The organism is Methylomonas rapida, from assembly GCF_024360925.2.
Lineage (GTDB): Bacteria > Pseudomonadota > Gammaproteobacteria > Methylococcales > Methylomonadaceae > Methylomonas > Methylomonas rapida.
In genome coordinates, this window is record NZ_CP113517.1 from 1,952,811 (window position 1) to 2,010,481 (window position 57,671).

Annotated in this window: 53 protein-coding genes (2 of these 53 cut by a window edge); 27 read left to right on the top strand and 26 right to left on the bottom strand. The window is 54.3% G+C overall.

The features are described from left to right. Together epsC and cysK (NM686_RS09190) are read right to left on the bottom strand one after the other, a co-directional pair. Positions 1-756 carry the 5' portion of a serine O-acetyltransferase EpsC gene (gene epsC, locus NM686_RS09185; protein WP_255187582.1) on the bottom strand. It extends 168 nt beyond the left edge of the window, so only the first 756 of its 924 coding nucleotides appear in the window; the start codon lies at positions 754-756; its stop codon lies beyond the left edge, outside the window. Then, complete coding sequence (gene cysK, locus NM686_RS09190) at positions 753-1,730, bottom strand: cysteine synthase A (protein WP_255187583.1); 978 nt, start codon at positions 1,728-1,730, stop codon at positions 753-755. The genes epsC and cysK (NM686_RS09190) overlap by 4 nt, the downstream gene beginning before the upstream one ends. 430 nt (positions 1,731-2,160) lie before the next feature. On the opposite strand from cysK (NM686_RS09190), the gene NM686_RS09195 reads away from it, so the two are divergent. Continuing rightward, a complete protein-coding gene (locus tag NM686_RS09195) occupies positions 2,161-3,324 on the top strand; it encodes a sigma-54 interaction domain-containing protein (protein WP_269022755.1) in 1,164 nt (387 codons plus the stop codon). Between the two features lie 162 nt (positions 3,325-3,486). On the opposite strand, the gene NM686_RS09200 is transcribed toward NM686_RS09195, so the two are convergent. Genes NM686_RS09200 through NM686_RS09225 form a run of 6 tightly spaced genes read right to left on the bottom strand, consistent with a single transcriptional unit; the run spans position 3,487 to position 7,658 of the window. Beyond that, a complete protein-coding gene (locus NM686_RS09200; RefSeq protein WP_255187584.1) occupies positions 3,487-3,948 on the bottom strand; it encodes a c-type cytochrome in 462 nt (153 codons plus the stop codon). A gap of 30 nt (positions 3,949-3,978) precedes the next feature. Continuing rightward, a complete protein-coding gene (locus NM686_RS09205) occupies positions 3,979-4,695 on the bottom strand; it encodes a cytochrome b/b6 domain-containing protein (RefSeq protein WP_255187585.1) in 717 nt (238 codons plus the stop codon). A gap of 16 nt (positions 4,696-4,711) precedes the next feature. Continuing rightward, on the bottom strand, positions 4,712-5,605 hold the full coding sequence (locus tag NM686_RS09210; protein WP_255187586.1) for a dienelactone hydrolase family protein: 894 nt from the start codon (positions 5,603-5,605) through the stop codon (positions 4,712-4,714). A gap of 59 nt (positions 5,606-5,664) precedes the next feature. Then, the gene (locus NM686_RS09215) at positions 5,665-6,075 is read right to left on the bottom strand and encodes an ExbD/TolR family protein (protein WP_255187587.1); all 411 of its coding nucleotides are present in this window, start codon (positions 6,073-6,075) and stop codon (positions 5,665-5,667) included. Then, the gene (locus NM686_RS09220; RefSeq protein WP_255187588.1) at positions 6,075-6,842 is read right to left on the bottom strand and encodes a MotA/TolQ/ExbB proton channel family protein; all 768 of its coding nucleotides are present in this window, start codon (positions 6,840-6,842) and stop codon (positions 6,075-6,077) included. Before NM686_RS09220 ends, NM686_RS09215 begins: the two co-directional genes overlap by 1 nt. A gap of 9 nt (positions 6,843-6,851) precedes the next feature. Beyond that, positions 6,852-7,658 (bottom strand): energy transducer TonB, encoded by an 807-nt coding sequence (locus NM686_RS09225; RefSeq protein WP_255187589.1) that lies wholly within the window; start codon positions 7,656-7,658, stop codon positions 6,852-6,854. Between the two features lie 799 nt (positions 7,659-8,457). Between NM686_RS09225 and NM686_RS09230 the strand changes: the two genes are divergently transcribed. The 7 genes from NM686_RS09230 (at position 8,458) to NM686_RS09260 (ending at position 15,214) form a co-directional block, all read left to right on the top strand. Continuing rightward, positions 8,458-8,676, top strand: a complete 219-nt coding sequence (locus NM686_RS09230; protein WP_255187590.1) for a hypothetical protein — start codon at positions 8,458-8,460, stop codon at positions 8,674-8,676. Positions 8,677-8,692: 16 nt separating this feature from the next. Continuing rightward, positions 8,693-9,631: an ISAzo13 family transposase gene (locus NM686_RS09235; protein ID WP_255187591.1), complete on the top strand. Its 939-nt coding sequence runs from the start codon at positions 8,693-8,695 to the stop codon at positions 9,629-9,631. 117 nt (positions 9,632-9,748) lie between these two features. Further along, positions 9,749-10,438: a lectin gene (locus tag NM686_RS09240; protein WP_255187592.1), complete on the top strand. Its 690-nt coding sequence runs from the start codon at positions 9,749-9,751 to the stop codon at positions 10,436-10,438. 143 nt (positions 10,439-10,581) lie between these two features. Continuing rightward, a complete protein-coding gene (locus NM686_RS09245) occupies positions 10,582-11,328 on the top strand; it encodes a class II glutamine amidotransferase (protein ID WP_255187593.1) in 747 nt (248 codons plus the stop codon). A 97-nt stretch (positions 11,329-11,425) separates the two neighbouring features. Further along, positions 11,426-11,899 carry a (2Fe-2S)-binding protein gene (locus NM686_RS09250; RefSeq protein WP_255187594.1) on the top strand — a complete coding sequence of 158 codons (474 nt, stop codon included), beginning with the start codon at positions 11,426-11,428 and terminating at the stop codon, positions 11,897-11,899. Further along, positions 11,896-14,154: a xanthine dehydrogenase family protein molybdopterin-binding subunit gene (locus NM686_RS09255; RefSeq protein ID WP_255187595.1), complete on the top strand. Its 2,259-nt coding sequence runs from the start codon at positions 11,896-11,898 to the stop codon at positions 14,152-14,154. The genes NM686_RS09250 and NM686_RS09255 overlap by 4 nt, the downstream gene beginning before the upstream one ends. A 1-nt stretch (position 14,155) precedes the next feature. Beyond that, the gene (locus NM686_RS09260) at positions 14,156-15,214 is read left to right on the top strand and encodes an XdhC family protein (protein WP_255187596.1); all 1,059 of its coding nucleotides are present in this window, start codon (positions 14,156-14,158) and stop codon (positions 15,212-15,214) included. Between the two features lie 281 nt (positions 15,215-15,495). Here NM686_RS09260 and smbP read toward each other — a convergent pair whose 3' ends face one another. Together smbP and NM686_RS09270 are read right to left on the bottom strand one after the other, a co-directional pair. Then, positions 15,496-15,834, bottom strand: a complete 339-nt coding sequence (smbP, locus tag NM686_RS09265) for a small metal-binding protein SmbP (protein ID WP_255187597.1) — start codon at positions 15,832-15,834, stop codon at positions 15,496-15,498. A gap of 139 nt (positions 15,835-15,973) precedes the next feature. Further along, positions 15,974-17,017: an IS701 family transposase gene (locus NM686_RS09270; RefSeq protein ID WP_255188588.1), complete on the bottom strand. Its 1,044-nt coding sequence runs from the start codon at positions 17,015-17,017 to the stop codon at positions 15,974-15,976. Between the two features lie 627 nt (positions 17,018-17,644). On the opposite strand from NM686_RS09270, the gene NM686_RS09275 reads away from it, so the two are divergent. From NM686_RS09275 to NM686_RS09345, 15 genes are all read left to right on the top strand, one after another. Continuing rightward, entirely contained in the window at positions 17,645-20,281 is a 2,637-nt protein-coding gene (locus NM686_RS09275) for a TonB-dependent receptor (protein WP_269022760.1), read from the top strand. 81 nt (positions 20,282-20,362) lie between these two features. After that, positions 20,363-21,406 (top strand): IS701 family transposase, encoded by a 1,044-nt coding sequence (locus tag NM686_RS09280; protein ID WP_255188588.1) that lies wholly within the window; start codon positions 20,363-20,365, stop codon positions 21,404-21,406. A gap of 214 nt (positions 21,407-21,620) precedes the next feature. After that, positions 21,621-22,583, top strand: a complete 963-nt coding sequence (locus NM686_RS09285; protein ID WP_255187599.1) for an SMP-30/gluconolactonase/LRE family protein — start codon at positions 21,621-21,623, stop codon at positions 22,581-22,583. A gap of 748 nt (positions 22,584-23,331) precedes the next feature. Continuing rightward, positions 23,332-23,811: a rhodanese-like domain-containing protein gene (locus tag NM686_RS09290; RefSeq protein ID WP_255187600.1), complete on the top strand. Its 480-nt coding sequence runs from the start codon at positions 23,332-23,334 to the stop codon at positions 23,809-23,811. 71 nt (positions 23,812-23,882) lie between these two features. After that, positions 23,883-26,225 (top strand): DUF1549 and DUF1553 domain-containing protein, encoded by a 2,343-nt coding sequence (locus NM686_RS09295; protein ID WP_255187601.1) that lies wholly within the window; start codon positions 23,883-23,885, stop codon positions 26,223-26,225. Between the two features lie 163 nt (positions 26,226-26,388). Continuing rightward, positions 26,389-27,852 carry a DUF1501 domain-containing protein gene (locus NM686_RS09300; RefSeq protein ID WP_255187602.1) on the top strand — a complete coding sequence of 488 codons (1,464 nt, stop codon included), beginning with the start codon at positions 26,389-26,391 and terminating at the stop codon, positions 27,850-27,852. Between the two features lie 76 nt (positions 27,853-27,928). Next, positions 27,929-28,315, top strand: a complete 387-nt coding sequence (locus tag NM686_RS09305; protein ID WP_255187603.1) for a cytochrome c — start codon at positions 27,929-27,931, stop codon at positions 28,313-28,315. An 8-nt stretch (positions 28,316-28,323) separates the two neighbouring features. Beyond that, positions 28,324-28,914 carry a peroxiredoxin gene (locus NM686_RS09310; protein ID WP_255187604.1) on the top strand — a complete coding sequence of 197 codons (591 nt, stop codon included), beginning with the start codon at positions 28,324-28,326 and terminating at the stop codon, positions 28,912-28,914. A 60-nt stretch (positions 28,915-28,974) separates the two neighbouring features. Then, complete coding sequence (locus tag NM686_RS09315; protein ID WP_255187605.1) at positions 28,975-29,574, top strand: c-type cytochrome; 600 nt, start codon at positions 28,975-28,977, stop codon at positions 29,572-29,574. A gap of 58 nt (positions 29,575-29,632) precedes the next feature. Then, entirely contained in the window at positions 29,633-31,228 is a 1,596-nt protein-coding gene (locus NM686_RS09320) for a PepSY domain-containing protein (protein WP_255187606.1), read from the top strand. 52 nt (positions 31,229-31,280) lie between these two features. Next, on the top strand, positions 31,281-31,496 hold the full coding sequence (locus tag NM686_RS09325) for a Sec-independent protein translocase subunit TatA (RefSeq protein WP_255187607.1): 216 nt from the start codon (positions 31,281-31,283) through the stop codon (positions 31,494-31,496). An 8-nt stretch (positions 31,497-31,504) separates the two neighbouring features. After that, complete coding sequence (gene tatB / locus NM686_RS09330) at positions 31,505-31,843, top strand: Sec-independent protein translocase protein TatB (protein ID WP_255187608.1); 339 nt, start codon at positions 31,505-31,507, stop codon at positions 31,841-31,843. Between the two features lie 854 nt (positions 31,844-32,697). Then, the gene (locus tag NM686_RS09335; protein WP_255187609.1) at positions 32,698-35,886 is read left to right on the top strand and encodes an efflux RND transporter permease subunit; all 3,189 of its coding nucleotides are present in this window, start codon (positions 32,698-32,700) and stop codon (positions 35,884-35,886) included. After that, entirely contained in the window at positions 35,883-37,091 is a 1,209-nt protein-coding gene (locus NM686_RS09340; RefSeq protein WP_255187610.1) for an efflux RND transporter periplasmic adaptor subunit, read from the top strand. The genes NM686_RS09335 and NM686_RS09340 overlap by 4 nt, the downstream gene beginning before the upstream one ends. A gap of 243 nt (positions 37,092-37,334) precedes the next feature. After that, positions 37,335-38,813 (top strand): efflux transporter outer membrane subunit, encoded by a 1,479-nt coding sequence (locus tag NM686_RS09345; RefSeq protein ID WP_255187611.1) that lies wholly within the window; start codon positions 37,335-37,337, stop codon positions 38,811-38,813. Between the two features lie 234 nt (positions 38,814-39,047). On the opposite strand, the gene NM686_RS09350 is transcribed toward NM686_RS09345, so the two are convergent. The 15 genes from NM686_RS09350 to NM686_RS09425 form a co-directional block, all read right to left on the bottom strand. Beyond that, positions 39,048-39,959 carry a LysR substrate-binding domain-containing protein gene (locus tag NM686_RS09350; RefSeq protein WP_255187612.1) on the bottom strand — a complete coding sequence of 304 codons (912 nt, stop codon included), beginning with the start codon at positions 39,957-39,959 and terminating at the stop codon, positions 39,048-39,050. 29 nt (positions 39,960-39,988) lie between these two features. After that, positions 39,989-41,032 (bottom strand): sulfate/molybdate ABC transporter ATP-binding protein, encoded by a 1,044-nt coding sequence (locus tag NM686_RS09355; protein ID WP_255187613.1) that lies wholly within the window; start codon positions 41,030-41,032, stop codon positions 39,989-39,991. 23 nt (positions 41,033-41,055) lie between these two features. Further along, positions 41,056-41,943: a sulfate ABC transporter permease subunit CysW gene (cysW, locus tag NM686_RS09360; protein ID WP_255187614.1), complete on the bottom strand. Its 888-nt coding sequence runs from the start codon at positions 41,941-41,943 to the stop codon at positions 41,056-41,058. A 9-nt stretch (positions 41,944-41,952) separates the two neighbouring features. Continuing rightward, positions 41,953-42,780, bottom strand: a complete 828-nt coding sequence (cysT, locus tag NM686_RS09365; RefSeq protein ID WP_255187615.1) for a sulfate ABC transporter permease subunit CysT — start codon at positions 42,778-42,780, stop codon at positions 41,953-41,955. A 223-nt stretch (positions 42,781-43,003) separates the two neighbouring features. Beyond that, positions 43,004-44,008 carry a sulfate ABC transporter substrate-binding protein gene (locus tag NM686_RS09370; RefSeq protein WP_255187616.1) on the bottom strand — a complete coding sequence of 335 codons (1,005 nt, stop codon included), beginning with the start codon at positions 44,006-44,008 and terminating at the stop codon, positions 43,004-43,006. A 151-nt stretch (positions 44,009-44,159) separates the two neighbouring features. After that, entirely contained in the window at positions 44,160-45,755 is a 1,596-nt protein-coding gene (locus NM686_RS09375; RefSeq protein ID WP_255187617.1) for an alginate export family protein, read from the bottom strand. 102 nt (positions 45,756-45,857) lie between these two features. After that, entirely contained in the window at positions 45,858-46,049 is a 192-nt protein-coding gene (locus NM686_RS09380; RefSeq protein WP_255187618.1) for a YezD family protein, read from the bottom strand. 169 nt (positions 46,050-46,218) lie between these two features. Continuing rightward, positions 46,219-47,160 carry a cysteine synthase A gene (cysK, locus tag NM686_RS09385; RefSeq protein ID WP_255187619.1) on the bottom strand — a complete coding sequence of 314 codons (942 nt, stop codon included), beginning with the start codon at positions 47,158-47,160 and terminating at the stop codon, positions 46,219-46,221. 97 nt (positions 47,161-47,257) lie between these two features. Continuing rightward, positions 47,258-47,758: a Cif family virulence factor gene (locus NM686_RS09390; RefSeq protein ID WP_255187620.1), complete on the bottom strand. Its 501-nt coding sequence runs from the start codon at positions 47,756-47,758 to the stop codon at positions 47,258-47,260. Between the two features lie 73 nt (positions 47,759-47,831). Beyond that, positions 47,832-48,734, bottom strand: coding sequence for an EAL domain-containing protein (locus NM686_RS09395; protein WP_255187621.1), 903 nt, complete (start codon positions 48,732-48,734; stop codon positions 47,832-47,834). Positions 48,735-48,849: 115 nt separating this feature from the next. Further along, on the bottom strand, positions 48,850-49,098 hold the full coding sequence (locus NM686_RS09400; RefSeq protein WP_255187622.1) for a hypothetical protein: 249 nt from the start codon (positions 49,096-49,098) through the stop codon (positions 48,850-48,852). 188 nt (positions 49,099-49,286) lie between these two features. After that, on the bottom strand, positions 49,287-50,678 hold the full coding sequence (gene chrA, locus NM686_RS09405; protein ID WP_255187623.1) for a chromate efflux transporter: 1,392 nt from the start codon (positions 50,676-50,678) through the stop codon (positions 49,287-49,289). 283 nt (positions 50,679-50,961) lie between these two features. Continuing rightward, positions 50,962-51,306 (bottom strand): DUF190 domain-containing protein, encoded by a 345-nt coding sequence (locus NM686_RS09415; RefSeq protein ID WP_255187624.1) that lies wholly within the window; start codon positions 51,304-51,306, stop codon positions 50,962-50,964. 64 nt (positions 51,307-51,370) lie between these two features. Next, positions 51,371-52,144: a ParA family protein gene (locus NM686_RS09420; RefSeq protein WP_255187625.1), complete on the bottom strand. Its 774-nt coding sequence runs from the start codon at positions 52,142-52,144 to the stop codon at positions 51,371-51,373. 57 nt (positions 52,145-52,201) lie between these two features. Next, entirely contained in the window at positions 52,202-52,690 is a 489-nt protein-coding gene (locus tag NM686_RS09425) for a zinc ribbon-containing protein (protein ID WP_255187626.1), read from the bottom strand. Positions 52,691-52,782: 92 nt separating this feature from the next. Here NM686_RS09425 and leuS point away from each other — a divergent pair, with 92 nt between their 5' ends. From leuS to grxD, 4 genes are all read left to right on the top strand, one after another. Beyond that, complete coding sequence (gene leuS, locus NM686_RS09430) at positions 52,783-55,371, top strand: leucine--tRNA ligase (protein ID WP_255187627.1); 2,589 nt, start codon at positions 52,783-52,785, stop codon at positions 55,369-55,371. 25 nt (positions 55,372-55,396) lie between these two features. Further along, the gene (locus NM686_RS09435) at positions 55,397-55,897 is read left to right on the top strand and encodes an LPS-assembly lipoprotein LptE (RefSeq protein WP_255187628.1); all 501 of its coding nucleotides are present in this window, start codon (positions 55,397-55,399) and stop codon (positions 55,895-55,897) included. A 4-nt stretch (positions 55,898-55,901) separates the two neighbouring features. Further along, complete coding sequence (gene holA / locus NM686_RS09440; protein WP_255187629.1) at positions 55,902-56,933, top strand: DNA polymerase III subunit delta; 1,032 nt, start codon at positions 55,902-55,904, stop codon at positions 56,931-56,933. A 73-nt stretch (positions 56,934-57,006) separates the two neighbouring features. Next, a complete protein-coding gene (gene grxD / locus NM686_RS09445) occupies positions 57,007-57,318 on the top strand; it encodes a Grx4 family monothiol glutaredoxin (protein ID WP_255187630.1) in 312 nt (103 codons plus the stop codon). A gap of 36 nt (positions 57,319-57,354) precedes the next feature. Here the strand turns inward: grxD and rnt are convergent, their stop codons facing one another. After that, positions 57,355-57,671: the 3' portion of a ribonuclease T gene (gene rnt / locus NM686_RS09450; protein WP_255187631.1), read on the bottom strand. 310 nt of this gene lie beyond the right edge of the window; the window shows 317 of its 627 coding nt (coding positions 311-627); its start codon lies beyond the right edge, outside the window; the stop codon is at positions 57,355-57,357.

Sequence of the window (57,671 nt, forward strand, 5' to 3'; positions counted from 1 at the left end):
CTCGACGATGGGGTGACGCAGGTTGCCTTTTATCAACGCGCCGTTTTCGTCCTTGGCAAAGCGCTTGGCGCCCAAGGTCACGGCTTGATACAGCCGGACTCTATTGCCGATGATGGCGGTTTCACCGATGACCACGCCGGTGCCGTGGTCGATGAAAAAACTTTCGCCGATCTGGGCGCCGGGGTGAATGTCGATGCCGGTAGCGGAATGCGCCAGTTCGGCGATGACCCGTGCCACCAGTGGCGCGCCCAATGTGTGAAGCGCGTGCGCGACGCGGTGATGAATCACGGCCCAAATGCCCGGGTAACATACCAAGACTTCATCCGGGCTGAGCGCGGCCGGATCGCCTTCGTAGGCGGCCTGAATGTCGGTATCCAATGTTTGGCGTATGCCAGGCAGAAGCCCCGCGAACTCACAAGTGATTTGCCTTGATTGGACTTGCACATCGGCTGTCGAGCCCCGTTGCTCGGCGACGAATTGCAATTCCAGGGCGATTTGTTGTTGCAGGCGTTTCAATAAGCTGTCTAGCGTGTGGCCGACGAAATAATCGATGCCTTCGTCGTTCAGTTCCGGCATGCCCAAGCGATTGGGAAACAGCGCCGCGCCGAGTTGATCGACGATTTGGCTCAATACCTTGCGGGAAGGCAGTTTGGGCGGATGATCACGGCGTTGCCGGTTTTCCAGCGATTGCAAGCGGATGGTGCGAAGCTCGGCAACCAATTGCGCGACGCCCCAGGATTGGCTGCAATCTCTCATTTCACCACACCGGTTGCGTCGAACAAGCCCTCGAACAAGACCGAACTCAAATAGCGTTCGCCGGAATCGGGCAATACCACGACGATGGTCTTGCCCTCATTTTCCGGACGCTGGGCGACCTTGACCGCAACGGCGACTGCCGCCCCGCAGGAAATGCCGGCCAAAATGCCTTCCTGGCAGGCCAATCGACGAGCGTGCTCTATGGCTTGCTCATTGCTGACGGTTTCCACCGCATCCACCATGGACAAATCCAGTACATCCGGCACGAAACCGGCACCTATGCCTTGAATCTTGTGCGGGCCGGGTTGCAACTGCAGACCCGAGCGGAATTGGCTCAACACCGGACTGGCTTCCGGTTCCACCGCGATCGAGACAATCGGTTTCATTTGCGTCAGTTTGATGTAGCGCGACACGCCGGTGATGGTGCCTCCGGTGCCGACGCCGGCCACCAGAATGTCTATGGCGCCATCGGTATCCTTCCATATTTCAGGGCCTGTGGTCTGTTCGTGAATTTGCGGATTGGCCGGATTTTTGAACTGCTGCAGCAATACGTAACGCTCAGGATCGGACGCTGCGATTTCCTCGGCCTTGGTGATGGCGCCTTTCATGCCTTTGGCGCCTTCGGTCAATACCAGCTTGGCGCCATAGGCGGCCAATACCTTGCGGCGCTCGATGCTCATGGTGTCGGGCATGGTCAGTGTCAGCGGGATGCCGCGCGCCGCCGCGACGAAAGCCAGCGCAATGCCGGTGTTGCCGCTGGTAGGCTCTATCAATTCCTTGCCAGGGCCTAGCCGGCCATTGCGTTCAGCATCATTGATCATTGCCGCGCCGATCCGGCATTTGACTGAATAGGCCGGGTTACGGCCTTCGATTTTAGCCAGCACCGTGGCTCGCGCGCCTTCGGTAATGCGGTTCAATCGCACCAGAGGCGTGTTGCCGATGGATTGAGAATTATCCGGGTACCAATGTTGCATTCGTCATGTCCTTGATTTTCTTTGGGCCAAAAAAAAGCCAGAGGCCTCTTACAAGGCGCTCTGGCTTCCGGTTTTCCGGTCAGCAACTGATCGTTGCTTAAAGTCTCTTAGAAATATGCAACCGTGTCAAGCATGGATTGTTAATCGAGCTGGCCGGGAAATGGAAGGTTGTCTTTATCGCAAAAATAGATAACAAAATCGAAAATTAACGTTTTATTGAATGACTGGTTGAGATTACGCTGTATAGGGCTAATCGACAACCGGAATTCGGAATAACGCTCACGACCTTTCATTGCGCGATCATTCGCGCACCTTTTTGCTCGTTACGCTGACGCTAGCCGTGTCGGTGTTTCGGGGCGTGCTATTGAGTGCAGGAAACGGGCCGGACTTTGGTTGGGACGATACACGATTTTAATCAAGCAGGTGAACCATGGATACTATATACGACTCGCTAAGAGATGCTGAAACTGGAGAGCAACGATCGCCGATACTGGCATTCGATGAGATAAGCTCCCGCACGCTCACTCGTTCTATCAGAGCCACGGCTCTAGTTTTCGAGGATCCGGTTTCGCGTCGACTGCTCGAACAAATCGAACGCATTGCGCCTAGCGATGCCACCGTGCTGATCATCGGCGAAACCGGAACCGGCAAGGAGTTGGTCGCTCGACACATCCATGCGCTCAGCCAGCGACGATCGCAAACCTTCGGCGCGTTGAACTGCGCGGCGCTCAGTGAAAACTTGATCGAAAGCGAATTGTTTGGGCACGAGAAAGGGGCCTTTACCGGCGCGTTGGAAACCAAGAAGGGTTGGTTCGAGACGGCCCATCAAGGGAGTTTGTTTCTGGACGAGGTCGGAGATTTGCCATTGGGATTGCAGGCCAAGTTGTTGCGGGTTCTGCAGGAACGGGAGGTGGTCAAGGTGGGCGCGCGGCGGCCGGTACCCATCGATGTGCGCATCATCGCCGCGACCAACGTCAATCTGGAAGATGCGGTGGCCGCGCAGCATTTCAGAGCCGATTTGTATTACCGCTTCAATGTAGCGACGTTGAAACTAGCACCGTTGCGTGAGCGGCCCGGCGACATATTACCGTTAGCCCGGCATTTTTTGAAAATTTATGCCGAGCGTTTGGGGTATGGAAACGTCAAACTCTCGCCAGAAGCTGAAACCGTGTTATTGAATTATGATTGGCCCGGTAATATCCGTGAATTGGAAAATGCAATACATCGAGCCTTATTGATCTGCCCTGGCGAAACCCTGCGCCCTGAGGATTTTAAGTTGTCCGGCGTCAGAATAGCCGAGCCCGTTCAGGCCATTTCCACCGCAACCTTGGAAACGGCCTTGCAGCGGTTGCTCGAACAAGCACCACCCAATTTGTTCGAATTGATAGAAGAAACGGTCATACGCTCGGCTTACGCCTATTGCGAATCCAATCAGGTACAAACGGCCTTGCTTCTGGATATCAGCCGCAACGTGCTAAGGCATAAGCTTGGAACCTATGGCCTGTTGGCAAAGCGCTCGGATCGAAAGCCGGCCACTAAGCTTGTCTTACGCGAATCAACGATTTCCGCGTCGCCCGATCGAATAGGGCTTTGAGACTTCAAATTGGAAAAATCATTTCGTCCACGAAATGCACGAAAATCACGAAAAGTTTCCAATATTCGTGTCTTTCGTGCTTTTCGTGGACTGACTGCGGTTTTTTAGGATAATCCACTACCCATGGCCGTGGATTATCAAGATAGCCGTTCTACCGACACCTCATTCTCTGATACGCACCAAATCGTGGCAGCTCTTGCAGGTTTTACTGACCTTGCCGAATTGTTCCTTGATAGCCCCGACATCGCCGCTGGCTGCGATTTTTTGCAATTCGTTGGCTTCCTTGATGAAGCTGTCATCGATTTCCTTGACGTCGGCTGGTTTTTCGAAGTATTCGGATTTCAACCGGGTGGGTTTCCAGCCCGTACCTTGATCGGTGCCCGGACCATACAAGCCCAGTAGCCCCGAGTTGGCGACCGCCGCCACGGCGTTGGCCGCGGCGATGACCTGATCCTTGTCGAAGGTTTCGGGGTGATCGACGGCCTGCGCTTTGATTTTTGCGGTGTTCCAGCCTAGAAAGCCGTAGGCTGATTGACGGGAGCGGATCTGGTCTTCTACAGGCCCTGCCCATGCGGCTGCGGCCACCAAGCCCAAACCCAACGTAACGGTCAATTTAGTTTTCATCCTCTTGTTCCTTCTTCAGTAAAAAAAACGTTATTCGAATTGGCTACCGGCATGGGCGAGTTGTACCCCGACCAGTTGCGCCATATATTTCAGTGGTTCGCCGCCCCAAACGCTCCAGACCAGGGTCGCGGCCAGCGTTACACTGATCGCCAGGCGCGCGGCACCGACGGGTTGCGGATGGTCGCTGGGCGCCAGCGGCTTGGCGACCCGCTTCTTGCCGGTCAGCATCGCTTGCACCAGATCGTGCTTCTTGACGGTCTGATGGAAGGCTATCGCGGTGATGTGCAAAGCCATCAAGACGAGCAATAAGTTGATGCTGGCAACATGCCAACCGCTGAGCTTGTCGCTGAACGCTTTGTCTACCAAGACATAAAGCGGGCCTTCGAAACCGATATCGTCGTTAGCGAACAAACCCGTACCGACCAGGGTCGCCAGAACCGCCAGCAACGCAAATACCGCGATGGCGCCGAGCGGGTTATGGCCCAGGCCATGCCAGTCGCCTTTCAAATAAGCCAGAATACGGCCGGGTGTCGGCATGAAGTTGACGAAACGAGCAGGCGTCGGCCCCCAAAGTCCCCATGCCAGTCTAAAAACCAGCAAGCCCAGCACCAGGCTGCCAAAGCGGGCGTGCCATTCGGTCCAGGCGCCGCCTTCGCGGCCGGTCAGATAGGCGCCGGTCACGCCGATCACCAACAACCAGTGAAACAGCCGTAAAGGCCAATCCCATACCCGTACTTCTGTTGTCATAGTTCCTCCTCGCGTTTTAACCGTCGCGTAAATAGATGTTGAAAAAGGCAATCGTTCTATCCCAGGCCAATTTGGCGGTCGCCGCGTCGAAACGGGGTGTCGTATCGTTGTTGAAACCGTGTTGCACGCCGGGATAGATATGAGCTTCGTAATTGGCGCCCGTCTTTTGCAGCGCCGCTTCATAGGCGGGCCAGCCGGCGTTGATGCGCTCGTCTGTGCCGGCATAGTGCAACAACAGCGGTGCCTTGATTTTCCCGACGTCTTCCGCCTGCGGCTGAGCACCGTAGAAGGGGACGGCCGCGGCCAGATCAGGCAGGCGCGTCGCCAGCCAGTTGACGATACCGCCGCCGTAACAAAAACCCACGGCGCCGACTTTGCCGTTGCCTTCCGGCAGGTGTTTCAAAATCCGGGCGGCGGCCAGGAAATCGTTCTGGGTTTTGTTTTTGTCCAGATTTTTGAACAGTTCCCGCGCCTTGTCTTCATCCCCCGGATAACCGCCCAGCGTGAACAACGCATCGGGAGCGAAGGCGATGAAGCCGGCCAGTGCCAAGCGGCGGGTGATGTCCTCGATGTGCGGATTCAGGCCGCGGTTTTCGTGTATCACCAGCACGGTCGGCAACTTGCCGTGGGCATTGGCGGGTTTGACCAGATATCCTCTCAGCCTGCCGTTGCCTTGCGGTGAGGGATGCTCGCGATAAGTCGCCACGATGCGAGGATCGTTACCGGCGATTTGCTGTGCCTCGGCGAAGCGTGGATTCAAGGCTTCCAGCAAGGCTTCGGCCGACAAACCCAAAAGGGCGTATTTGGGTACGCTATGCAAAAAATCCCGGCGCGAAATGTCGCCGTGCACGTACTGGTCGAATAATTTGAGAGCCTCGGGATGAAAATCCCGTGAGGTCTTGCGTATCATTGATCAAACTCCAGCGAAATGAAAGAAAGGCTCGCCACGCCTATCGTGGCGAAGTCTATTTATTGCGGCGCGGTCAATACCGCCAGCTTGGTGATGCCGGCCCGCTCGATGGTGGCCATGACCTTGGCCACGATGCCGTACTGCACCCCGTCATCGGCATTTAGATTCAGTGCCAGCTCAGGGTCGGCGTCATGCCGGGTTTTCAGCTCGGTTTCCAAGGCCTCCAGCGCGATTTCCTGCTTGGCGATGAAGATCTTGCCCTGAGCGTCCACACTCAGATAGACCGCTTCCTTTTCCTCGGGCGGCGCGGTTTCGGCGGTTTTGGGCAAATTCACCTGCACGGCATTGGTCAGTAGCGGGGCGGTGACGATGAACACCACCAACAAGACCAGCATCACATCCACCAGCGGGGTGACGTTGATTTCGCCCATCACGTCGTCTCCGCCATCTTCTTTGGTATTGAAGGCCATCAGGCGTGCGCCTCCTGCGCGATCAGGTCATCCGATGATTCAACAAAAGGCGTTCCTTTTTTGCCCGAGATCCCTTTCAGATTGGGTTGCGTCTGCGACTTGCCTTTGGGGCGCTCGATGATGAAAGAGGCTTTCAAGGCCAGATGCACGAAATCGATCGCAAAGTCGTCCAGAAACGCCCAGATGACCTTGTTGCGGCGGATGAAAAAGTTGTAGCCGACCACCGCGGGCACGGCCACCGCGATACCGACGGCGGTAGCAATCAGGGCCTCGCCGATGGGGCCCGCGACTACTTCCAGGCTGGCTGAGCCGGATTTGCTGATACTGGTCAGAGCGCCCATGATGCCCCAGACCGTGCCGAACAAACCCACGAAGGGCGAGATGCTGCCGATGGTGGCTAGCACCGCCAATCCGCTTTCGAGCGAGCCGCGTTCTTTTTGCATCTGCTGGCGCAGACGCCTGTCCAGCAATTCCTGCCGGTCCCAGGTGTGTTCCAGATCGTGGGTCGAGGCGCCGTCGTCGGTTTCGATCAACGTGGAAAAACCGGCGCCTGCGACCCGAGCGGCCGGGCCCTTCAAGTCTTCCAACTGGGCGGCCGCCTGTATATTGGGAGAACTCCAGAAGGCCTTGCTGAATTTGCGGTTGTGAAAACCGATGCGCAGGTGCTGAATGCCCTTGATCAATATCAGCGACCAAGTAACCACAGAGGCGCCGATCAGGGTGTTTAATGTGCCATCGACGATGACGCTGGTTGCAATATCCGACATATAAAATCCTCAGGATAAGTTGAAAGAAATGGGTACGGTCACAAAGCCGGCTATCGGCGTGTCGCCACGTTTGGCCGGTACGAAGGACCACTTGTAAACCGTTTTGACCGCGGCATCGTCCAATACCTTCTGGCCGCTGGACTTGACGACAGTCACGCTGTCCGGTTTGCCGTTGGGCTGAACATGCACCTTCATGAGTACCTTGCCTTCCCAGCCGCGTTCCTGCGCGATTTCGGGGTATTCCGGCGCAGGGTTGTGCAAATAATCCGCGCCCGCGGTCGGCGGCGTGATTTTTTCCTGGATGACCGGCGCGGGTGGAGCGGGTGGCGCGGAGACCGGAGCGGGGGGCGCATCATTGACGATGGGCGTCGGCTCGGGCGCCGGCGTTTGCTCGACCACCTTGGGAACCGGCTTGGGCTTTTGCGGTTTCAAAGGCACCACCTTCGGTTTCGGCGGCTTGGGTTGGGCAACAGGAGGCGGAGGCGCAATGGGTTTAGGTTGCGGCCTAGACAGTGTGATCTGTATCTTGGGCAAGGGTTTGGCCGGTTCTATGATTTCCTGTTCCATGCTTAGATGGTCGAACTGCTGAACCACCGTGGTATGAACGAAGAGCGATAAAACGCCCAGCAGCGCGTAGTCATGCCATTTGCGTTCGTGATTTTCGCTGTCGTATTTGAACTGTCCAAGCGCCTTGCTCGCGAGTTTGCCCGGCAAGAGCGGCTTCTGCGGCGTTGCGAAGTCGGCGTCCGACGCATCCCATTCGACATGGCCTCCGGATGATGCAAAGTGGGGTAAAGAGCCTGCGGGGATACTCATAACGTTATTCCTCTTGACGACGATCATGGGTGAACAAAACGGATGCGGTGTTTGCCATGCGCGATTGCAAAATCGGCCGCCCTCCAAAAGCTGACTTGACGCTGGCAACTCGGTCGTTCAGGTAATCGATGTTGGACGGCAGCGTCGCCAAAAAAGTATTGCGGTCAGCGCGATACGATTGGGTCAATGCAAGCCGTATGCCAGGCTATTCGAGTAGCGCGATAACGGCGCGCATTGGGATGATTTTTCGAAATAAGTGGTTGTTTAGTATCGGTATATTGGGGCGGAGCTGTCAGTCGCTGTCCGTTGTTTCAAGGGCTGCGCGAATTATTGGAAAACCGGTACGGCCAAGGGTTGCTTCCACGGCAACAGCATTGGCTTGGTTTTGCTAGCGGCCTGCCTCAAAAGCAGCAGATGCCGTGCTCCTTTTTGAGAGCGGCCGGATTCTGGCCGGCCGATGCTTTGATCGAGAGGATGTTGCCTGGAAAACAATCACTGCGGCCAAGGTGTTGCGTAAGGAGCAGTCCCGAAAGAGTTGGTATCTTGTTTGCTATTCCGCTCAGGTGAAATCTCACGACCTTGATGCGCGTGATTCGATGCATAAAACCCATTTCACTTTCGACTGGAAGCGAATTCGAACGCCTTTGGCCCTATTGTTACCGAACACGATTATTGCACTTAGGATATCGCTAAAAACAACTTCCCTGAATTGCTAAGGGCGAATCGACGATAATAAGCGTTTTTCGCAGCGTAAGATAAAAAGCCAGTGATCGGTTACGACCAAGCCATTGAAATAAAAATGCAGCGGCTGTTTGCCACCCTGTCCGAAAAAGATAAGCGTCGTTATGCGGGCATAGAAGCGACGAAATTGGGCCATGGCGGTATTGACTATATTTCGAAGCTATTCGATATCGATCCCAAAACCGTCCGCCGTGGACTGCAGGAATTAGACTTGGCCGATGACCCAGCATCGGAGCGGGTCCGAAAAAAAAGGTGGGGGCCGGAAACCCGCGATTGAACAGCACCCCCAGCTATTGGTTAACTTTCTGGCACTGCTGTCGGAATTCACCGCCGGTGATCCGATGCGGGAAGGTGTGTTATGGACCAATCTATCGCGTTGCGAAATTAGTCGCCGGTTACGGGAGATGGGAACGCCGGCTAGCCGTCATACAGTGCGCAAGCTGTTGCGAAAACACGGCCTGGGCCAACGCAAGGCGCGCAAGAAAAAATCCATGGGCGCCCATCCCGACCGCAATGCCCAATTCGAAAACATTGCTCGTCTCAAAGCGGAATACTTGGCTGCTGGAGAGCCCGTGATCAGCATCGACACCAAGAAGAAAGAACTCATCGGTGACTTCGCCCGCGAAGGGCATACCCATACACAAGCCCCTGTCGAAACGCTGGATCATGATTTTCCAAGTGCTGGCCAAGGTAAGCTCATTCCGCATGGTATTTATGACGTGGCTCGGAATGAAGGCACGATTCACCTCAATACCAGCCACGATACCAGCGAATTGTGTTGCGATAGCATCGCCCTGTGGTGGCAACGGCAGGGCCGCGAGCACTACCCCCATGCCAAGCGGTTATTAATCCTGTGTGATGGGGGTGGCAGTAATGCCGCTAATCGTCATGTTTTCAAAGAAGCCGTGCAGGCTTTGGCAGAATGTTTGGGCTTGGAAATTCGCATCGCACACTATCCGCCCTATTGCTCAAAGCACAATCCGATTGAGCATCGCTTGTTTCCGCACATCACCCGCGCCTGCCAAGGTGTCGTGTTTCATACGCTCGACATTGCCAAGCAATTTATGGAAAAAGCTAAGACCACAACCGGATTAAAAGTCACGGTCGACATTTTGACCGGTATCTATGAAACCGGAAAGAAATGTGCCGCCGATTTCATCCAAAACATGCGAATCGTATTTGATGATTTTCTACCCCGATGGAATTACCGAGCTCTGCCTCAAAACAGGTAATTTCGGGAAGTTATTTTTGACGGAATCCTTACTGAATTCGGCACGATAAGTGCTTTTGTTGAAGCGTGGAGCCGCACTCCATAGCGTCAATAAATTAATTAATCGAGAGAATTGAGAATGAAAAAAACATATCTGGTTGTCGGGTGGATTGTGCTGAGCGTCAATTCAGCATACGCGCAACAGCCCCCTGCGGATGCGCCAAAGCCGCCCTTGGGTTTTTTTGTCACCAGTAAGGGGGTGGGCAATGGGGCGAACTTGGGCGGTTTGGCCGGCGCGGACGCCCATTGCCAGAAACTGGCCGGCGAGGTTGGTGCCGGCAATCGAACTTGGCGGGCTTATTTGAGCACGCAGGCCGAAGGCAGTCAGCCAGCCGTCAACGCCCGCGATCGCATCGGTAAGGGACCTTGGGCCAACGCGGCCGGCGTTATCGTCGCCAACGACGTCGCGCACCTGCATGGCGATACCTTGGAGCTGGCGCAACTGGGCAACAACCTGCATCGGAAGACGGCATACACCGAGAAGGGCGAGCCGATCAAAGGTGTGGGCGATCAGCCCAACGAACACGACATCATCACGGGTTCCAGGCCGGATGGAACGGCCTATACGGATGCCGCCGATCACACCTGTAAAAATTACACCAGCAACGCTGAAGGCAGTGTCCGCGTCGGCCATTTCGACCGTACCAACGGCGGCAGAACCGGCGGCAATGTATCGTGGAACTCGACTCACGACAGCCGGGGCTGCAGCCAAGAGAATTTGGTGAGTACGGGCGGTGCCGGATATTTTTACTGCTTTGCTGCCGATTAGAAGGCACGCGGGGTTGGGACGGTATCTAAAATACAAGCATGAATGCACCCCAACCCCGGCCGCCGGGTCCGGTACCCCATCGTTTGCAGTGTTTCCCTGTAAAAACAGTCAGTTTGTTTAACCGTTTCGAAGACGAGTGATTTATGTGCCTGATTCTTTACAAACCCAAGCATGTCAAAGTTGACTTGGATTTGCTGCATTCGGCGAGTCAATACAATCCACATGGGTATGGCTTGATGGCATTGAGCGGTCCGCAAAAAATTCATGTCATTCGGGGCTTGCATGGCAGTTTCGATCATTTGCGGCGTGCGTGCGAGCATTTCACCAGACATGAATGTGTCATACATTTGCGTTTACGGACGCGCGGTTATATCAATAATGCCAATACGCATCCATTTAAACTAACCGATGCCGTTTACATGGCGCACAACGGCACGCTGGATATCAATTGCCGGGTGCCAGGGCGCTCGGACAGTTGGCACATGGCTAACGACGTATTGAGCCCGTTGTTGCAGTACAGTTCATCGTTGCTACATAACGAAAATTTCCAACGCTATTTGTCCGAAAAGATAGGTAGCGATAACCGAATGGTTTTCATGGATGCTCATCGCCAGAAGACGATTATCATTAACGAGCCGCTCGGTATCGAATTCAAAGGCGTGTGGTTGAGCAATACGAAATGGTTTGACGCGGCCCGTTTCGGAGTGGCGGCGGCCAATCCCCTCCATGAGAGTACCCCCGCTCAACACCGGACACGATTGGACTTATTGAGCGGGCGCTTTGGACAACAATTCAACGCTTTCCATTGGGCGGGGCGTAATCACCACCGGCAACTTGGGCGTTCATGCCGCGCCTCCCAGCTTTCAGGTGGCCGACAAGAAACCGAATAGCCTTTTCTCGTGGATGATCCGGCCCGTAAGACAAACACCATGCCGATGGATACGCCGCACGACTTTCCCAAATTTTATCCACAAGCTTTTAGCGAATATGAGCCAGTACACACTAAACATCAACGGCGGGACGCAAACGCTGAATGCCGGGCCGGAAACCCCTTTATTATGGATATTGCGCGACTCGCTCATGCTGGTCGGTAGCAAATTTGGCTGCGGCATCGGTCAATGCGGCGCCTGCACGGTGCATCTGGATGGCATGCCGACACGTTCATGCATTACTCCCGTGAGTGAGGTGGCCGGCCGCCAGGTCACAACGATCGAAGGTTTGAGTGAAAACGGCGATCATCCGTTGCAACGAGCCTGGCAAGAGCTGGATGTCCCGCAATGCGGTTATTGTCAGGCCGGGCAAATCATGAGCGCGGCGGCATTGCTGAAAAAATCGCCCCATCCGAGCGACAGCGAAATCGATGCGGCCTTGGACGGCAACCTATGTCGCTGCGGTACCTATCTGAGAATTCGGGCCGGCATCCATCGCGCAGCTGAACTGGCGGGCAAGGAGGCCGTATGACCCAACAAATATATCCAGTCAATTCCGCCCGGCGGCGGTTTCTGATTTCCTCGGCTTTGTTAGGCGGCGGCTTGGTGCTGGGGCATTATTTGAATGTGGTCGATAGCGCCCAGCGTTTCATCGGCAAGCCGGAAGACGAGTTGCCGTCGTCTGGGTTTCGGCCCAACGCCTTCATTCGCATCCGACCGGATGGCAAGGTGGTGCTGATCAGCAAACAGCCGGAAATCGGCCAAGGCATCAAGACGTCGTTGCCGATGGTGATTGCCGAGGAATTGGAGGTTTCTTGGGAAGACGTCATCATCGAGCAAGCCGATCTGGATCCGATCTATGGCAGCCAAAGCGCCGGCGGATCGCGCTCGACGCCGACCAATTATGAAGAATTCCACCAACTGGGCGCGACGGCACGAACCATGCTGATTCAGGCTGCCGCGTCTATCTGGAACCTGCCCGCCGGCGAGTTGCTTGCTCGCGACAGCGCGGTGCATCACATTGCCAGCGGCAAGCGGCTCAGCTATGGTGAATTGGCTGAAACCGCCGCCACGCTGGCGGTGCCGGCTAAGGATGCCGTGCGACTGAAAGATCCCAAAGATTTCAAGTTGCTGGGCACCCGCATCGGCGGCGTGGATAATCCCGCCATCGTCACCGGCAAGCCTTTGTTCGGCATTGACGTGCAACTGCCAGGTTTACTCTACGCCACCTACGTCAAGGCGCCGGCTTTTGCCGGACGCGTGATTGGCGCCAATCTGGACGCAATCAAACGCCTGCCTGGCGTGCGTGACGCCTTCGTGATCGAAGGCACGCAGAATCTGAAAGGCCTGTTGCCGGGTATTGCCATCGTCGCCGAATCGACCTGGGCGGCATTTAGCGCTCGCCGGCAATTGCGGGTGGAGTGGAACGAAGGCCAGGTGGCCGGGCAAAGCTGGAGCGGTTTCAGCGCCAAGGCCGATGAACTGGCCAAGCAGCCGGGGCAAGAAGTGTTGCGCGACGACGGCAATGTCGACAAGGCCTTGAAAGAAGCTGCCAAGACCGTGCAGGCGACCTATCGTTACCCCTTCATTTCCCACGCCAGCATCGAACCGCAAAACGCCACGGCCTGGTTCAAAGACGGCGGCATCGAAATCTGGGCGCCGACCCAGAATCCGGAAGCCGGGCAGAATATCGTCACCGAAGTGTTGGGAATACCGAAAGAAAAGATCACGCTGCACATTACCCGCAGTGGCGGCGGTTTCGGCCGGCGCTTGATTCCGGACTACATCATCGAAGCGGCGGCGATCGCCCAGCGCGTCGATGGCCCGGTCAAGCTGACCTGGACGCGGGAGGACGACTTGCAGCACGATCAATTTCGCGCCGGCGGCTTTCACTATTTGCGCGGCGGCATCGACAAAAACGGCAAACTGATCGCCTGGCACAACCATTTCGTGACCTTTTCGCATCCGGTTTACAAGGACGGCGTGGCCACGTTGCAATTGGGTAGCGGCGCCAATCTGTCCGGTGACGAATTTCCGGGGCGATGGGTGGAAAACTGCCGACTGGAGTACACCGCGCTGGAATGCGGCATTCCGATGGGGCCGTGGCGGGCGCCGCGCAGCAATGTATTTGCGTGGGTATTCCACAGCTTCATCGACGAACTGGCCCATGCCGGCGGTCGTGATCCGCTGGAATTTCGCTTGGAAATATTAGGCGACAAGGCTTTTCTGCCGGGCAGCGATGAACAGACCGGCATTCCTTACGACGTCAACCGCATGAAGCATGTGTTGCAATACGTCGCCGAAAAGGCCGAATGGGGCAAAAAGCCATTCCCGCGCGGCCGGGGGCAGGGCATTGCCTTTCATTTCAGCCATCGCGGCTATATTGCTCAAGTGGCGGAAGTCACGGTATCGCCAGACGGCAAACTGAACGTAGACCGGGTGGTGGTGGCCACCGACATCGGTCGGCAAATCGTCAACTTGAGCGGCGCGGAAAATCAAGTGCAGGGTTCGGTGATAGATGGGCTCGGCGCGTTGTTGTTTCAGGAGCTGGACATTGAAAAGGGCCGCATCGTGCAAAGCAATTTCCACGATTACCCGATGATACGCATCAAGGACGCGCCGACCAAAGTCGAGGTGCATTTCCTGAAAACCGATTACCCGGTCACGGGGCTTGGCGAACCGGCCTTGCCGCCCCTGGCGCCCGCTGTTTGCAACGCGATATTCGCGGCCACCGGCAAGCGGGTGCGGGATTGGCCTTTATCTCGCAGCGATCTCGGCTGGAGTTGATATGGCCAGCCATCATCGTTTGTTGGCGGCCTATCCGCGCCTGCTCGAACAGGGGCAAGACGCTGTGTTGGCCACCGTCATCGAAACCTTCGGTTACACCTATCAGAAAGCCGGCACCCGCATGCTGATCGAGGCCAACGGCCGCTTGAGCGGTTTGCTGGGCGGCGGTTGTTTCGAAGCGGATCTGATAGAACATGCGCGGGATGTGCTGCAAACAGGCAAGGCTAAAACGGTGTTTTACGATTTGCGTAGGCCGGAGGACGAATTATGGGGGCTGGGGGCCGGCTGCCACGGCGCGACTCGCATCTTTTTGCAGCGATTGGCGGCGGCTGACGGCTTTAGACCATTGAATTCGATATGGCAAGCCGCCGAAAATCGGGAAGATGGCGTGTTGGCGACTATCGTCGAATCGAAGCATCCTGGTTACGTGGCGGGTGAAACCCCATTTTTGCCTCTTGAACAAGCACGGGCGCCTTGGCCGTTTATATCCGGCGTACCGCCAAGAAGGCCGCTCCTCCGGAATCATTGTATGGACGGGTTGGATATCCGAGTGTTTTATGAACCGCTTCGTCCGCCAACCCATCTATGGGTGCTTGGGGCCGGGGATGATGCGCAGCCTGTGGTGGATTGCGCCAAGTTGCTGGGATGGAAGGTCAGCGTCGCCGATCATCGTCCGGCCTATCTGACTGCCGGACGTTTTCCAACAGCCGATGCCTTGTTGCATATCAGACCAGAAGCCTTGAATACGCATTTGAAATTGAACGGATTCGATGCCGCACTGGTGATGAGTCACAATCTCTCGCATGACCGCCAATATCTGGCGGCGCTGGCTGCAAGCCATATCGCCGTCATTGGCTTGTTGGGGCCGATGCGCCGGCGTGAACGCTTGCTGAACAGTCTCGGGGAGGTTGGCGCGGAACTCGCTGAGAGACTGTATGGGCCGGTGGGTTTGGATATCGGCGCGGAAACGCCGGAGGAAATAGCGCTGGCCATCGTGGCCGGGATTCAGGCGGCGCTGAAAGGACGTGGTGGCGGGCAGCTTGGTTTCACGCTCGCCTAACCAGGCGATTTCGAATGTTGCCTCCCTGTCGATTTGAATCATCGTAACGTTCATGAAGGCTGGGCATAACCCCGGCAAATGAAAATAGTCTTCAGGGTAAGGTTGCTTGCCGGACAGGCTGCCGTGAATACATCCATGTAGGCTCGACGGCGGCATCCTTGCCGCCGACGCCTGTCCAACAAGCAACCGCACCCTCACATTTTGCTACTTTCAGAGTAATGGCGCGCTAGCCTTCGGCGGCCATGTCGGCAGGCCGAAGGTAACGTCTGTTTATGGAATGATTAGCCGTTGGCCGCTTTAAAGTGGCTGACCGCTTCTTCGGCGTGCTTGGTGGCGACCTCGGCATGATTTTGGTTGCCGTGCGCGATGGATTCTTCCAATGCCTTGATGCCTGCCGAGATGTGGTTCTTGCTTTCACCCTGAGCGCTGCTTTCAGCCTGTTTGGCGTGGCCTAATGCATTTTCGGCATGACTGACCAATTGCGAGGCATGGCCTTGTCCACCGTGCGACACCGCGTGTTCCGCATGTTTCAGTGCTTCGGCCGCATGGCTGCTGGCTTCGGCGAAGGCGCCACCACTCAATGCCAATAAAATGCTCAGTAGAGCGATCGATTTTTTCATAAATTCCCCCAATTGAGAAAAGATTAAATATTTTCGTTGTTAATACAACGCTTGGACCTTCCTTGGCCGATGTCATGCCGGCACCTGGAGACAGTGCGTACCGATTTGACGAATCCAATAAACTCCAATCAATTAGGACTTACGCATTGACGGAAGCCTGAAACTGTGGGTTCAAATATTCCTTGCCGACCATGAAGCTGTTGACGAATGCGGCGATCACATCCTGATACAACGTTCTTTGCCATTGGTAAGCATTGCGAATAATTTCAGTAAATTGCATTCGCTGCAGATGAACATAGCCACATAAAGCGGCAAAGATATGGTTGAGTATCGGTACTTTGCTACGGACTTGGAACTTCTCGATGTTGCAAACCTGCTTGATCATGCGGTGGTATTGCTCGATCTGCCAATGCTGGTCGTGCAGTTTCTGAAAATCGGATTGCTTAAAGGCATCATAAGCCTCAGCCTCTGGCAGGAACACCACGTAATGGCGCAGTTGGTCTTTTAACCGCGTCCGAAACAGCTTCACGTTGCCAAAATCACGTAACCAGACCCGCATGCCGTCGTCAGGAATGTCCAGTTTTTGTACCTGGATCCAGGTGCCTTTTTCCGTCGACACCCGGCGATTGCTTTCCACCGCAAACATAAACCCCATCCGGTGGTTTTTTACCGTCTTAAGGTTGTCCACACAGGAATACCAACTATCCCCGGTCATAAAATTCGGTTGTAATCCCCAAGCCAGCACCTCGCCCAACATGTCGAGGAAATAATCATTTTTGGTTTTTCCTTCTGCCTTGTCGTATACACGATAGTTAACGGGCAGGCTGCGGCCTTGCGGGTCAGTGTAGTATAACGTGATGAGATTCAAGCCTTTAACCACGCGATGATGCTTGCCAGACCAAAAATGTCCAACCAGTTCCATGCGTTGGCTGTAGGGTTTGTCTAAGGTGCTGTCATCCACGTTCAGCGTCCCGCCCACCAAGTTCAACAGACATTTTGCCTCATTGAACAAGTCTTTCGGCTCGTAACTTTCTCGTAACAGGAAACGATTCACGCTGTCATGGGAAATGTTCATCACCTCGGAAAGACGGGTGCAGGTACTTGATTTCGGTTCGCTCATCAAAAATCCCATATACATTGGCAAGGTGCAACGCGCTGTCGGTGGGCGGCTAGGCTTTCTTATCATCCCTGAATCGTTCTTGTTAAATGTACTTCCTATGACATAGTTATTGCTTGATCGTCAATGCGTAAGTCCTATCAATAATCATGCCATCTATAAAACGCCATGATGTGCGGAGGACAGGGCGTCTCAGCCTGGCGTGTTGCTGGTAAATCAACAGGCGTTGCTGGTCCGGCGTTCATACGGCAACAGAGACAGATGTGAGCGCAATAGCCTGTTGGCAAACCCTTCATGCTTAACGGTCAGCTAATCACCGGATCAATAAGCCTATTCAATGCAGCTGGATTGCTGAATGCTATGCATATAGGCAACAGTCGCTGCGGGCCAAGCAACAGTGTTTGGACGATGCTAGGGCGGGAATGTGACGCACCTGTTATCGAGGCCATTAAAAATGCTTTAAAAAACAGCTAAGTAGGAATCGATTATTTGTTTGTTACGCTTTGTGGCTTGTTTGGCACACAGGTTGCAATTTCACGAATAAGCCGGGGATGTTTCTGGCGTCATTATGGGAACTGTTAGGGATCAGGTGAATAAGTGAAAGAGCGAATAATTGATACAGTCCTGTCGGCCACGACAGAAAAAGGTCACGTGCCATTTGTGGTGAGCGGACGTAGGACGTTGACCTCCTATATGGCTTTGGCCCTGGCGGGGAGCGCGTTATTGATCTGCCATGATGCCGATGCTCAAGATGTGGCTGAACAAAATACGGCCAGTTCAGGCCAGCTGGTTGAGCCCAGCGTGGCTGAATTGAAGGCACAGGTGGAAAGATTGCAGCGGGAACTCGAGGCCTCGCGGCAACGGGAACAGGCCGCGTCGGCTGTACAAACTCAAGCGGCTCCTGCTACCGAGGATGTCGATGCGCCACTGGATGCCGCTTTGGCGGCGGCGGAACCCGAGGCTGAGCCGGAGGTGATCGAAGAGCCGAAGAACCTATCTGAAGTAACCGTCACCTCACGACGGAAGGAAGAAAAGCTGCAGGAGGTGCCGATTCCGATTGCGGTCATCAACCGCGAAACCCTGGAACGCGACAACATTGTCACCGTGCAGGACTTTTCCCGCCGTGCGCCCAACCTCGGAGTTACCTCGGCAAATACCCGTCAAACCAGTATCGCCTTGCGCGGTTTGGGAAAAAATAGTGGTAACGAATCGATGGAGCCTAGCGTTGGCGTAATGGTGGATAACGTTTGGCGGGCGTGGACCGGCTCGGCATGGGCCAACTTTCCCGATCTGGATCAAGTCGAAGTGTTGCGCGGGCCGCAAGGCACGCTACAAGGTAAAAACAGCAACCTGGGTTTGCTGAACATTACGACCAAAGCGCCAACGTTTAAAGACAGTTACTATGTCGATGGTTTCGCCGGCAACCGTGACTCATTACAAGGCAAATTCAGTGCGGGAGGTACGGTTTTGCCCGGATTGCTGGCTTACCGAGCGTCGGGTTTCATCGATAAACGCGATGGATACGTTCAAAATCTCGATATCCATCGCAGTGAAGGCGAACTGGGCGAAACCGATGCCATGGGCGGTCGTCTGCAATTTTTGCTGACACCGAGCGATGTACTCAGTGCGCGGTTGATCGTCGACAAGAGCTCATCCAAACAAACCATGAGTGTGCAGCCACTGATTGCCGATCCCACCCATTTCGACGATGGTACGCTCAGAACCACCACATTCAGCAGCCGTCTGGGACGGGATTGGTTCAACAACATCACCAGCAATGGCCAGCCGATTACGGTGATAGGCGATCCACGCAAAATGGCCAACAATGACAGGCGCACCTCGCGTGGCGATGCCTCCGGCGTTTCGGCCGAAATCAACTACGATGCGCTGGGTCACCGTTTTACCTCTGTTTCGGCCTGGCGCGATGCCTTGTTCGAACCCAATCACGACGGCGATGGTTCGACGGCTGACATCGAGCGCATCGCCGGGTGGACCGTCAAAAACGAACAATGGTCGCAAGAGTTTCGCATCAGCTCGAAGGAGCCAGGGCCTATCGATTATCAAGCCGGTATTTTCGCGATGCGGACGATTGCGGACACCTTTAACCAACGTTTGTTCGGCAACGACGCCGGCGCGTTTTTTGCGTCCAACGCGCAATACAACCGCCTGAATGGAACGGCCACTGGGCGTCAAATGATGGCCGCGTCCATGCGCAATGTTCTGTATAACCAAAATGTTGTCCCGGCAACGGACAGTTATGCGGGTTATGGTCAGATTAACTGGCACGTCACGGATGACGCCACTTTGACGCTGGGGCTGCGAAATACGTTCGAACGCCGCGAAAATACCGGCTGGAGTCGCAACATAGGCGGTTCCGACCTGGATGCGCTAGGTGCATCCATCGGCGCCACGGCGCAAAACATCTCGGACGCCAAGGCTATCCGATCTGCGCAGCTCGGTCGGGAGTGGGATGCGCCAAGGCAAGGATTCGACCAGAATTCGCAAAACTGGCTGGTCAACCCCAGTTATAAAGTCACTGAGGATCTGATGGTGTATGGTTCTGTCGCCGGCGGGCAAAAATCGGGTGCCGCGCAGTTCAACTTCAACACTGGCAAGACTGAGAACGTCAAACCCGAGGACGTGATGGACTACGAGTTTGGGATTAAAAGCAGCTGGCTGGATCGCAAGCTGACCGCGAACGTCAACTTTTATCAAACCGACATCGAAGGCTTTCAGTCGCAACTGGTGTTGCCGGATGAAACCCGTCCCGGCCAATATCAGACCCAACTGGGCAACATCGGAGGCATACAGTTGCGCGGCATCGAGTTGGAAACCAGTTGGGATGTGGCTCAGGGTTTGAATCTGTTCTTGAACGGTTCGTATAACAAAGCCATCTATACCGATTTTGCCAACGCGCCGTGTCCGCCCGAAATCACGGGTCAAGCCTTTTGCGATCAGACCGGCAAAACCATCCCGAACGCGCCGGCCTTTACCGCCAACTTCGGCTTCGACTACAGGGCGCCTTTGACCTTCGGCTATGGCAACGACTATGGTCTGCAATGGCACGCGTATCTGATCGACAGTTATAAGTCGGCGGCCAATTACAACGCCAGTTTATCGCGTTACGGCCAGCAGGATGCCTACCACGTTACCGATGGTGGCATAGGCCTTGGCACCAAAAACGGCAAATACAACCTGGATCTGGTCGGCCGCAATATCTTTGACACCATCTACGTGACCAATGTCAGCAACTTCTCGGCGCGTGCTGCCGCTAGCGCCGCGTACGGCGATGCCCGTTACTTTGGCGTGCATTTCAGGGCCAAGTTTTAGTTAATCCTAGGACTTACGCATTGACGATCAAGCAATAACTATGTCATAGGAAGTACATTTAACAAGAACGATTCAGGGATGATAAGAAAGCCTAGCCGCCCACCGACAGCGCGTTGCACCTTGCCAATGTATATGGGATTTTTGATGAGCGAACCGAAATCAAGTACCTGCACCCGTCTTTCCGAGGTGATGAACATTTCCCATGACAGCGTGAATCGTTTCCTGTTACGAGAAAGTTACGAGCCGAAAGACTTGTTCAATGAGGCAAAATGTCTGTTGAACTTGGTGGGCGGGACGCTGAACGTGGATGACAGCACCTTAGACAAACCCTACAGCCAACGCATGGAACTGGTTGGACATTTTTGGTCTGGCAAGCATCATCGCGTGGTTAAAGGCTTGAATCTCATCACGTTATACTACACTGACCCGCAAGGCCGCAGCCTGCCCGTTAACTATCGTGTATACGACAAGGCAGAAGGAAAAACCAAAAATGATTATTTCCTCGACATGTTGGGCGAGGTGCTGGCTTGGGGATTACAACCGAATTTTATGACCGGGGATAGTTGGTATTCCTGTGTGGACAACCTTAAGACGGTAAAAAACCACCGGATGGGGTTTATGTTTGCGGTGGAAAGCAATCGCCGGGTGTCGACGGAAAAAGGCACCTGGATCCAGGTACAAAAACTGGACATTCCTGACGACGGCATGCGGGTCTGGTTACGTGATTTTGGCAACGTGAAGCTGTTTCGGACGCGGTTAAAAGACCAACTGCGCCATTACGTGGTGTTCCTGCCAGAGGCTGAGGCTTATGATGCCTTTAAGCAATCCGATTTTCAGAAACTGCACGACCAGCATTGGCAGATCGAGCAATACCACCGCATGATCAAGCAGGTTTGCAACATCGAGAAGTTCCAAGTCCGTAGCAAAGTACCGATACTCAACCATATCTTTGCCGCTTTATGTGGCTATGTTCATCTGCAGCGAATGCAATTTACTGAAATTATTCGCAATGCTTACCAATGGCAAAGAACGTTGTATCAGGATGTGATCGCCGCATTCGTCAACAGCTTCATGGTCGGCAAGGAATATTTGAACCCACAGTTTCAGGCTTCCGTCAATGCGTAAGTCCTAAATCCTATAAACATCATTTGGTCCACGAAACACACGAAAATCACGCAAAGTTTCAGAACGTTATTGCTCAACAAGCCGATACCTCGTGGGTGACTGCATTACGTGTCTTTCGCGCTTTTCGTGGATTAACCGCGGTTTTAAGGTTAATGAAATATAGCCGGCCGTCGCAAGAGACTGGTCGGCATTCATTTGTTTTTTGAGGAGAGTTATGTTGCCTAAGTATTCGACCCTATTATTCAGCATTGGCGCCTTTCTGTACGCCGGCACTGCCGGCGCGGACGACCCCGTTACACCGGTCATTCCCGGCGTGGTGCCGGGCGGCGTAGTGGTGGAATTGATCAAAGACGGTTTCGACGGCACGGAAGGCCCGATAGGATTGGCGGACGGCAGTTTGCTGTTCACCGAAACCAAGGCAAACAAAATCGTCCATATTGGACCGGACGACAAGGTGTCGACCTTTCTGGAAAAGACCAACGGCGCCAACGGCCTGGCGCTGACGCCGGATGAGCGCATCATCGCCGTGCAGACCCAGGATACTCAGGTAGGCTTTATTTATCCGGCGAAGCAAAAACAGGTGTTGGCCAAGGATTACCAGGGCGTGAAGTTTCAACGCCCCAACGATCTGGTGCGCGCCAATGACGGCGCCATCTATTTTACCGACAGCGGCACGCGTCCAACCAAGGAAAATCCTGATCCAGAGCCCTCGCGTGCCGGCGTTTATTACATTAGTCCCATCGGCGACTTGAAACGGTTGGCGACCGATATCGAGCGGCCCAACGGCATTCAACTCAGTAAGGATGAAAAAACCTTATATGTGGCCAATACGGCTGGAGAGCATGTCCTGGCCTATGACATCGGTAGCGACGGCTCGATTTTAAATCGCAGGAATTTTGCCAAACTGGCTGGATGGAAAGCGGATGAGGATGGGGCATGGAGTAGTGGAGCGGACGGTTTGGCCTTGGACGACGAAGGTCGTTTGTATGTGGCCTCCAATGCCGGCATAGAAATTTTTGATGCGCAAGGCCAGGCGCTCGGCGTGATTCCGTTGCCGAAAAAGCCGCAAAATCTTGCCTTTGCCGGTAAAGACAAGCATGTACTGTACGTCGTCGGGCGTGGCGCGGCTTACAAATTACCTCTGTTGGCTCGTGGTATTACAGGCCGCGCCAAGTAATGATGCAGTACTTTTCGAGTGCAAGCGGGAACGCGGGATGGTAGGCCGATTTACGCCTTGTTCGGTTGACGTCTGAATTTTGCAGGGATGCGAAATTAAATGGATGGCGCTTGAGAAGATAAACGCCCGCCGGTGGCGGCTGGAGCCGGCATTATGATTGCCCTCTCGGGTGATGGACTAATGTTGCTGCCTCTTGACGGGTCTCGAATACGCATCGGGACCCGTTTTTTTTTGCCTTACTCCGGGGGTAAAAAAATATGAGGACGCGTTTGCTGGTTGGGCAGGTGTCAGCGGAAAGGATGCCACCGTCGAACCTGCAGGACTGTATTTACGGCGCCCTGTCTGGCAAGCAACCGCGCCCTCGGATGCTATTTTCATGGGCCGGAGCGAAAGCTGTTTTAGGCTATTCGAAGCCGATCGGCTAGCTCGGTCGCCTTATCGCAGTTCGATTGTCCCGGATTTTTTTGAAACATCAGGATGCTCGCCATTGCTAAATCCACAGCAACCACTGTTGCGCCACTGTTGCTGGCGCATCAGTCCGGCGCCGCCGATCTTGCGAATTTCGTGCTCGCGTTTTTACGTGTTGATTGGTTGACAATAAAACTCAAACAAAAACAAAGGGCTGGATTGTTTTTCAGCAAGGATTCGTCAGCGTCGTATTTGGCATGAGGATTGCTGTAATGCTGGTGTGATAGGCATGCCTGGCATGCGATCCGCTTTCATCAATCAAGAACAAAAGAGAACAGCCATGAATAAGACTCTGAGTCAATTGACCTTTTTGGCCTTGCTGGCCACTGCGCCGATAGGTTTCGCGGCGGAATCCGCCGGCTCCAAGCCCGATGCCGCGCATGCGTCCAAGCCTTATACCGCCAAGACCCCAAAACTGAATCGGGCCCAAATCGACGCGCTGCTGGCCAAGCCGGAAAAGCTGTTGATCGTCGACGTCAGGCGTCCAGACGAGATCAGCAAGATCGGCACTTTCCCCGTTTACCTGAATATCCAGCTGGATCAACTGGAGCAAGCTTTGCCATTCATACCAAGGGATAGGGACATCGTCACCGTCTCCAATCATGCCGGCAGGGCTGGCAAGGCGGCCGATCTGCTGGCGGATAAAGGGCTGCATGTGGTGGGTGCGATAGGTTCACAAAATTACGAGGAAGAGGGCGGCAAGATCGTGCGCATCGTCCCGCCGGCGTCGAAAGACGTGGCGCAAGCCGATCACCGCTAAAAATTTTCAACCGTTAACGTTTTCCGGCTGTGGGGCGCGAGCCTGCAGTCCTGTTTATTTGGAGCAGTTCAATGAAAAAACACCTGTATTCCGCTTTGGTCTGGGGAATGGCGCTTGCCATGGCCAGCGCTCCGCAGGCAGCCGACGATAAACCGGTTGACGAGGCGGGCAAGTCGGTGTCGAAAGGCAAGATTTGGTCGTATCAACCGGTCAAGGCGGCCGTGATTCCAAGCGTCAGCCAGCAAGACTGGGTACGCACGCCGATCGATGCCTATATTCTGGCTCACTTGGAGGAAAAGGGATTGACACCGTCGCCCGATACCGATAAGGCCAATTTCATCCGCCGCGCAACGCTGGATGTCTGGGGCGTGATTCCTACGCCGGCGGAGGTGCAAGCCTTCGTCGATGACGACTCGGATGATGCCTATGAAAAATTGGTGGATCGTTTGCTGGCATCGCCGAAATATGGCGAACGTCAGGCGCGCAAATGGCTCGATCTGGCCCGTTATGCCGACAGTACCGGTTTCCAGAACGACAATGACCGGCTGAACATGTGGCGTTATCGGGATTATGTGATCAACGCCTTCAATAGCGACAAACCATATAGCCGTTTCATTCAGGAACAGCTGGCCGGCGACGAGCTATGGCCGGGCGATGAACAAGCCCTGATCGCGACCGGTTTCATGGCGCAATTTCCCGACAACAGCAACTCACGCGACCTGGTACAGCGCAAATACCAGATCACCACCGACATCACCGACACGGTCGGCAAGGTGGTGCTGGGACAGACTCTGGAATGCGCGCGCTGCCATAACCACAAGTTCGACAAGATCAGCCAAAAGGATTATTTCTCGTTCCAGGCCTTTTTTGCGAATATCGCGCCGGTAGACAACATTCCTGTGCGTAACAAAGGAGAAAACGAAGCCCAATACGAAGCCCAGTACGCCAAATGGGATGAAGCGACCAAAGAGATTCGTGCCAAGCAAAAAGCCATCATAGACACTCATCGTGAGGAGGCCCTCAAATATCACAAGGAACGTTATCTGACCGACTCGCGCGAAGCCATCTTCAAGCCCAAGGAACAGTGGACCGCTCAGGATCGCTGGGTCAATCACCGCTTGGCCAATGTCACCAATGAGGCCAGTCTGCAATCTTTTTTTCAGGAACGGGGTGAAAGCAGCGATCCTAAAACGTTCGACAAGAAAATCGCCGAACAGTGGGCCGAACTCGAAAAGCTGAACAAGGAATTACGCAAATTCGATGAACTGAAACCGTCCACCAGTTCCAACAAGATTTCGGCGATGACCGAACTGGGGCATGCCGATGCTCCGCCGTCGTTCGTGTTCGCGGTGGGGGATCACGAGAAGCCGCAGGAGCAAGTCGAACCGGCTTTTCCGGCGGCGATTACTGACGAGAAACCGGACATCAAGCCACTATCGTTTTCGTCCGGCCGCCGCTCGGCCTTGGTGAAATGGCTCACCAGTGAATCCAATCCGCTGACAGCCAGGGTTTATTTGAACCGGGTTTGGGATCAATACTTCGGCAAGGGCATCGTTGCCACCGTTTCCGATTTCGGCAAGGCAGGGGAGAAACCGACCCATCCTGAATTGCTGGATTATCTTGCTGGCAAGTTCGTCAAGGACGGTTGGAGTGTCAAGAAATTACATAGGGAAATCTTGCTGTCCAGCGTCTATCGGCAATCTTCGGAGGCGCGCGAAGAGGTCAAGCAAGCCGATCCGGAAAATAAATTGTTGGCCGTGTTCCCAAGGCAACGCCTGGAAGCCGAGCAAGTCAGGGATTCCTTGCTGGTAGCGGCCAATAAGTTGGTGGATAAGGTCGGGGGACCCAGCGTGTATCCGCCGCTGCCGTCCGCGATCAATACCAATTACCGCAACAACAACGCCCAGTTCCAGGATCGGATGTGGCGCACGTCCAAGGACGAGCAGGATCACAACCGCCGCAGTCTGTACGTGTTTACCCGGCGCTCCATTCCGTATCCTATCCTGGATTCGTTCAACATGGCGTCGCCGCAGGAAGCGCATAGCAAGCGCGAAGTAACCACCACGCCGCTGCAAGCCCTGACCCTGTTCAACAGCGAAGTGATCTTCGATTGGTCGAAGTCGTTGGCCGGCCGGGTGATCAATGAAGCCGGTGACGATAAATCAGACCGGATCAACCACTTGTACCAAATCTTGTTCGCTCGCAATGCCAGCGACGATGAGATCGATACGCTGCAAGCTTTCCTGGAGCAACAAGAGCAGGTGATACGCGACAAGGCCAAAGACGGCAAATTCGAGGTCAACGTGCCGGCCGGCGTCAAGGACAAGAAAATAGACGATCCGGTACGCGCCGCGGCTTTCGTGGATCTGGTGCATACGGTGGCCAACTCTAACGAGTTTATTTACCGCTTTTAAAACACAGAGTCCGGCTGATCTTTTTGACGAATTGCCAGCCGGTTATACAAATTTGGGATTTTGCCGAGAGTGGCTTTTTTCGATGGCTCTGACACGTTTTCCCCCCAGTGTTATTTCAGAAAGCTATTTTCGGTGCGATCCCGCCTTATGAAGAGAGAACAGTATGAACAATAGATCGAGACGTGATTTTTTGATCAAATCCGGCTACGGCATCGGTGGCTTGACCGTCAGCGCAATGCTGCCCGGCGGCGGCATCATGGCCAGCGCGCTGGCCGACGATGCGTTACTGAATGCCATTGGTGGCGACAATCCGTTGGCGACCAAGGCGCCGCATTTTGCCGCCAAGGCCAAGACCGTGATCTGGCTGCACATGGCCGGAGCCCCCAGCACGCTGGACTTGTACGATTACAAACCCGAATTGGTCAAACGTGCCGGCACGCCAATCCCGGCTTCGTTTTTGGAAGGCATCAAAACCAGTACCCAGGGCGGCATCACCAAACTCATTGCAACCCCCAGAACCTGGAAACAGCACGGTCAAAGCGGCGCCTGGTTTTCCGACTGGCTGCCCCATCTGGCCGAACATGCCGATGATCTGGCGTTCATCAAGTCCAGCGTAACGATCGGGGCGACGCACGATATTTCGATCATGAAGCTGAACTCCGGCGGGCTGAATCCGGGCCGCCCGACCTTGGGAGCCTGGGTGCAATACGCGCTCGGTTCCGCCAATCCCAATTTGCCGGCCTATGTCGTGTTGTACAACGACAAACGTGAACCGCGCGGCGGCGTAACGAATTGGGAGTCAGGCTTCCTGCCTGCTGTCTACCAAGGTACGCCTTTCCGGCCGGGGGACTCGCCGATTCTGCATTTGAAAAACCCGGAATATGTAGCGGACACCGAAAAACGCAATGCCCTGGATTTTCTGCGCAAGCTCAACGAGGCGCATGCCGGGCGTTACCCTTGGGACACGGAATTACAGGCTCGCACCGAATCCTACGATTTGGCCTACAGGATGCAAGAAACCGCGCCGGAAGCCGTCGATTACAGCAAGGAATCGGAAGCCACCAAAAAACTGTACGGGCTGGACGAGGACATCACTAAACCCTATGGCGAACTCCTGATCAGGGCCCGCCGCCTGGCCGAGCGCGGCGTGCGTTTCATCCAGGTGGTATCGGGGCCTACGGACATCAAGGGGGACAGTCGCGATTGGGATGCGCATCAGAATATCGAGGAAAACCACGGCAAACACTCGAAAATCGTCGACAAGCCAATTGCCGGTTTGTTGAAGGACCTTAAAGCCAAGGGCATGCTCGATTCGACCTTGGTGGTGTGGACCTCGGAATTCGGTCGTACCCCGTGGAGCGAATCCGGTGATGGCCGCGACCACAATCCTTGGGGCTATACCCAATGGCTGGCTGGCGGCGGGGTCAATGCCGGCTACACCCATGGCGAGACCGACGCTCTCGGCGTGCAGGCCGCCAAAGGCAAGGAAGTCGATACCTATGACCTCCATGCCACGGTACTGAATCAATTGGGCCTCGATCATTTGAAACTGATCTACAAATACCAGGGGCGCTCGGAAAGGCCGACCGTGGTGTATGGCAAGGTCATCAAGGAACTGATTACTTAGATTGAGAGAAATTTTTTGGCCGGTCGTCCGCATGTATTGGGCGGCCGGGATGGGTTTTGGTATTTGAAGGAGATCGATGAATAAATTACGACTGTTGGCCATTGTCGGCTGTTTGCTCATGAGCGGCGAATTGTATGCCGAAGCGGATTTTGACTTCGAGGAATTGATGAACGATGTGGAAACCAAAATCCAGAACGTGCAAAACAACATCGCGGCAGCCGATGCCGCCTCGGCAGGCCAGGAAACCCAGGAATTATTGGAGGCCTTCAAGCGGGTGGAAGGTTACTTTGCCAAACGCGGCGACGCCGAGGATGCCGTGCAAAATTCCAAGGATTATCAAGCGATGGCCGGCAAGATTTTACAGGCCTTGCAGGCTCAGGATTTGGCGACGGCTGGGGAGGCGGCCAATGAATTTTCCAAACAATGCCGTGGCGCCTGCCACGATAAATACAAACCGTTATAGGGACGATCATGAACAAACAAAACCTGTTGTTGGCGCTGGCCATTGCCAATTTGAGCTTTCCAGTTTTCGCCATTCTGCCGGAAGGGCATCCAGCCCCGCCCATCGAGGCGCAGGCTTCGTTTGCCGGCAAGGACTTTAAATATTCGTTACAGGCGGAGTTAAAGAAGGGGCCGGTAGTCGTGTATTTCTATCCTTCGGCCTATACGAACGGTTGCAACATTCAGGCACATAGTTTCGCGGTCAATCACGCTAAATTTGCGGACGCTGGCGCCACTATCGTAGGGGTTTCGCTGGACGACATCCAGCGGTTGAACGAATTTTCGGCCGATCCGGATTTTTGCGCCGGCAAGTTTCCGGTGGCTTCCGACGCCGATGGACGTATCGCCAAATCTTATGATCTGGCCGTACGTGATCCTGCGCCCGGTAAGACCGACAGTCGCGGCGTTGAAATCAAGCATGGTTTTGCCGAGCGCACGACTTTCGTCGTGACGCCGGACGGCAAAATCGCGGCAACGCTGGGTGGACTGCGGCCCGAGGAAAACGTCGCCAAGTCCCTGGAAATCGTGCAACAGCTGGCTGCCAAGCGACAGTCCCAATAAGTGGCGCGTCGAAAAAAATGGGCGTTCCCATATTTGTGGGTGGTGTCGTTATTCGTTTGTGTGACGTCAACGGGGCGCGCGGCCGAGAGCCTGAATGGCAATGTGGTCAAGGGCGGTGACGTAGCCATTGGCGCGCAACTCTCGGAAGCGGAACGTTGCCAGGAATGCCATGGCAAGGATGGTATCAGCGGCGATGCGCGCTTTCCCAGTCATGCCGGACAGCATGCGGGCTATTTGATCAAGCAATTGCAGGCATTCCGTTCCGGCGAGCGCCAGCATCACATAATGAACCGCATGGCCGAAGATTTAAGCGATCGAGATATGGCAGACATTGCGGCTTATTTTGCCGGGTTACCGCGTATGCGTGGTCAGAGTTTAAGGAGCGATCCGGCGATTGCACGACTATTCGCGATGGGTGACGGGGCGCGTGGACTGAAGGCCTGTGCGGAATGTCATGGCGAAGCAGGGCAAGGCAAGGTCGAGCCGGATAAGGTGTATCCCCGCCTCGGCGGTCAACGCAGAGTTTATTTGCGTGGGCAATTGGCCGCCTGGAAGCTCGGGATACGGCGCAATAGTCCAGATGACGTTATGAATGAAGCCGCCAAACGTTTGACCGACGATGAGATAGAGGCCTTGGCGGATTACCTGGAAGGTCTTTGACGTGTGTATTGATTTGGCGATGACATTCGCCGTTTTAAGATGAAGAGGAGGTCAATCAATGAAAAATACCGTCAACTGGTTGTTATATGAAACCCATCGCTGGCTGGGCATCGTGCTGGCGTTGTTCATGTTCGTCTGGTTCGGCACGGGCTTGGTGATCATGTACGCCAAACCCATGGCTAGCGGTTTGGCTGAGCAATGGTCGCACTCCGAGCGACTGGCCCCTGAGCAGGGCTGGCTGAGCCTAGGGGACGTTTGGGCGCGTAATCCGACGACTTTGGGTACGGATAATGCCGGGAAGTCTGGCGAGAAAATACCTTTGAGCATAGCCGATGCCCGCCTGGTTCGGCGTGCGGGGCAGCCGCTTTGGCTGATCGAGGATACGCGCGGTAAACAGCACGCTTGGTCAGCGTTGGATGGTAGCCCGCAAACCATTGGCCGCGAGCAGGCGTTGGCTATCGTGCAACAATGGCTTGAGCACGAGGAGGGCGATGCGCCGGCGGAATTGACGTATCTGGAATCGCTGGACAAAACCTCGCTATTGCGTAATCGAGATGCCTACGCGCCATTTCACCGCGTGGCCGATACGCGTGGTCGGCACTGGCTGATTTCCGCCCGCACCGGGGATGTGTTGCATGCATCGACGCGCCTGGATCGAGCTTTGTTCTACGCCGGTAATTGGCTGCATTTATTCAAGCCGCTGGAAGACCTGGGCTTGGGGCATATCAGACACGATGTGCAGCTTTGGTCTGGATTAGGCGCGACGATAGCCTGCTTCACCGGCTTGATCATCGGCTGGCTGCGCTGGCGGCCCGGCTGGGGCGGCAAGCCGACTTATTCGCAAGGACGCACGCAACCCTATCGGGAAAGTTGGGCCAAGTGGCATTTCTGGAGCGGCTTACTAGGGGGAGGTTTGTCTCTGGCTTGGGCCTTCAGCGGTGTGGTCGATACCAATCCCGGCAAGGTTTTTTCCGAACCGAACCCGGATAAAGTCCAATTGGCCCGCTATTTGGGCGACCGATTGCCGGACGCGATGATGGACTGGCGACCTTCTGCCGCCGTTATCAAAGCGGATGCCGATGTAGTCGAGTTGAATTGGCGGCGTTTGGGCGATAAAGCCGTTCTGTTGAGTCATGAGCGAACTGGGAAACGTGACATATATCCATTCGACGATCAACGTTATTTCGGCGAAGCCGATTTGCGCGCCGCGGCCGTCCGCATGGGGGACGGCCAACAGGTTTCGGTGATCGACTGGCTGGAAATGTACGACGACTATTACTACCCTCGCCACCATCAAGACGCCGTCGATAAGCCGTTGCCGGTATTGAAAGTGGAACTGGCCGATCCGGCTGGCACTCGGTATTACCTCGATCCGAAAGACGGCAAGGTTTTGTTGCAAGCCGACAACAGCAGACGAGTATTCCGCTGGCTGTACTCCGCGCTTCATCATTGGGATTTTGCTTGGCTGTATTACCGTCCGGCATGGGATGTCTGGATGTTGACTTGGGTCGGTTTTGGCGTCGTGCTGGGTGCTAGCTCTTTAGTGATTGGCTGGCGACGCCTCAAGAAAACCTTTGCCCCGAAAAGGAAACGCGTAATTGCTGGGACGAAAGTTCCGGAGCCCAGATTGGTGGTCGAAACGGCCAGTGATTGAGGGATTCGCATCGTCAGCATGACAATATTTTCATAATTAACAGGAGAAAAACATGGGTATCAGTCTGCCGCATCTAATGGTGGTATTGGCTATCGTCATTTTACTTTTCGGCACCAAACGCTTGAAAAACCTGGGCTCCGATTTGGGTGGGGCTATCAATGGCTTTCGCAAGGCGGTGAAAGATGCCGAGCAAACCGAGTTTTCGCTTGACCCGCGGACAGAGGCATTGGATGTTGCCTCACTCGATCGCAAACAATCCGACTGCTGAGGCCGGCTATGTTCGAGGTCGGATTCTCGGAATTATTGATGATAGGTACGGTGGCATTACTGGTCATCGGGCCGGAAAAATTACCGAAAATTGCACGTCTTACCGGTTTTTGGCTAGGCAAGGCCCGCAGCACGGTGGCCGGCATCAAGGCCGAGATTCGACAGGAGATTTATGCCGACGATCTGCGCCTGCAAACGTTAGCCGCCGAGTTGCGGCGAGGTGTCGCCGATAGCGCAACCGCCCTTGGCGATATCGAAGCGGCGATGGATGCCATTGGCCAAGAAAAGGGGGGGGGCGATTTGGCGGAGGAGGTTTTCGAAACACAGATGGAACCAACCGGAAGATAGGCGTGGGCTTGCATCCGGCTTTCGAGTGCCTCGTTCATGGTTAAAAATCGTTCAATGCTGCCATGTGGCTGACTTTGGTTTATGCGGTCATATGAGCCTAAAAACGGCAGTAAGTCCACGAAAATCACGAAATACACGAAATAAATCATTGTGTTATGAAGCTTATCGATGATTCACCTGTCCGGTGCGGCTCTTAGGCGTGATAACGGTTTGAAACTTTTCGTGATTTTCGTGTGTTTCGTGGACCCAATGATTTTTCTAGGATGATTGATATGACAACAGAGGAGGTAATTAGCGATGTGACAACGATTTAGCTCAAGGAGGATACGGTGGCCTCTGGTTGACCATCGGTTTTTTGTCTCTGGGAGAGACAGGCAGGGTTGCCAGGATGATCGGACGGAGATGGGAGCGATCGAGAGGATTTTGGCATATGGGAACGGCCTTCCGACAAGATGACACCACGACCAATCTTGTTGGGAGCGTCGTGCGGGTCCCATTGGGTGATCAGGGACGGCCCCGGTGAGTGGCTGGGGCCGTTTTTGATTTGCCGATTTCGTCAAACCTTTTCCGGCCAATTCCATTGGTACTGTGAATAGGAACTGCTCGACGGCTGTTTTGTCGCTATGGCAGCAACGCTGTTGCCCAGGTGTTGAACCCTCAACAGTTTGGCGGCAAGCCCTACGCCGATTTTCAAGTCATGTTGTCTAGCGAATCGCGATAACTGGTTGGCGGACTGGTGCGGACCTTCCCAAATTCGCAGGCCGATTCGATTGCTTTGATTGATGGCATGAAGTTCGCTAATAAATAAGCTCAACATATCTCTTTAAAGTTTTAATAAACAAATCGTCCTTCCAATGTGGATAGTCCAAATCGCCCTGCGTCGGCCTTATACCTTTGTAGTTGCAGCCTTGGTGATTCTGTTGTCGACTCCCTATGTGGTTCGGAACATGCCGACCGACATCTTTCCAGACATCGATATTCCGGTCGTGGCCATGCTTTGGGATTACAGAGGCATGACGCCTCAGGAAATCGCCTACAGGATTGCCGGTTCGGTCGAACGCAGCATGAATTTGATCGATGGCATAGAACACACCGAATCGGTTTCGATCGCCGGTTCGGCCATCATCAAGGTATTTTTTCATCCGGGCACCGACATCCGTACGGCATTGGCGCAGGTGATGGCCGGGGCCAACTCGGCCTATCGTTCGATACCGGCCGGCGTCAATCCGCCGCAGGTCATACAGTATTCGGCGGCGGACTTGCCGCTGGCGCAATTGAGCATTTCCAGCAGTACAGTGCCCGAAACGGAAATCAATGATTTGGTCGAAAAAAACGTGCGCAGCATGATGCAGTCCAAGCGCGGCGTGGCGGTAACCAGGCCCTATGGCGGGAAAAGTCGGCAGATCGCCATCGACATCGATCCGGCGGCACTGCTGGCGCGTGGCTTGACCGCGGCCGATTTGGTCAACGCGATGGGCGAACAGAATCTGATTCTACCGACGGGTAGCATCAAGATTGGTGATTCGGAATACGACGTGACGCTGAATGGAGCGATCGCCAATATAGCCAGCATCGGCGATATTCCGGTCAAGACGATCAATGGCAATACCCTGTTGATCAAGGATGTCGCGACGGTTCGAGACGGTGCCGAAGTGGCTACCACCATTGCCCGGCAAAACGGCGAACGCGGAATTATCGAATCTATTTTCAAGGTGGGTCGGGTTTCTACCCTGGATGTCGTGGCGCATGCCAGGCAATCGATCGCCGAATTATCAAAGCTGATGCCGGAAGGCATCAATATGCGCCTGATGTTCGACCAATCGTTGTTCGTCAAGGCCGCCATCGGCAACGTGTTGCACGAGGCCTTGATCGCCGCGGCGTTGACCGCGGCCATGTTGTTGCTGTTTTTGGGCAATTGGCGTACCACTTGCATCATCGCGGTATCGATTCCCTTGTCCATTCTGGTTTCGCTGATTGCCTTGTTTCTGTTGGGGGAAACCATCAATTTGATGACCATGGGTGGTTTGGCGCTGGCGGTCGGCATTTTGGTGGATGACGCCACGGTGGAAATCGAGAACGTCGAGCGGCAGATGTTGCTGGGTAAAAATCCGCAGCAGGCGATACTGGATGGGGCGGCCGAAATCGCGATGCCCGCGCTGGTATCGACCTTATGTATTTGCATCGTGTTCATGCCGATGTTCTTTCTAACCGGGGTTTCCCGTAGTCTGTTCGTGCCAATGGCGGAAGCGGTCATATTCGCGATGCTGGCATCGTACATATTGTCCAGAACCTTGGTGCCGACCTTGGTGATGTTCGTGATGCGCGAGCATCGTCGGCCACCTCGGCTGGAACAGGCGGCGCAAGTTAATGTGTTTCAACGCATCCATCAGCGCTTTGAAACCGGTTTCGAGCGGTTTCGCGGGCATTATTTGGTTGTGATCAGTCATCTGCTGAAACAAAGACTGGCTTACGGCGCGGTCATGCTGGCTTTCTGCCTGGCCTCTTTGGCGTTGCTGCCGTTACTGGGGCAGGATTTGTTTCCTCCGGTCGATACCGGCCAGCTGCGTTTGCACGTGCGGGCCGCGTCCGGAAGCCGTTTGGAAGAAATGCCCAAGCTGATCGATGAAGTTGAAGACGCGATCCGGGCGGAAATCCCGGCCAGCGAATTGCAGGATATTCTGGATATCATCGGTGGGCCTTATAGCACGCGCAATACCTTGTTCGGCAACAGCGGCACGGTGGAAACGGCGGATACGGAAATCATGATCGCGCTGCGGCCCGAGCATCAAACGCCAAGCGCGGAATACGTCAAGCGCTTGCGCGCCGGACTGCCGGAGCGTTTTCCCGGCATCGAATTTTTCTTCCATCCGGCCGATCAAGTCAGTCAAACCTTGAACTTCGGCGTTCCCGCGCCGATCGACATTCAGTTCATGGGGGGCAAGCCGGAAGCTGTTTTGCCGCTGGTGGTGGAACTCAACAACCGTTTGCGGCAGATTCCCGGCATCGTCGATGCCCACGTCTATCAACGTCCACACAAGCCGTCCCTGCATCTGGAAATGAACCGTACCCAATTGCAACAGCTGGGCCTGACCGCGCGCAACGTTGCCCAGAGCCTGTTATTGACCTTGAGCGGCAGCATGCAGACCACGCCCACTTATTGGCTAAACCCCGACAATGGCTTTACCGTGAACATTGGGGTGATGGGCAATCCGCTGAGTCTGGATAATCTGGATATATTGATGCGCACGCCGGTAGCGGGCCAGGATAACGGCAAACCGCAATTGCTCGGCAACCTGGTGACGGTAAAACGTAGCGTGCAGCCGGCGGCGGTGACGCATTACAACACCGATAATGTATTCAACGTGTACGCCAGCGTGGAAGACAGAGATCTTGGAGCCGTCGCCGGACAAATTGCAAAATTGGTCGAGGAATACCGTGAACGCTTGCCGCGGGGGGCGCAAATTGCGGTGCGTGGACAGATTCAAACCCTGGAGTCGTCGTTCACCGGGCTTGCAACCGGATTGGCGGTGGCCATCGTGTTGTTATATCTGCTGCTCGTGGTCAATTTTCAATCCTGGCTGGATCCCGCCATCATTGTCAGCGGCCTGCCGGCCGCGCTGGCCGGCGTTGCCTGGTTGTTGTTCCTGACCGGTACCACCCTCAGCATTCCGGCCTTGACCGGTAGCATCATGGTGATGGGCGTATCCACCGCCAACAGCATTTTGGTGGTTTCGTTCGCGCGCACGCGGCTGGCGGCCGGCGTGCCACCCGTTACGGCGGCATTGGAAGCGGCCGCCACACGCTTGCGGCCGGTATTGATGACCGCGTTCGCGATGATAGCCGGCACGTTGCCGATGGCGTTGGGCTGGGGCGAAGGCGGCGAGCAAAATGCACCGCTCGGCCGTGCCGTGATCGGCGGTTTATCGTTCGCGACAGTCTCGACGCTGTTGTTCGTGCCCCTGGTGTTCGCAGCCGTTCACCATAGGCTGAAATTGCGCCGTCGCCTTTCTTTTTCCAGTTTGATTCAACCCGCGCAACCATGACTCAGCAACATCCTCCTTTCGATCTGTCACTCGTCGACGGTACTCGTAATACCCTCAAGTTGAGCCGGTATGTGCTTTCGGTATTGTTGCTGGCCTTGCTCATAGCGGCTGGCTGGCGCGTTTACCAGATGTCACGGGCTGATCGCGCCGTTGCGCAACGTACCTCGGCCGCACTGACTCGCAGCGTTATCACGGTTCAGGCCAGACCCGGCCTGGTATCGCACAGGTTGGTATTGCCGGCGACACTGCGCGGAAATTTGGAAACGCCTCTTTATGCCAGAACCAACGGTTATCTGAAAGTCTGGCATAAGACCATTGGCGACCGGGTGACAAAAGGCGAGGTTTTGGCCGAGATTGACGTGCCTGAACTGGAATACGAATTGGCGCAGGCGCGCGCCGAGCGCGAACGTGCCGAAGCGCGGCTGCGTCTGGCTCGCTCGACCCTTGATCGCTGGTTATCGTTGCGGGACAGCGAAAGCCTGGTGGAACAGGAGGTAGAAGAAAAACGCGGCGAATTTCAGCAGGCCGAGGCCGATCTGGCCGCTGCCAGCGCCAATGTCAAACGGTTGGAACAAATCCAGCGTTACCGCTTAGTCACGGCGCCGTTCACCGGAGTCATCAGTCGCCGCACCGTCGACGTGGGGCAGTTGATCGGCAATGGCAATCAGGAGTTGTTCGCCATCACGCAAACCGATCCGTTGCGTCTTACCATTTGGGTGCCGCAAATACATGCCGATCGAGTCAAGCCGGGACAATCGGTGGCCGTGCATCTGGCCGGCAGCCGTGACACCACGGCGTTGGCGCGGGTCGAGCACCTGGCGGGGGCGCTGGATGCCGCCACCCGTAGCCTGCAAGTCGAGTTGACGCTAGACAATCGTAATGGGCAATGGTTACCGGGGGCCTACGTCGAAGCGAACATTGAGCTTGCCACAAATGCTCAGCCTTTACCGGTCGTGCCGGCTAATACCCTGGTCATTGACCAGCAAGGCGTCCAGGTCGTCGTTGTAAATGAACAGCAGCAGATTCGTTTTCAACCGGTCGTGCTGGGGCGTGATTTCGGCAGGGAAGTCGAGATCGTCGAAGGCATTTCGCTGGACGACAAACTGGTTGCCAATCCTTCCGACTTATTGGTGGAAGGCGAGGTCGTCAAAGCCGTGATCGCGCAGGCAGACCAGAACAAACGCGCCCAAGCCGGACGCGACTGAGCCTGTTGCGCCGCGAGGCCTGATCGCCGGCTAATGGCCGTCGTCGTTATCAATCTTAAATTATCGCTTTATCCATGAACCTTAAAACCGCAGACAGTCCACGAAAAGCTCGAAAGATACGAAATAAAACAGATGGTTACGACACGTGATTTAGTCACTCACAAGGTGTCGGATTTTTGAGCAACAACTTTCTGATACTGTTCGTGATTTTCGTGGAGCAAATGATGTTTATGGGATGAATGTATGCATATTCGTTTGAATCGTTTTAGGTTGCTGATAAGTACCGTAGCCTTGCAAGCCGGTTGCACGCTTGGCCCCGATTATGTCAGGCCAGAAATGCCGGTGCCGGCCGAATTTAAGGAGGCCGAGGGATGGAAACAAGCTCAACCCAGCGATGACAGGATACACGGGGAATGGTGGCGTCTATTCGGTGATTCGCGGCTCGATACGCTGGAAGCACAGGTGGCCGGCGCCAACCAGTCCGTACTGCAAGCCGAAGCGCAATACCGGCAGGCCCAGTATTGGGTGCAATCTTCCCAGTCATCGTTGCTGCCGGTCGCTAAATTAACCGCCAGCTTTAACCGTTTTGAGGCCGCTACCGGCCAAAATGTGGCGGTGGCCGGCGTCCGCAACCTGTTCAACCAGGCAGTCAATATCGCCTGGGAGCCCGATTTGTGGGGCAGGGTAAGCCGCGAAATAGAAAGCAATATTGATATTGCTCAAGCCAGCGCAGCCAATCTGCAGGCCTTGCGCTTGTCGATTCAGGCCACACTAGCGGACAATTATTTCCAGCTCAAATCCTTGGACGAGCAAAAAAAGATACTGAATGAAACGGTGGAATCTTTTGCCAAGACATTGAAAATCAATCAAGACCGCTACCAGGCCGGCATGCTCGGCAAAAACGACGTTGCCCAGGCCCAAGCACAATTAGATTCGGCGCGGGCGCAAGCCGTGGCCGTGGATTTACACCGCGCCAAATTGGAACATGCTATCGCGGTATTGCTCGGTAAAAACCCTTCCGAACTCAGCTTGGCTACGATGAGTTTGGATAACGAACCGCCTCCCGTTCCCAGCGTATTACCGTCCGAACTCCTTGAGCGGCGACCCGATATCGCCGCGGCCGAGCGCAACGTTGCTGCCGCGAACGCCAAAATCGGCGTGGCCAAGGCGGCTTATTTTCCGACCATCAATTTGTCGGCAACCAATGGGTTTCAATCAACTAATGCCGATACCTTGTTCACTGCCGCCAGACGCTATTGGTCTTTGGGGCCTGCCGCGGCGGCGTTGACAATATTCGACGGGGGTAGGCTGAACGCTCAATATAAACAAGCGATAGCCGATTACGACGCCAGCGTCGCGGCTTATCGTCAAACCGTGCTGAACGGCTTTCAGGAGGTCGAAGACAGTCTGGCGGCAACCCGCGTGCTGGCGGAGCAGCAGCAAGTGTTGGAACAGGCCGCCGCGGCAGCCGAACAAGCCTTACTGTTGACCCAGGATAGGTATCGTGCCGGAACGATTAGCTATTTGAACGTGCTGGCTTCGCAAACAGTGGCGCTGAATAATCGCCTGGCTGCCGTGCAGTTGCGCGGTCAGCGTTTTAGTAACGCAGTGCAGCTGGTTAAGGCACTCGGCGGCGGTTGGCAGGAGGGACAACTTCCGACAGAAGACCAGGTCGATGGAGACCGAAAATGGACGGAATATCTAATTTTTCCGGTCGAATGAATTTTCGGACCGGAGTATGACGTGAATATGCTCAGGTAGATTCGTCGGTGGTTTCGCTGTCGGAATCGCTTGCTGGGCAAGCCGATTATCTTTACGGCAAAACTAACGGTCGGGTGATTGTGCAAGACAGGCCGATAGCGTTTCCAGTATATCCACGCGCAGGTCGGTCAAGTGGCGTGGATGCTGGTCAAGAGGCTTTTGGGCCATTAATTTTCTGACTGTTATAACGCGTTTTTACGCTGCGATTTCGGGATTCGACCGGTTGCTTTGAGCCAGCAGTTCACCGATGAAATATTGCAGATAGGAGGGCAGGTACATGTGCTTCAAATAGGCGATTTTGGTGCGCGAGCGTGCAATCAAATGCGACAAATCCAAGGCGATCAAATCAGCGTCATTTTGGGGCTCGTAGCAGGTACTGGAAATGATGCCTACCCCCAAACCCAGGCGCACGTAAGTTTTGATGACTTCGGAATCGGCCGCCGCCAGCGTAACATCCAGTTCCAGTCCTGCGGCTTTAAAGGCTTTTTCGATATTGGAGTAACCGGTGTAGCCGGGGGAATAGGTCAGCAGCGGAAAAGAAGCGAGCCGTTTTAAAGCGATATCGCCGAGGGTAAGAGGATGGTTCTTGGGGACGATGGCGACATGATGCCAATCGTAACAAGGGGTAATGACCAGCCGTTCGTCCGCATCCAATTTTTCGGTGCAAATTGCGATGTCGGCTTTGTGGTGATGCAACAGGTCGATGATCTCGCCCGGCGACGATTGCACCATGTAGATTTTGATCTGCGGGTATTGCATGCGAAACTTCCTGATGGGTTCCGGCAGCAAATATTTAGCCTGCGTATGGGTGGTGGCAATATGCAATGCGCCGGTGCGGTTATCTCGATAATCGTTGGCTATCGTTTGCAGATTCCTGCGCGCCAGGTCGATTTGCTCGACTTCTTCCATGACGCGCAGACCGAGCGGGGTAAAGCCGTGAATTTTTTTGCCGGTCCTCAGCAGAATTGGCGCGCCTAATTCTTCCTCCAATAACTGAACTTGCCGGCTGGCAGCCGATTGCACGATATTCAATTTTTCGCCAGCCTTGGAAAGATTGAAATGGGTTTCTTCCAGGTACCTAAGCAATTCGAGTTGATTGAAATTCATGCGGATGCATTCCTGTACTTATACATTTTTTAGTTGAACCAATGGGCATGTTTAATGCGTAAAGCGACCCGATCGCCTTTATTCAAGGCCAAGTCACGAAATTGTTCATTGGGCATTTCGGCGTAGATCGTGGTAGCCGAACCGTTATAACCGTCGCGGTTGAGCTCCAGTCTGATGGTGCCGCCCAGGTGTTGCCAATCGTTCAAATACACCGGCGATTTCGCGGGATTGGCGGCTTTTTCGACGCTGATGTTGTGCGGACGGACATGGGCGATGATGCCCTTCGGTTCGTCGACGATAATGCCGGCGCTTTCGAGCCAGGCACTGTCTTCCTTTTGTAAATGAAAAATGTTGGTTTGGCCGATGAAGCGGGAGACGAAATCGCTTTGTGGCTGGTCGTAAATCTCGCTGGGCGTGCCTTTCTGCTCGATCTTGCCGTGATTCAACACCACGATCTGGCTGGCGACTTCCATGGCTTCTTCCTGATCATGGGTGACGAAAATGCTGGTGACGTTGAGTTCTTGGTGCAGATGCCGCAGCCATAGGCGCAAGTCCTTGCGCACGCTGGCATCCAGCGCGCCGAAAGGTTCGTCCAGCAGCAACACCGATGGCTCCACCGCCAGGGCTCTGGCCAAGGCGATGCGCTGGCGCTGGCCACCGGAGAGTTGATCCGGGAAACGGTCGTGCAGCCAGTCCAGTTGCACCAGTTGCAACAGCGAATGCACTTTGTCCTTGATTTGCGCCTCGCTGGGCCGTAGTTTGCGCGGCTTGACCCTGAGGCCGAAGGCAATGTTGTCGAACACCGTCATGTGCCGGAATAGGGCGTAATGCTGGAATACGAAGCCAATCTGCCGCTCCTTGACCGGTTGCGCGGTGACGTTATCGCCTTGCAAATACACTTCGCCGTGATCGGTCTGTTCCAGGCCGGCGATGATGCGCAGCAAGGTAGTTTTGCCGCAGCCCGAAGGGCCCAGCAGTGCAACCAGTTCGCCTTCCGGAATGTCGAGATTGATGTCATCCAGGGCTTTGAAGGCACCGAATTGTTTGCTGATATGCTGTAACTGTATGCTCATGACGAAATACTCTTGTTGAGGGGTTACGAGGGCGCATTGGCAGCGCGCGCTGCTTTCAGGTCTTGTTGCTGCTTCCATTCCAAAACGGTTTTGACGACCAGCGTCACGACCGCCAGGCTGGCCAGCACGGAGGCACTGGCGAAGGCGCCGACGAAGTCGTATTCGTTGTAACTGACTTCCACATGCAAAGGCAGTGTGTTGGTCAGGCCGCGAATGTGGCCGGATACCACCGACACCGCGCCAAATTCGCCCATGGCGCGGGCGTTGCAGAGCAGCACGCCGTACAGCAGGCCCCATTTGATATTGGGCAGGGTGATCTTGAAAAAGGTTTGCCAGCCGCTAGCGCCCAAGGACAAGGCGGCTTCTTCCTCTTCGTGGCCGATTTCCTGCATCAGCGGGATCAATTCTCGGGCGACGAACGGAAAGGTCACGAACAGTGTGGCTAGGATGATGCCGGGCACCGCGAATACGATCTTGATGTCATGTTCCGACAGCCACGGCCCCAACCAACCCTGGGCGCCGAATACCAGCACGTAAATCAAACCGGCAATCACCGGCGACACCGAAAACGGCAAATCGATCAGCGTGATCAAAAAGCTTTTGCCGCGAAACTCGAAGCGGGCGATGGCCCAGGCCGCACTGACGCCGAACAGCGTGGTCAGCGGCACGGTGATGGCGGCGGTCAGCAAGGTCAACCGCATGGCGGCCAAGGTATCGGGATGGGTGAGACTACTGGCGTAAGCCGACCAGCCCTTGGCAAAGGCCTGGATCAACACGGCTGCCAGCGGCAAAATCAAAAACAGGGCGATGATGGCCAGCGTCGCGACCGTCAGGCTCAAACGCACCCAGTGCGCGTCGCTCAGACTGATGTTTTTGGCAGATCTAGTGAGAGTGATGGCTGAACTATTCATGGATTTTCCTCAGAGTTGACCGCTACGGCGGCGTATCCACCATTGCAGGCTATTGACGATTAACAACAACAGGAACGACAGCAGCAGCATGATCAAGCCAATGGCGGTGGCGCCGGCGTAGTCGTATTGTTCCAGTTTGGTGATGATCAACAGCGGTACCACTTCCGATACGTACGGCATGTTGCCGGCGATGAAAATCACCGAGCCGTATTCGCCGACGCTACGGGCGAACGCCAAGGCAAAGCCGGTAATGGCCGAGGGCAGAATATTCGGCAAAATCACTTTCAAAAAGGCCTGCCAGCGGTTGGCGCCCAAACTCGCGGCAGCTTCTTCCATCGCGCTGTCGAATTCCTGCAACACCGGTTCTATCGTTCGCACCACGAATGGCAGGCCGATAAAGATCAAAGCCACCACGATGCCGGCCGGTTTGTAGGCGATTTGTACCCCGAACGCCTGTGTGATCCATTGGCCTATCCAACCTTTCGGTTCATACAAGGTGGCCAGCACGATACCCGCGACGGCGGTCGGCAAGGCAAATGGCAAGTCTATGATCGCGTCGAACAGTTTCTTGCCGGGAAAGGGATAGCGCACCAGCGTCCAGGCGATGATAAAACCCAACACGGCCGCGATCGCTGCCGCCAGCAGGGATGCGCCGAAGCTGACTTGGAACGAGGCCAGCACCCGTTTATTGGTCAGGATGGCCCAGAATTGTTCCGGGCTGAGTTGCAGGGTTTTCAACAGCAGCGCGCTGAGCGGGATCAACACGATCAGCGTCAGATACAGCAGGGTGAAGCCCAGCGTGGGGCGGAAACCGGGCATGATGTGACTTTGTGGCATGGCGATGTTCGTCGTTAAATGGATGGCTACAAAAATTGGATTGAGCGTTTGGGTTTTCGGTGAGCTTCACCTTTACCCCGCTGCATCCCGACAGGCATTGCCGCATCCAGTCGAGGCGAGTGGAACACAGACCTTCCTTGGTCACTGGATATCGGCAATGCCTGTCGAGACGATTCAATGTTGGGGAGAGATAGGGGCGCGTAAACCGCGCCCCTTGTCTCAGTTAAGGTTGATAGATTTGGTCGAAAGTACCGTTGTCATCGAAATGCTCTTTTTGTGCCTTGGCCCAGCCGCCGAATTGGGCATCGACCGTGAACAACTCCAGCTGCGGAAAGCGTTTCAAGTCTTCGGGATCGGCGTGTTCCGGCTGATAAGGACGGTAAAAATGCTTGGCCACCAGTTTTTGCCCGATCGGCGAATACAGGTATTGCAGATAGGCTTCCGCCAGATCGCGGGTGCCGTTTTTATCGACGATTTTGTCGATCACGGTAACCGGCGTTTCAGCCTTGATGCTGACCGGCGGCACCACGATTTCATATTCGCCGGCGCCGTATTCCTTCAAAGCCAGAAAGCCTTCGTTTTCCCAGGTAATCAGTACGTCGCCGATGCCGCGCTGGATGAAGGTGGTCGTCGAACCTCTGGCGCCCGAATCCAGTACCGGCACGTTTTTATACAGTTTCTTGACGAAGTCCTTGGCGGCGTCCTTGCTGCCGTAATTTTTTTCGCCGAAGGCCCAGGCGGCCAGATAGTTGTAACGGGCGCCGCCGGAGGTTTTCGGATTGGGCGTGATGACTGAAACGCCGTCTTTGGCCAGATCGTCCCAATTTTTGATGCCTTTGGGATTGCCCTTGCGCACCAGGAACACGATGGTCGAGGTGTAAGGCAGGCTATGGTTGGGTAAACGGTTTTGCCAGTCTTTCGGCAACAGGCGAGCCTTCTCCGAGATTTGATCGATGTCGTAAGACAGGGCCAAGGTCACTACGTCGGCTTCCAGTCCGTCGATGACGGCGCGGGTTTGCTTGCCGGCGCCGCCATGGGATTGCTGCACGTTGACATCTTCACCGGTTTTGTCTTTCCAGTATTTTATAAATTCTTTGTTATAGTCCTGGTATAACTCACGGGTCGGGTCGTAGGACACGTTTAAAATGGTGCGGTCGGCGAATGCGGCATGGCTGGCGAATATGGCCAGTGCTGCTAACAAGGTCTTCAGCGAGGTTTTTGCTGTCATGGGTCGGCTCCTGTTTAAATAAATTTGTCGCTATCGTACGGGGTGATTGCGGGCTTTAAAAATGATAATTTTTGAATGCATCATCTAATAATTAGATATAAAGATGTAAGGCAATGTCGAGCCGGCTGTTCTGCTCAGCCGGCCTGCTGCATTACTTGTATTTGGGTTTACCGTCGCCGAAGGCGTTCAGCGAGACTTCGAAATAGAGGAAATTGCCGGCTTCCGAGGTGAATGGTCCGGCGGCGGTATTACCCTTGTCAAACGAAGTGGTATAGTCGCCCGGCTCGAAGTGGGCGTAACTTAGGCTCCAATCCACATAAGGATTGAGCTTGTGGCGCAGGCGGATGTCGAACTCGTGGCCCAGGAAACTGCCGCTTTGGCCGGTGGGGTCCGTCAAGCGGGCGCGGTTCCAGCCGCCGGTTTCGCTTTCCAGCCAGTAAGCGTTATAGCCCAGGTCGACCCTGGCATCCTGATAGGGTGCGAACTCCAGCCGTGCTTTCGGTGCATGCACGTTATCCCAGGAGAAATAATCGTTGCGCGACCAAGGCTGGTTAAATCCATAAAAGGCATCGAAGCGTTGGTTGATGCCGTCGGCGTTACTCTTGTCGCCGGTACCGTAACCGTAATACACGCTGGCTCTGGGTTTCCAATCGTGATCGAAGGTGTAACCGACTTCCAACGAGTACGCCAGGGCGTCATGCTGTAGCTCTTTCTGTTCACGCAAGGTGCGAGTCACGCCGGAATCGTCCACCACGCGCACGGTTTTGCCGTTCACCAAATGGGCCGCGTTTTGGGGGTCACGATCGCCATAGCGGCCGAATTGTTTGTTGATGTCGGCGTCGAAATCGAAGCCGCTATCGCCGAATAGGCCGTAGATTCTCAAGCCGGGTGCATAGATTTCCCGGTCATAGACTGCTTTTTGGGCCTTCAAATTGGCGGTATTGTAGGGATCGCCATTGGTGCTGCGGCCCAGAAAATAAGGCTGGATGGTGATGTAATCCGACCACTGCCGCCAACTGAATACCGCGCCGTAAAACCAGGTATCTTCATCGGGTTGGTCGAAGTCGTATTTGTAACGCTCGACCGGCTGGAAAACAAAGGTGTCCAAGTCCCAGTTATTTTGCTTCTTGCCAAATCGGACTCGATAGCCTTCGAAGTTGTTGGTGGTGTTGCGGAATTCGTTGTTACCGACCAAACGACGGTCCAACAACTCCAAATGCTGGCGTCCGGCCCTGATGCTGATCGGGCGGTTATGACCCAAGGCGTTATCGAAATACAACTCGCCGTAAGCCTGAATCAGTTCGAATTCATTGACGTCAGCGTCGCTGCGTTCGTAATTGCCGTTATAGCTGCGGGCGTCTTCCATTTCGACCGCGAAGCGCAAGGGGTCCAGAATATCTTTTATGCCGATATAAGCACGGGTACGTAATAACCAAAGATTGTCCGGTTCACCGCGGTAGCTGTTTTGATTGGCGATGCCGCTCGAGGTATCGGTCCAGTTGCGCAAATCATTTTCGCGGTATTCGTAGCGAGTCCGAAAATCCAGGCCTAAATCCAGCCATTCGAGATCGCGCAATTGCTCGAATTGCGTTTTGCTGGCATTTCTAACATAAGCCGGAATATCGCCGGCCGGTTCGACGCGATAGCCTTTGGTGGGGCGATAATAATCCTCGGCTTGTGCAAGCTGCGGGAATATGGTTAATGCAATGACAAGTTTGCGCTTATTTAGTTTTAAAGCATGTTTCATAATAGGCCTGAGAGTGGAAATTAAGGCAATTTGGTTTTTAATCACGATAACTTCCGGCCGTCCGGTCAGTTATGCCAAGTCAATATATGGGTGTTTCGAGTTTTACTTTTGCGAGCAAATGAGTTTATCGGAACTTTTTATTCTGAATTTTTCATGCTTGTCTATTTGCACGACACGTCCGTCGTGAACCACGATTTCCAGCGACCCAAAGCGAATATTGTCTAGGATTGTAATAATATGCCGGGCAATATCTTGTTTCGACAAATTCTCATCGATTCCCATTTCTATAGACATGCAAAAATCCTCTTAAAAAATTTATTTCGATTGCATAAAATTGATGTAAGTAGGATATAAAAAACTGTGAATCGAGGAAAACGTTAATTTTTCATAGGTATGTCGAAAAATTCAATATGCCGAGTAGCGATAAGGGTATCCAATATGTCGATTTGCGACGGTTGAGGCGTCAGGTAAATAGTTCGGAACTTAAATATCGTTCACCCGAATCGGGCAAAACTACGACGATGGTTTTGCCAAGGTACGCTTCATGGCTTGCATATCGCAGTGCGGCCGCCACGGCCGCGCCGCTGGATATGCCGGCTAAAATGCCTTCTTCCTTCGCCAGGCGGCGGGCCATTTCGCTGGCTTCTTCATCCTCGACCGTTGCGATGGCATCGACCAGACTCAAGTCCAGGTTGGCCGGAACAAAGCCGGCGCCAATGCCTTGAATGGCGTGCGGCTTGGCTGTTATTGGCAAGTCCGCGAAATGCTGGGTCAGTACCGGGTTGCTCGCGGGTTCGACCGCGACTGACAACAGCCTATGGCCGCAATCCTGTTTCAAGTAGCGGCTGACGCCTGTCAGGGTTCCACCCGTGCCGACACCGGCAATGAAGATATCGATGTTGCCTTGGGTATCGCGCCAGATTTCCGGGCCGGTGGTCTGGCGATGAATGGCCGGATTGGCGGGATTGCTGAATTGCTCCAGCAACAGATAACGATCTGGGTCTTCCATAGTCAATGCTTTTGCCTTGGCTATGGCGCCGGACATGTCGAGTCGGCCATCGGTCAATATCAATCGCGCTCCGTAAGCTTTCACCAAACTTTGCCGCTCTTGACTCATGTTGTCGGGCATCGTCAACGTCACGGATAACCCCCGTGCCGCCGCGATGGCCGCCAGCGCAATGCCGGAATTGCCGCTGGTGGCTTCCAGTAAGACCGTTTCGGAATGGATCAGGCCGCGGCGTTCGGCGTCCCAAATCAATGCCGCGCCGACTCGGCATTTGACCGAATAAGAAGGATTGCGTGCTTCCACTTTACCCAGGATGGTGGCTTTTAACCCCTTGGAAATCCGATTGAGTCTGACCAAAGGGGTTTGGCCTATCGAATAGCTGTTGTCGCGGTGCCACATGACTTGCCTAAATCCATTCAGAAATGCATTTCATTGCTTGATGAAAAAAATCCCGCCACGCGGCGGGATAAGCTTTTTGGAGGAGGTGAAATGTCTATCAAAACCATTGTTGCAATTGGGTTTTCCACTGGCCGTTGGTTTCCTGTTTCAAAATGGCGTCCAGGTGACCAAGAGCGGAGGAGCTCAAGGGGCTTGGGTTTGTTTCATCAGTGTGCACTTGGTAACGGGCGATGATCACGTCTTTTTGCTCGCCGCCAGCATAGGGATTGAAGTGGGCGCTCAGCAATTCAAGACGCGCGCGGACTTTTTGTACTGTTAGGTAGGGGCGCCAAAACGCCTCGATCTCCGAACAGGAACCTGCGATGAGTCCGCCCGGTGCAATTACGGTTGATCTCAGTCCGCTGTATAAAGCCATTACTTCGTCGATTTTGCCGTTTCGTAGCGACTCATTCCAATTTTCGGCATGGTTCGCGGCAATTCGACGCGCTTCATCGGCGCAAGCTGGCATGCTCATCTCATAGCCGCAGACAAAGAGTAGAGTGCCTAGCCAGCGAATGTAGAGTTTCGGATTCGAAGGGTTTTGCTTATGGCCAATCATGACAAGCTCCTGGTTGGGCTCAGAATTTCATAAGGTCTCCAGATCGGGAGTAATGTCCTGCGGATGATTTAGATTACATGCCGCATTGTGCCGGCAGGCTAAAACTGCCGAAGTGATGCGGCGCACCCGGCATCAAGCCATTTACGATGCGCGGCGCGGGCGGCTGCCGCCAATGACGCGCCGATGCCGGCCTGCCCAAATGGTAACCCTGCAGCAGTTGGGCGCCGGCATCCAGGGCGATGTCCAGCTGGATTTCGTTTTCAATGCCTTCGATGATGGTTTGCGCGCCAAAGGCATGCACAACGTCGATCAGCTTAGGCAGCGCCCGACGCAAGCGGCTGTCGCGTTCGGCCTGCTTGATCAACGCCAAATCAAATTTGACGAAATGCGGCGATAGGCGCCAGAGCCGGTCCAGACTGGAATGTTGACTGCCGAAATCATCGATGGCGATTTGATAACCGCAATCGCGATAGTTGTCGATGGCTTCGCGCAGACCCGAGTTAGACTGTACTTGCGTTTCGCTGATCTCGATCACGACTTGCCGCGTCGGCACCGAATGCCTATGCAAAATCGTTTCGAACACTTTGCCATGTGCCGAAACGCTGGTCAGCAATTTCGGGTGTACGTTCAAAAACAGCAAGCCGCGTTTTTCCGGTAATGTCAGATAGTTCAGCATGTGCAGTGTGCGGGCCACGCGGTCCAGCTTCACTAGCTTGCCTTCACTGTCGGCGACGCTGAAGGCAAAACTCGGGGTGACGGCCTCTATGCCGGTCGAGGGTCTTAGTAGCGCTTCGTAGCCCAGAAGGCCGTCGGGCGTGCTGGTGTCGAAAATAGGTTGAAATTCGCTGTTTAAGCGTAATCCGATAAAACGGCTCAGCACTTCATCATCTTCTGTTTCCAGCCTGAGGTCATCCAGGTTCAGATAAAGCACGTTTTCGAGTTCCGCTCTGATTGTTTCTAAGGTGCTTGTAATCATCGCTATTCCTTCGTGGTAATCTTGTTGACGGATGACAGATTACCGAGTTTTTAAATACAATTAAAACGTTATTATTCGATTTGATAATCTAATTTATGAATATAGATTGAGGCCGCTATTGAACCCATGAAGGTTTAGCGGCCAGCATACTGATGGAAATATTTTGAGAGGGCAGGGTGAGTGGCGCCGGCCCTGGAACGCTTTGCTGACCTGATGATCTGCTTTCAACATCAAACAACATTTCCAAATCGTTTTGAAAGACCTGGGATAGCCCAAGGGAGAAGGCTGGCAAGCCGGATGATTGCGGTGTTAAATCCGGTCGAAATGTATCAGCGCCGCGCATAATGCCTGTCAGTTGCTTCAAGGCCGGGTCGTCGCGTTATGTCCAGCCAGCCGCTAAGTAATGAACATGAAATAATCTATGCAAGTATTCGGTGTAGGTGCGGATTCATTCGCGCAGTGCGGATGAATTCGCACCTAGTGGGCCTAGCTTGTTTCTCACACATTCCTAAGCCATTAACAACGTTAAAACAGGCAATCGACGTATGCCATTCACAAAACTATGCCTTGCTGGACAAGCCAGATTTTGATGAAACTGAATGATAGTCCTGCACTACCGCAAGCAAGAATGACGGGAATGACGTTCACCTTGAAATGGAATAGCGCCCAAAACGCGCCCAGGCTGATCAAGGCTGAGATGGCATCGAAATCGCCTGCAAAGCCTTGCGGCCAGAACACATGCCAAGCGAAAAATACCGCAAGATCGAGAATTACGCCCACCACGGCGGCGGTGATGCCGGTCAGGGGGGCGGTAAACTTCAAATTGCCATGGGTCGATTCCACGATCGGACCACCGGCCAGAATGAACAAAAAGCTGGGCAGAAAGGTAAAGTAGGTCACTACCGTCGCTGCCACCGCGCCCGCCAGCAGCAATTGTTCGCTGCCGAAGACCTGTTGGCTCCAGCCTGCGACAAAGCCGACGAAGGTCACCACCATGATCAGGGGGCCGGGTGTCGTTTCGCCCAAGGCTAGGCCGTCGATCATTTGTTGCGGAGTCAGCCAGTGAAAATGCTCCACAACACCTTGATAGACATAAGGTAAAACCGCATAAGCACCACCAAAGGTTAGCAATGCGGCTTTGGTGAAGAACCAGCCCATTTGCGTCAGTGCACCGTTCCAGCCGTATTCAATGCAGAGCCAGCTAATCGCACCACCCCACAAGAGCAGACCGGCAATGATGATTTTGATTAAAACCGACCAGCGGAACAATGCGTGTGGTGGTGTTGGGGTATCGTCGTCGATCAACGCGGGTCCGTAACTGTGCTGAGCCGAACCATGTCGGCCACCCAAGGCGAATTTCTCCGGCAGCCATTTGCCGCCCAGCGCGCCCAGAATGGCAGCCAGTAACACGATCAATGGAAACGGGGCATTCAGTAAGAAGATGGTTAAAAACGCCAAGGCAGCAATCGCCCACAACAGGCTATTTTTCAAAGCCCGCGAGCCAATACGATAGGCGGCAAACAGCACGATTGCCGTCACCGCCGGTTTAATACCGTACAACACGCCGGCCACCGCCGTGACCTGACCATAGGCCAGATATAGCCAGCTCACGCCAATCAGAATCAACAGCGACGGCAATACAAACAAGCCACCGGCGACGATGCCGCCAATGTTGCGGTGCATCAGCCAGCCGATATACGTGGCTAATTGCTGGGCTTCCGGCCCCGGCAATAGCATGCAGTAGTTCAGGGCATGCAGGAAACGTCTTTCCGACAACCAGCGCCGTCTTTCCACCAACTCCTGGTGCATGATGGCGATTTGTCCGGCAGGTCCGCCAAAGCTGATAAAGCCCAGTTTCAGCCAAAAGAGAAAGGCTTGCCAGAAGTCAACGGGTTCAGGGCGATGCTGCAGTATATTTACGAACGGTTTGTCGGGTGATGTCATGTCGTGTTGGTTCCTTTCCGGGATGTCATCAGCAAGCTGCCAAAAACCGCACTGGCCGCCGCCAATAATTGGTCGCGTGGCGCAAGCCCGCTACACGCTTTCAACGCCAGGGCGGATAAGCGGGGGGTGGCTTGACTGAGAAAATGGATACCCAGAAACCAAACTGTCAACGGCAAATTACCCCCTGAAAGACGGTTCACGCAATGTAACTTTTCTGTTGGGTGTGCGCCTGTTTGCCAAGCTTTTTTCGGTGTAGCGGAAAATGATGGCTAATCAGGATCGTTTAAAGCGTGTCGATTATTGAGTTGGATTTGCCAGTCTCATATTGGTATCCAATGGCAGGTAGGCTAATGACATGGGGCAATCGCATCTCGTCAACCAAGGTTTCAATGACGTTTTTTGCTTTATCGGGTTTGTCATAGAATTCAACGACTAACGGTAAGTCCATGGATAGGTTTAATAGCGAGACGGCGCGTATTTTACCGTCTTCGCCAAAGCCTTCGATGCCGCGTACCACAGTTACGCCCATGACCTTGGCGTCGTCATGCAGGTAGTTGAGGAGCTTATCCAGCAAGTTTTCCGCCTCACGCAAATATATCCGTACCAGGGTTACCTCATGCGGGGTCATCGATCGATTGCCTGTGGTTTGTGCATATTCGAGCCGTATTCTGCGGAGCGGGCAAAAAATCGGCTCATTTGTGAATTTCGACGTGCAGTGCGCGATATTCCTCGGTCAATTTATGTGAAGGTGCGTAATGAACCAGCGGTTTGGCGTCAGAGTGGGATTCGCGCACTTTGACCGAGGTCGAGATTTTGGTATCCAGTACCGGCAAGCCTTCCGCGATTAAGTCCTCGACTAATTGGCGCGGCAGGTTGGCTTGTTTTTGATATTGGTTGACCACGACACCTTCGACATGCAAGTTGGGATTGTGATCGGCTTTGACTTCGGCAATCGAGCGCATCAGGGTGTACAAGGCTTCACGGGCGAACGTATCGCAATCGAACGGGATCAGGCATTTTTCGGCGGCAATCAAGGCCGACAGGCTGTAAAAATTCAAGATAGGCGGCGTGTCGATATAGATGAATTCGAAACCTTCCAGTTTTTCCAAAGCTTCTTTCAGTTTGTAGATTTTATGCCGCGATTCCAGTCGGCTTTGCAGGCCTTCCAGATCAGGGTGGGAAGGCAGCACATACAGATTCGGAAAAGGGGTTTCGTGGATGGCGCTTTCCAAGCCTTCCTTGCCACCGCCAAAAAGCCCCAAACCCAGGCTGTCCTTGAAAAAATGAGCGATGGTTTTATCCGAATCGGTGACTTTGGCACCCAACAAATATTGGGTGGAGTTGCCTTGTATGTCCAGATCGATGACCAGGGTTTTTTTACCTTCAACGGCGCTAATCGCTGCCAAATTGCACGTAATAGTGGATTTGCCCACGCCGCCTTTTTGATTGAAAATCACCCTGCGCATAATCGCCTCGTTAGTTCGAAAATAAAAGCCCGCATTATAAGGTTAATGCCTGCAATATCAACAGCGTGTGAAAGCCGTGCCTTTGCATTCCGGGCATTCGGGGATGATGCTGGTCGATTTGAAGGCGATATGTTTGCCGCAGGCGTCACAGGTAAAAGTACCCGGACTCGTGACATCGCCGCTCTTATAAGGATGGTATTGCTTGGCTTCCATTTCCAGTGCCGCCAGTTTGACTTTGGTTTTGTCGGCGATGTCCATGAAGGCATCCAGCGCGAAGTTTTCGATCAGGTCGATATCGAATTTCAGCCACTCCGAGATTGAGTTATTTTCATCTTCCAATTTTGGCGAGGCGGCGACATTTTCGACGTCGCGCATCACGTAGTCGGCGATTCTGTTGATTTCTTCTTGCGTATGGCCACCCAAGGCCGCGGTCTTTTCCTTGGCGATGTCCAAGGCTTCGGCAACCGTATGCAGGGTGTCGTCCAATGCTTCGTATAAATGCCCCATCAAGTCATCGTAGGCTTTGATCAGTTTGTTTTCGCCCATGGCCTTCTCCTTGTTGTTTTAATGATTTCACGCTTTAGATTTAAGCGCCTGTAAGGTATTCTAGCGCCTTTTTACACGAAAAGACGAACAGGATGGAAGAGCTTTACAAACCGCAGGCGATCGAGCAAAAAGTCCAGGCCGATTGGGAAAAATCCGGCGTTTTTACTGCCACTGAAACGACCGGCAAGGAAAAATACTACTGCTTGTCGATGTTCCCGTACCCCAGTGGCAAACTGCACATGGGCCACGTTCGCAACTATACCATCGGCGACGTGATCAGCCGCTTTCAGCGCATGCAGGGCAAGCATGTCTTGCAACCCATGGGCTGGGATGCTTTCGGTTTGCCGGCGGAAAATGCGGCGATGCAGAATAAAGTCCATCCAGCCGACTGGACGTATTCCAATATCGATTACATGCGCGATCAGCTGAAACGCCTGGGTTTCGGTTACGACTGGAGCCGCGAATTGGCGACCTGCGATCCTGAGTACTACCGCTGGGAGCAGTGGTTCTTCCTGCGTCTGTTGGAAAAAGGCCTGGTTTATAAAAAGACCGCACCGGTCAACTGGTGTCCGCACGATCAAACCGTGCTGGCCAACGAGCAGGTCATCGACGGCTGTTGCTGGCGCTGCGACACGCAGGTCGAGAAAAAAGAAATCTCGCAGTGGTTTTTGAAAATCACCGCCTATGCGCAGGAATTGCTGGATGACCTGCAAAAACTACCGGGCTGGCCGGAGCAGGTTAGAACCATGCAAGCCAACTGGATCGGTCGCTCGGAAGGCGTGGAAATGGATTTTGCCGTGGAGGGTTTCGCAGATCCTATCCGTATCTACACCACCCGGCCGGATACCGTAATGGGCGTAACCTATGTGGCGGTGGCCGCCGAACACCCGATTGCAAAGAAAGCCGCCGAAACCCATGCCGACATCGCCGCGTTCATCGAGTCCTGCAAGCAGATGGAAACTTCCGAAGCTGCAATGGAAACCATGGAAAAACGTGGCATCGCTTCGGGTTACACCGCGATTCATCCCTTGACCGGCGAACAGGTACCTGTGTGGATCGCCAATTTCGTGTTGATGAGTTACGGCACCGGCGCGGTGATGTCGGTCCCTGCTCACGACCAGCGCGACTATGAATTTGCTAAAAAATACGGCATCGCGATTAAAGAAGTCATCGCTGCAGTGGATGGTTCGGACGACAGCACTGCCGAAAAAGCTTTCACCGATAAAGGCGCGCTGAAAAACTCGGGCGAATTCGACGGCTTGGATTTCAAGCAAGCCTTCGATGCCATTGCCGCGAAACTGGCCGGCATCGGCAAGGGCGAACGCAAAACCAATTTCAGACTGCGCGACTGGGGCGTTTCCCGGCAGCGTTACTGGGGCGCGCCGATTCCGGTGATTTATTGCGATGATTGCGGCACCGTGCCGGTACCCGACGACCAGCTGCCTGTCACGTTGCCGCGCGACGTGGTGCTGGACGGCTCGCAATCGCCTTTGGCCGCGCACCCGACTTTCCCCCATACCAATTGTCCCCAATGTGGCAAGGCAGCGCGGCGCGAAACCGACACCTTCGATACCTTCATGGAATCGTCCTGGTATTTCGCCCGCTACGCCAGCAGCGATTGCCATGCTGCGATGCTGGACCAGCGGGCTAACTACTGGCTGCCGGTCGACCACTACATCGGCGGCATCGAGCACGCGATTTTGCATCTGCTCTATGCGCGCTTTTACACCAAGTTGCTACGCGACGAAGGTTTATTGGTCTGCGACGAACCCTTCAAGAATCTGCTGACTCAGGGCATGGTGGTTGCCGAGACTTTCTTTCAATTGGATGAGCACGGCCACAAGCGCTACTACAACCTGACCCAAATCGAGGTCGAGCGCGATGCCAAAGGCAAGATCATCGGCGCCAAATTACTGGAAGACGGTTCGCCGGTTACGGTCGGACCTATCGAGAAAATGTCCAAATCCAAGAACAATGGCGTCGACCCTCAAGTCCTGATCGACCAATATGGCGCCGACACCGTGCGTCTATACACGATGTTTACCTCGCCACCGGATCAGTCGCTGGAATGGAACGACGCTGGCGTCGAAGGCGCATTCCGCTTCCTGAAACGCCTGTGGCGTCAGGTTTACCTGCACGTCGAAGCCGGCCTGCCGCAAGCGGCGCTGGATAAAGCTTCGCTAAGCGACGAGCAGAAAGCATTGCGCCGCCAGTTGCATCAGACTCTGCAAAAAGTCACCGACGACATGGGGCGCCGTCATGCCTTCAATACCGCGATCGCGGCCAACATGGAGCTGGTCAACGCCTTGAACAAGTTCGAGGATGACAGCGCCAATGGTCGCGCATTGCGTCAGGAGGTGCTGGAAAGCATCGTATTGATGCTAGCGCCGATCATTCCGCATGCGTCCCAGCAGTTGTGGAACGATCTTGGTCACGACAGCGACATCGTCGTGGCTGTTTGGCCCGAAGTCGACGAGTCCGCCTTGGTGCAGGAGGCGATCGAGATGGTGGTGCAGGTCAACGGCAAGCTGCGTGGCAAATTGTCGGTGGCGGCAAACGCATCCAAGGAGCAGATCGAAGCCTTGGCCATGGCGGATGAAAATGTGTTGCGGTATATCGAAGGCAAGCCGGTGAAGAAGTTGATCGTCGTGCCGCAAAAACTGGTGAATATCGTTGTTTAATTGTGTGTCGCAAAACATCAGTCCGATGAATACAAGTATTAAGCTAATTTTTTTCTTCTCGTTGAGCTTGATGGCCGCGTGTGGCTACCACCTGCGCGGCTCGGTCGCGCTGCCGGCGGAATTGAAAAACATGTATTTGTTTGGCGTGTCTGGTGATCTGAACCGTGAAATGACCGCGATGCTGAGAGCGGCGGACGGGAAAATCGCTACCTCTCCGAACGATGCCGGCATCGTGGTTAAAGTCTTGAAGGAAGACATGCGTCAGCGGGTGCTATCGATCGGTCAAACGGGTAAATCCAGCGAGATCGAGCTGGACTATTACCTGCGGTTTCAATTCTACGACAATCAAGAAAACCCGTTGCTGGAGGAGCAAACGATAGAACTGAGTCGTGAGTTTTTCAACGACCAAACGGCTATTCTGGCAAAGGAAGCCGAAGAAGTGACGATCAGGAAGGAAATGTATAGACAGGCCGCACGTATGTTGATGTTTCGCGCTCAGGCCGCGGTGGAAACCCACAAGCGATAAAAGCATGCGGCTGAAAACGGAGCAGCTCGATGCGGCGTTAAAGCAGGGATTGCAGCCGCTTTATCTGATCAGCGGCGATGAACCCTTGCAGGTGGGTGAAGCTGCCGACGCGATCAGGGCTGCGGCCAGGATGGCCGATTACACTGTCAGGGAGGTCATCAGTATCGATCACGGCAACGAGTGGCCGCAGTTGGCGATGGAGGCTGATTCTTTATCCATTTTTGCGGAAAAAAAATTGATCGATTTGCGGTTGCCATCCGGGAAACCCGGCGCCGAGGGTAGTAAGGCATTAATCAGGTATTGTCAGCATTTACCGGCGGACACGATTTTGTTGATCACCTGCGCGAAACTGGATTCAGCCAGCCAAAAGGCCCAATGGTTTCAAGCGATCGACAATGTTGGCACGGTCGTGCAAGTATGGCCCTTGCAAGGTCAAGAGTTGTTGAATTGGTTGCAGCGTCGTGCCGAGCGTAAGGGTATGCGCATTGATCATGATGCGGCCAAAATTCTGGCCTCGCGTATCGAGGGAAATTTGTTGGCGGCGGCACAGGAAATTGAAAAACTGTATATCCTGCATGGTACGGGCTCGATAAGCAAGACCACGGTGGAAGATGCAGTGGCTGACAGTGCCCGGTTTGATGTTTTTAAATTAACCGACGCCTTGCTGGCAGGGAAATTCAATCGTACCGTCAAAATCTTGAATGGTCTGAGTGCTGAAGGCATTGCGGCACCGGTTGTGCTGTGGGCGCTAAGCCGGGAGATCAGGTCGCTGTTTAATGTCAAAACCGATTTGAAACAAGGCGCTAATACAGAATCTGTATTCAAGAAGCATCAAATCTGGGATAAACGCAAACAACTGATGCAAGATGCGTTGCGGCGCTTGAACCTTACCCAGATCCATGCATTGTTGGTGCTTTGCGCCAAAGCCGATAGAGAAATCAAGGGACAGTCACAGGGTGACGCCTGGGAAACGTTGTTCGAAATTTGTTTGGCCTCTTGTCGGCCGGATTTTGCCAAGCAACGATTTCGCGTTTGAAAGGGCCGGTTTAAAAAGTCATTAATTCTTGATAATATTACTTGGTTATTAATCTCTGTATCGAGTCATCAATATGAATGTCATTGAAAGAATTCAAGAACAATTGGCCAGCGCGCCCGTAGTGTTATACATGAAAGGTACGCCGGATTTCCCGCAATGCGGTTTTTCCGGCAGGGTCGTGCAAGTTTTGCAAGCCTGCAATGCCCAGTATCGCGCAATCAATATTTTCGAAGATCCCGAGTTGCGCGAGGCCTTGAAGGAATATTCCCATTGGCCGACCTATCCGCAACTCTATGTCAACGGCGAGTTGGTCGGCGGCTGCGATATCGTGATGGACCTTTATAACAAGGGCGAACTGCAAACCATGCTGGGCGCAGCCGTCTAAAGTATGCCAAGCGAGCGGCTCGCGCTGGCGAGCCGCTTATGCGGCTTCGGTCGCCAATAATTTCTTCCAGCGATTGTAAATAATGCAGAATAGTTCAGCCGTTTGTTCGGCGTCGTACAACGCGGAATGCGCGCGCTGATTGTCCCATTCCAAACCCGCTGCTTCCGCGATCTTAGCCAAAACCGTCTGCCCGAAAACCAGTCCGCCCAGTGTCGCGGTATCAAAGCTGCTGAACGGGTGGAACGGGCTTCTTTTTTGTTGCGTACGTTCAATCGCCGCATTTAAAAAATTGATGTCGAATGCAGGGTTGTGGCCAACCAAGATCGCCCGTTTGCATTCGTTTCGTTTTACCG

Excerpts from the sequence above, each read along its gene's own strand:
- cysK (WP_255187583.1), bottom strand. The coding sequence starts at position 1,730 with ATGCAACATTGGTACCCGGATAATTCTCAATCCATCGGCAACACGCCT.
- NM686_RS09195 (WP_269022755.1), top strand. The coding sequence starts at position 2,161 with ATGGATACTATATACGACTCGCTAAGAGATGCTGAAACTGGAGAGCAA.
- NM686_RS09200 (WP_255187584.1), bottom strand. The coding sequence starts at position 3,948 with ATGAAAACTAAATTGACCGTTACGTTGGGTTTGGGCTTGGTGGCCGCA.
- NM686_RS09205 (WP_255187585.1), bottom strand. The coding sequence starts at position 4,695 with ATGACAACAGAAGTACGGGTATGGGATTGGCCTTTACGGCTGTTTCAC.
- NM686_RS09210 (WP_255187586.1), bottom strand. The coding sequence starts at position 5,605 with ATGATACGCAAGACCTCACGGGATTTTCATCCCGAGGCTCTCAAATTA.
- NM686_RS09215 (WP_255187587.1), bottom strand. The coding sequence starts at position 6,075 with ATGGCCTTCAATACCAAAGAAGATGGCGGAGACGACGTGATGGGCGAA.
- NM686_RS09220 (WP_255187588.1), bottom strand. The coding sequence starts at position 6,842 with ATGTCGGATATTGCAACCAGCGTCATCGTCGATGGCACATTAAACACC.
- NM686_RS09225 (WP_255187589.1), bottom strand. The coding sequence starts at position 7,658 with ATGAGTATCCCCGCAGGCTCTTTACCCCACTTTGCATCATCCGGAGGC.
- NM686_RS09230 (WP_255187590.1), top strand. The coding sequence starts at position 8,458 with ATGCAGCGGCTGTTTGCCACCCTGTCCGAAAAAGATAAGCGTCGTTAT.
- NM686_RS09240 (WP_255187592.1), top strand. The coding sequence starts at position 9,749 with ATGAAAAAAACATATCTGGTTGTCGGGTGGATTGTGCTGAGCGTCAAT.
- NM686_RS09245 (WP_255187593.1), top strand. The coding sequence starts at position 10,582 with ATGTGCCTGATTCTTTACAAACCCAAGCATGTCAAAGTTGACTTGGAT.
- NM686_RS09250 (WP_255187594.1), top strand. The coding sequence starts at position 11,426 with ATGAGCCAGTACACACTAAACATCAACGGCGGGACGCAAACGCTGAAT.
- NM686_RS09255 (WP_255187595.1), top strand. The coding sequence starts at position 11,896 with ATGACCCAACAAATATATCCAGTCAATTCCGCCCGGCGGCGGTTTCTG.
- NM686_RS09260 (WP_255187596.1), top strand. The coding sequence starts at position 14,156 with ATGGCCAGCCATCATCGTTTGTTGGCGGCCTATCCGCGCCTGCTCGAA.
- smbP (WP_255187597.1), bottom strand. The coding sequence starts at position 15,834 with ATGAAAAAATCGATCGCTCTACTGAGCATTTTATTGGCATTGAGTGGT.
- NM686_RS09275 (WP_269022760.1), top strand. The coding sequence starts at position 17,645 with ATGGCTTTGGCCCTGGCGGGGAGCGCGTTATTGATCTGCCATGATGCC.
- NM686_RS09285 (WP_255187599.1), top strand. The coding sequence starts at position 21,621 with ATGTTGCCTAAGTATTCGACCCTATTATTCAGCATTGGCGCCTTTCTG.
- NM686_RS09290 (WP_255187600.1), top strand. The coding sequence starts at position 23,332 with ATGAATAAGACTCTGAGTCAATTGACCTTTTTGGCCTTGCTGGCCACT.
- NM686_RS09295 (WP_255187601.1), top strand. The coding sequence starts at position 23,883 with ATGAAAAAACACCTGTATTCCGCTTTGGTCTGGGGAATGGCGCTTGCC.
- NM686_RS09300 (WP_255187602.1), top strand. The coding sequence starts at position 26,389 with ATGAACAATAGATCGAGACGTGATTTTTTGATCAAATCCGGCTACGGC.
- NM686_RS09305 (WP_255187603.1), top strand. The coding sequence starts at position 27,929 with ATGAATAAATTACGACTGTTGGCCATTGTCGGCTGTTTGCTCATGAGC.
- NM686_RS09310 (WP_255187604.1), top strand. The coding sequence starts at position 28,324 with ATGAACAAACAAAACCTGTTGTTGGCGCTGGCCATTGCCAATTTGAGC.
- NM686_RS09320 (WP_255187606.1), top strand. The coding sequence starts at position 29,633 with ATGAAAAATACCGTCAACTGGTTGTTATATGAAACCCATCGCTGGCTG.
- NM686_RS09325 (WP_255187607.1), top strand. The coding sequence starts at position 31,281 with ATGGGTATCAGTCTGCCGCATCTAATGGTGGTATTGGCTATCGTCATT.
- tatB (WP_255187608.1), top strand. The coding sequence starts at position 31,505 with ATGTTCGAGGTCGGATTCTCGGAATTATTGATGATAGGTACGGTGGCA.
- NM686_RS09335 (WP_255187609.1), top strand. The coding sequence starts at position 32,698 with ATGTGGATAGTCCAAATCGCCCTGCGTCGGCCTTATACCTTTGTAGTT.
- NM686_RS09340 (WP_255187610.1), top strand. The coding sequence starts at position 35,883 with ATGACTCAGCAACATCCTCCTTTCGATCTGTCACTCGTCGACGGTACT.
- NM686_RS09345 (WP_255187611.1), top strand. The coding sequence starts at position 37,335 with ATGCATATTCGTTTGAATCGTTTTAGGTTGCTGATAAGTACCGTAGCC.
- NM686_RS09350 (WP_255187612.1), bottom strand. The coding sequence starts at position 39,959 with ATGAATTTCAATCAACTCGAATTGCTTAGGTACCTGGAAGAAACCCAT.
- NM686_RS09355 (WP_255187613.1), bottom strand. The coding sequence starts at position 41,032 with ATGAGCATACAGTTACAGCATATCAGCAAACAATTCGGTGCCTTCAAA.
- cysW (WP_255187614.1), bottom strand. The coding sequence starts at position 41,943 with ATGAATAGTTCAGCCATCACTCTCACTAGATCTGCCAAAAACATCAGT.
- cysT (WP_255187615.1), bottom strand. The coding sequence starts at position 42,780 with ATGCCACAAAGTCACATCATGCCCGGTTTCCGCCCCACGCTGGGCTTC.
- NM686_RS09370 (WP_255187616.1), bottom strand. The coding sequence starts at position 44,008 with ATGACAGCAAAAACCTCGCTGAAGACCTTGTTAGCAGCACTGGCCATA.
- NM686_RS09375 (WP_255187617.1), bottom strand. The coding sequence starts at position 45,755 with ATGAAACATGCTTTAAAACTAAATAAGCGCAAACTTGTCATTGCATTA.
- NM686_RS09380 (WP_255187618.1), bottom strand. The coding sequence starts at position 46,049 with ATGTCTATAGAAATGGGAATCGATGAGAATTTGTCGAAACAAGATATT.
- cysK (WP_255187619.1), bottom strand. The coding sequence starts at position 47,160 with ATGTGGCACCGCGACAACAGCTATTCGATAGGCCAAACCCCTTTGGTC.
- NM686_RS09390 (WP_255187620.1), bottom strand. The coding sequence starts at position 47,758 with ATGATTGGCCATAAGCAAAACCCTTCGAATCCGAAACTCTACATTCGC.
- NM686_RS09395 (WP_255187621.1), bottom strand. The coding sequence starts at position 48,734 with ATGATTACAAGCACCTTAGAAACAATCAGAGCGGAACTCGAAAACGTG.
- chrA (WP_255187623.1), bottom strand. The coding sequence starts at position 50,678 with ATGACATCACCCGACAAACCGTTCGTAAATATACTGCAGCATCGCCCT.
- NM686_RS09415 (WP_255187624.1), bottom strand. The coding sequence starts at position 51,306 with ATGACCCCGCATGAGGTAACCCTGGTACGGATATATTTGCGTGAGGCG.
- NM686_RS09420 (WP_255187625.1), bottom strand. The coding sequence starts at position 52,144 with ATGCGCAGGGTGATTTTCAATCAAAAAGGCGGCGTGGGCAAATCCACT.
- NM686_RS09425 (WP_255187626.1), bottom strand. The coding sequence starts at position 52,690 with ATGGGCGAAAACAAACTGATCAAAGCCTACGATGACTTGATGGGGCAT.
- leuS (WP_255187627.1), top strand. The coding sequence starts at position 52,783 with ATGGAAGAGCTTTACAAACCGCAGGCGATCGAGCAAAAAGTCCAGGCC.
- NM686_RS09435 (WP_255187628.1), top strand. The coding sequence starts at position 55,397 with ATGAATACAAGTATTAAGCTAATTTTTTTCTTCTCGTTGAGCTTGATG.
- holA (WP_255187629.1), top strand. The coding sequence starts at position 55,902 with ATGCGGCTGAAAACGGAGCAGCTCGATGCGGCGTTAAAGCAGGGATTG.
- grxD (WP_255187630.1), top strand. The coding sequence starts at position 57,007 with ATGAATGTCATTGAAAGAATTCAAGAACAATTGGCCAGCGCGCCCGTA.